The organism is Ferrimonas pelagia (assembly GCF_039543565.1).
Classification (GTDB): domain Bacteria; phylum Pseudomonadota; class Gammaproteobacteria; order Enterobacterales; family Shewanellaceae; genus Ferrimonas; species Ferrimonas pelagia.
Map to the genome: position 1 here is coordinate 1 of NZ_BAABJZ010000101.1, position 56,964 is coordinate 56,964.

Below are 56,964 nucleotides of genomic sequence, written 5' to 3' on the forward strand. Positions count from 1 at the left end.
TATGGCCTTCGGCCAACAGTCTTATGGCGGTCAATCGTCTTGCTTCATCCTTGTCCTTGGTTTTATGTAGCTTTTTGATGATCCGGCGTCGCTCAGAACGGTCTGGCAGTGTTAGCATCATTGGGCTTGGCTTCCTTGTCGGCCTGGTTGGTTTGGCGATTGATCAGATCGCACTTTGGAAGCCGAGTTCCCTCCAAATCTGAGAACTCAGTGATCTACATTTCGGAACAGTTATTTAGGTCCGCTCTTTTTTTGCTTAATCGAAGTTGATGAACACCGGATTGGACACCATCACCAGACGACCATCGCTGTCACGCAGGTTAGCTCGCACCCAGCTGCGCTCACCATCACTGGTGTAGGACATTTGGTGCTGCGACTCGGATTGGTTGACCTGAAGTTCACCATGCTCGATGGTCAGCCCGCTTGAGGTGATCAGCTCCAGCGACAACCCCTCAGCCTGCTCGGTGATGAAGGTTAACTCAATACGATCGCCTTGGTTTGCGGTAAGGGTATCGCCCATAAAGCCCGACTGATTGCCGTTTCGGGCCTCAATATCGATAAGGCGGCCGGGCTCCAGTGCCAGATCCAGATAGATTCGACCGACTCGTACCGCGTCGAGGATGTCCGCCTGTGACAGACTGTCAGCCTTCACTACTGTGACAGGCGCGAAGCGATATTTGGGATCGCCGTAGTCGACATCGGGCTCGTGATTGTCGCTGCCGCCAATGCCAATAATGCGGTAGCCCTGTTCCAGCTTCTGTTCCCAAAACGGAATACCGCTGAGGGGGTGGTCAAACGTCTCGTGCAGCAGGTATTGCGGGGTGTTGACGATCTCAATTGCATCCACCCGGCTGTAGTCGTTACCCGGGGGATTCCAACCGCAGCCCATGCATTCCGCCCCGGTTGGTCGGCCAGGGTGGTTAATGGAGATCAGGGCGTTTTGATCTTCAACCTGCTGATACAGGTGGGATAGGGTGGGTAAGCGGTTGGATCCCAGCTGGAAGTCGGTTGGCTGGTTGGCTGAGAACACGTTAGCGTGGCCGTTAAAGGTGGTCACCTCACGACCGGCGATGACGGCAATGGTGTCATAGTAGGGGGCTAACTCGCGCAGGGTTGCTTGGTGCGTCAAGGTGTTGTGGTCGGTTACCGAGACAAAGTCGAGGCCGGCTTCCAGTGCTGCATCCAGAGTTTTGTGGACTGGGCAAGGCACTTTGTTCCCAGCAAGGCTGGTGCAGCTGCCGTCGCTGTGACCGGTGTGGGCGTGAAAATCACCTCGGTACCAGCCGCGTTCTGTGCTGATGGGAGTATGAAACTCGGTACTGTTGCCGCGGTTTTCTGAGTTGATCAGCGTAATTTCTGCACGAAAGTCGGTTTCTACGCCGATGCTGACGTTAGGCAAACCGAGGATTAGGTGCCAGGTGCCATGCAGGATAGGACCCGGGCGGTAGGAGGGGGTGGCATCAAACTGGGAGATATAGAACTCGGTTTTATTGCCGCCACTCCAACCCCGAAAACCGAACGGATCGTACATGCCCAGATCAATCACCGTGTTGTCGTCTTGGCCATCGTGGCTCACTTTGACGTAGATCGCCTCGGTGCCGGCCGGCACCTCAAAGGGCACTTCGCGATAGGTATTGTGGTCGGCATGGGTCAGGGTGCCGGTCAGTATCATAGGTTCTGCCTGAGCCAGTCCAGTGGCCAGCATCAGGCCTAAAAGCCAGTTTTTCATGTCAGTATCTCTCGTAGCAAAAAGCCCGGTGACTCACCGGGCTTGGAAATAGTGGTTCGATTTAGAACTGGTACATCAGGCTGAAGCGGACATTGCGGCCAAACAGCGGACGTCCCAAGAAGTACTCAAGGTCAGGGTTACCGACCGCGGTACCGCCACGCGGGTTACCTTCACTCAGTGCCAGTGTGTTGGTCAGGTTGTACAGGCTGGCGGATAAAGTCAGGTTTTCGCTAAAGTGGTAGAAAGCATTGGCGTTCAGCAGGAAGTAGTCGTCCAGTTCCACCAGGTTGGCTGCATCCTCGTAGCGGGTACCGAAGTACTGGCCGTCGAGGTTGATGCGCATGTCGCCGTTCATCAGTGTGATCGCCGGAACCAGGCGAGCCATGGTGTTGGGTGCGCGGCGCATCTGGTTGCCGTCGAAGTCGTGCTCAATGCCGTTTTCGTCGGTGTAGGTCCAACCTTTGTACTGTTGATCCTGCAGGGTGGTGATCAGCTTGATGTCGAACCAGTCGGTCGGGATCCAGGTGGCTTCCAGTTCAAGACCTAGGGTCTCAGCGTTGTAGCTGTCCTCGATGGGGTCCGGGTCAAAGCTGCCGTCTGGCAATTGCGCCCAGCTGGAGAAAGGTACGTCTTTGAAGTTGGTATGGAAGATAGTGGCGTACAGACTGAAGTCATTGCTATTGAGCTTGTAACCCACTTCGGCCTGGTCGGTGTACTGGATTGGTGTATCGTCATTGCCATCCGCAGTGGACGGTAATTGGAACGCACTGGTGTAGCGGGCAAAGAGGCCCTGGTTACGGTTGAACTGGTAGTTCAGGCCCGCTGTCCAGCCCAGACCGTCGGAGTCTTGCTGGAAGGTGTTCCAGTTGCTGCCGCCCCAAAGTACGTTGCTGGCGGCCATGTGCTCGTCACTGAGATCGAGGCTGATGCGCTCTTGCTGACGGACATTACGGGTCTGGGTTTCATAGCGCATACCCAGGTCCAGGCGCACCTGCTCGGTGATCTGCCATTCGTCAGAGCCGTACAGCGCGATGTGGGTATTGTCGTAGTCTTCGTTAACGTACTGGCCACCGTAGTTGTAGACGCCGTTCTCAGTCATTGAGAGCAGCTCATTACCGGCACCATCCACGGCAACCACGTTTAGGAAGTCAGCATTGCCTTTGACGTCCAGGATCACGTCGTTCCAGACGCGGAAGAAGTCGCCGCGCAGATCTGCCATGTACAGGCCAAATGCGACGTCGTGGGTACCAAATGCGGTGTCAAACGAGTTGGAAAACTGGAAGTCGGATACGAACTCTTCAACATTGGATGCCACGTGTTGGGCACGGCCCATTGCAGCCAGGCCGTTGCCGTTGCTCTGATCGGTGAAAGAGCTGCCGTCGTTGTAGCGCAGCTCCAGATCAATCCCCGGTGGCACGGCAGCTCCGAACATGTTGAGGACGTCGGAGCCGTCGAATATGGCGTCTAGCCAGATGTTATCGCGGGTCATGCCACTGTCACGGTAGCGACCTTTAGCCGTGAACTGCCAACCGTTGGCCAGTTCCTGTTCGAAGTTCAGGGTCAAGGCCACCATGTCGGTACTGATCCCGCGTTTACCGTCGTACAGGTCGTCTTGAACCCCGTTTGGCGTGCGGAAGATCTGACGGGAGTTGGCTAGGCCGCGGTGAGTGTCCTTGAGCGGATCAAAGCCGTTAATCTCATGCAGGTTGCCATCGGCATCTTTAGTAAATGGGACACCCAGGTAGAAGCTGTTGCGGTCATTCAGATATTTCACACCGACATCGAAGCGACCGTCATGCCAGTTTTTGCTTAGGGTTGCACGGAACTGACCGCCTTGGTTGGCTTTGAACTCAGTGTCGCGCAAACCGTCTTCAGACAGGTAGAAGCCACCGACGGCCAATGCCCAGTCGTTGCCCAGCTCAGAGCCCTGGAAGAAATCCACCCGGCGGGTACCGTAATCGGAACCACTGAGCTTGATGATGGTGCCTTCGTCGTCGCCTTTGCGGGTCATATAGTTGACGATGCCGCCTGGTGCATTGGCCCCGAAGATAGAGGCTGGACCACCGCGCACGACTTCAACGTGGCTGATGGTTTCGTCTAGGCGGAAGTATTGGTCGCCGGCTTGGTAGCCCAGGCGTGGATCGTGTACCACGGGTAGGCCGTCTTCATACCAACCGATGGAGTTGTCAGACGGAATGCCGCGGGCCTTAACCGCGGAGGAGGCGTTACCCCCAGCGGATTCGATAAAGAAACCTGGAACCGACTGCAGCAGGTCGGCAGCACTCAGTGGAGCAAAGTCACGGATCTCATTGGCACTGATGTCGGTCATCGAGTAGCTGATCTCGGACTTAGTGCGAGCGTTGCCGCTGGCACGGCCGGTAACAACCACACGCTCGATATCGGAAAGGGTATTTGGGGTCTGGCTGCTAATCTCTGCATTATTGGCAAAAACAGGCATGGAAAGCAGTGCCGAAATTGTCAAAGCGAGCGGCTTACGGATAGGGTTAGACATAGGGTTAGACATAGGTTTGTCCTGCGGTTTATTAGGCATTTTATATTTTTGTAGTTATTGCTTTGGCCCCAAAAGGCGAGCCAAAGGTTAGGTCTATAAGATGACAATTGCTTTTCTGCTTTAGCGATATTTGATGACGTTTTTTGTTTTTAAGTGGTGGAGGTGTGACCTGACAATTAAATGGCGTTCGCGCGGCTTTGGTTAGAAATGAGTCGGTCGTGCTTACTTAAATGTGAAAAGAAAAATAAGGGTGGCTGACACTTTTATCGGGCAGACTGGGCAGAGCGCTATCTGAGATCACTAGAATGGAAGTGAATAATTTTATTTTTTATACGGTTTTTGCGTTACCGTTACCCCAAATTAACTAAGGCACCCGTGTTATAAGGAGCAGCCGTTCATTGAGGTAAATCTGAGTCAGTGTTGGATAATCACAATCGTGAGTGCCGATGCTATGTTCTATTTTGGCGGTATTTAAAGACGTTCTTTATTTCAAGTGATGGAGTGTGAATGGACTGTAGCAAAGTGATTGTGTGGGATTTCGTTGAAACTTAAGCAGGCGCACTTACTTAAATGTGAAGTGGGAAAGAAGGATGACTCACACTTTTGGCGGGTAGACTGCGCAGCGCATTTATTTGAGGTCACGATAACGAAAGGAATTATCATATTTACCTGTGCCATATTGGCGATGACGTTACCCAGAATCAAGATACTAATGTTATACGGAGTAACCTTTATTGAGGTGAGTATGAGTCAATGCAGGCCAATCACAGTCATGGATGGCAATGTAATTCTCTGAATTAAAAACCATATCTGGCAGTATTTTATTTTGGTGGGGAGCACCAACTCTTAAAAAAAGGGAATGCTTTAAATAAGTGAAGCAATTAATTTGAATGCTATGGGATCATAGAAACTAAGTTTAAACCTCAGCAACGTGGATTTTGATGGGGTCGGTATTGGGGCTGCGAGCAGGTATAGATCTTTATGGAATATCCCAGCTCTCATCAAACACTCAAGCCTCTGTTGTTTCAACATAGTGCTTGAGGAAACATGATTTCTGGGCTTTGCCGTTGGCGTCGCAGCCAGATAGAGGTGCGCGCCCTGTGCCAAGTACTGATTGAGAATCTATGCGTTAGTCGATCCGCTCTTTCTGGTCGCGAAAGCAGGCCAGGTAGAGCCAACTTATGGTGCTTTGTTGCAAATAGGTATTAAAGTCTGGGCGGAAGAGCCAGTGCTGCTCCGGATCGCGGCAGCCAAGCAGCAACCAGGCGTCACTGGGTTGGTGGTCTTTGGCATGACGGTGGCGGGCCTGAAAAAAGCACATGTAGGAGTAATGTCGCTGCCAGCGCTAATCAACACCACGGGATTGGTGAGCTCATCCGGCGACTCGGCCCTAGGAGCTAAAATTACTCGGGATTTTGATATCCTTGATTTTCCGTCAATAAATGGCCTTGAGGGTAATTCATTGCGTTATCGGTGTCTGATTGCGATCCATTGAAGAGTGCTGATAATTGTTGGATTGCTCGCGTTTACTGTAAGGATAAGATCTTCGGGTTTTGCCATCGTGTAACGACTAACGCGGCCGTTCGCCCGAAGCGAACGGCCGCGTTCATCTTGCTAGATTTGAAATGCCATGCTTGGCTTAAAAGTCGTATCGCACGCCGACCTGCCAAGCGGACATGTCGTCTCCCGTAACAGGGCGACGACTGCGCTCGCTGTCCAGCAGTTCGTACGCGGTCCACATTTGCATGTTTTTGTTTAGGTTTCGCACGTATTCGACCTTGTACGATTGCACGTCGCCTGAAAGCTCACAATCGTTGATGCCGTAGCGCGCATGTACCTTGTTTGCGCCAGAACTCCAGCGGCCGTAGAGACCAGCGGTATAGCGCTTTTCGCCATTGCATTTGGTGACGCCGCCGATCTTGCTGCCTTCCTCGTTCTGAACAACGAGATTGCCCGAGGCATTGCCTGAGTACAGATCGAAGTCTGCTTCGGCCAAGTGGTAAAACGCTGACAGCGTGATCTGCTCGGTCACATCGACCCAACCGCGCAGACCGTACAGGTTTCCTTGCTGCTCACCTTGTGTGTCTGCCACCCAGGCTCCTTGCAGTTTTAGGGCGGCCAATGCGTATTGTCCGGCGATTTGATATTGGTCGACGCTGTCGCCATCTTGGCCTTCAAACTGTGCGGAAGCGGCGATCTGAAAGTTGTCTTTAGACAACACCCATTGCAGTAGATCGTCGTCACGGATGGCCCCCTGTCTCAAGGTATCGTTCGCGTCAGAGAAGTAGCCGCTGCGAACGTATTTATGGAACAGCAGGGTTTGCGAGCCGAAGGTAAAGAGGCCCATGCTGGTATCTAAACCGACATAGAGTTGGCGAAATCCGGGTCTGTCGTTTTGCTCGAAGTTGATCCCGTCGGAGCCAACCATGCCATATTCGATGACGGCAATGCCCTTTACCGTATCCGTGATCTCTGTTTCCGCTTTTGCACCGACACGACTTAAGAAATCACGGCCATTGACCGCATCAAGGTCGCGCCCCGCATCGACGTAGTCGACACCTAAACGTAATGAGCCATAAAAGGTGGTATCAACGTCTGCATGCGCATTAATGGCGACGCATGCCAGTATTGAGGTAAGGGCCACTTGCCGCACCAAGGTTGTTTTCATCTGCACTTCACTTCCTTATTGATGACGCTCCATAACCTCAGCGATCTATCCGTCTCTCTGTGGCGAACACGCCAAACGGATCGGTGTGGTCACTGAGTCCTGAGCAAGACAATATCGAGTTTGGCGGAGGCGGCAATTGACCTCGGTCATCAAAATATATCGGCGCAGCACCATTTGAAGTCACGACTTATCGTTCCATTGCCGCTTTTGTTAAGAGTGCTCCTTGGCTAGAGGGGGCCAGTGAGATAGGCGTCAAGCTGTATGAGATCTGTTGGTGCTTTGGGAGGCGAGAGTGTCGGGTTTGGCGATCACAATCATGGATATCTATGTAATTGGCTTTTCGTAGGGTAGGTTAGCCGCGCAGCGGCGTAACCTACCGGTTTTATGGTTTTGATACAGCACGATCCCACACAAGCAAAAACGGTGGCTTATGCTGCGGTAAGCCCCCTACGAAAGGGGCTGCTGTTGCGCTGACCGATTGAACTCACAGCACGGAGCAGCCGTTCATTGAGGTAAATCGAAGTCAATGCTGGACAATCACAATCATGGGTGTCTATGTAATTCTTTCCTTGGTAATTATATTGGTCGAATAGCGCACTCCACTATGTTGCGGAATTGCCCGCTGGCCAGCGCGAGAACATAATTGCAACGCACGACCATAATTCATGACGCTTACCTCACCATTTGAATAGAAAAAAGATCACTGTAAGCGAAGGAAGTAGTATTGGCGCGTATATCAACAGGCAAGGAAGTCAACAATGAAAACAAAAATCGCATTAGCAGTCGCTATTTTCTCCGCCAGCGTAGCTGCAGAGAGTGATGCTCACTACTTCTCTCAGGATCGCTTAAACACTGATTCCAATGTCTCCCTCTCCTATGTCGATTACTTTTCCATCTCAGGGGGTTATGAAGTGATGGAGGGCCTAAAAATTAATGCGTTCTATGATGATACTGTTGATGGGCGCTTCGGGGTAGGAGCAACCTGGGTAGGTGGTTCGTTTGGCAATCCCATCGAATCCATGGAAGGTGACTTAATATGGGGGATTGATGCGTACTACGCCAACTCTGGCGATAGCCAAAGCTTCATGGGAAGCCGTTTTAAATATGATGTGAATGAGGTTGTTGCTACTTTCGCCATGTCCGGCCAAGTGAACAGCGATCTTCGTGTTGGAGCCCATACAGGGATCGCTTATGCGAGCATCGATGTCAGCGCCTCCACGCCCGGCTTCCCATCAGTGTCTGAATCTGACAGCACTACCGGGTTCCTCCTTGGCGCGGATGCACAATATTTCTTCCAGGACAGAGCATACGCCTTGGTGTCTGCTGAGTTTGTGTTCGGCGACGCAGATAGCTACATCATAACACCTGGTGCAGGATACCAACTGGATCGTTTTGACCTTGCTGCTGGTTTCTATTTTTTAAAGACCACCTTTGCCGGCGACAGTTTTACTGATAATGGATTAACCCTAAGCGCTAAGTTCTTCTTCTAACGACAGAGCCTGCAACTTCCGGTTGCAGGCTTTTTGTAGTGCTCCCTCGGCGAAGTACACCATCTGCGCGAACGCCCGCTCCTGGCGCCGAACCAGTCAGACGCCTCAACCAATATGCTTCTTTTGTACAGAGGTTGAGTTTCGCGTGTGTCACGCAAAAAGCCCCTCTCGGGGCTTTTGATGCATCGATGAAGTCGGATCCTCAATACAGATCTTTGTGGTAGCGGCCCGCTTGCATCAACTGGGCAACCCCATCACTGCCCAGCAACTGCTGTAAGACTGCATCGACCTCGGCACCCATGCCTTTGGCGTCGCCACATAGGTAGAGGTGCGCGCCCTGTGCTAGGTACTGTTTGAGGGACTCTGCATTGGCGGCGAGGCGGTGCTGGACGTAGATCCGCTCTTTCTGGGCGCGGGAGCAGGCCAGATCGAGTCGGCTTAAGGTGCCGTCTTGCAAGTAGCCTTCGATCTCCGGTCGGTAGAGCCAGTCCAGATCGGGATCGCGGCAGCCAAAGAGCAACCAGGCCTCACCGAGTTGGTGATCTTTGGCCTGGCTATGGCGGGCCTGCAAAAAGCCCATGTAGGGGGCGATCCCACTGCCGGCGCCGATCAGTACCACGGGCTTTGAGAGATCCTCCGGCAGGTGGAAGGCGTCGTGGGATTTGTGGCGGATCTTCAGCGGTGCGCCGATGGCCAGGCGTTCACCCAGATAACCGGAGGCGATCCCCACTTGTGGATCGGGCTCGGCTGAAGAGACGGTGAGGGCGATCCTGTCTGGCAGGGCTAGGGGACTGGAGGCCACCGAGTAGGTGCGCGGTTGGATCGGCGCCAGCAGGCTCAATACGTGTTCCGGGCAGGGCAGGGCCTGTGTGCGCCAGCGGGCCAGCCAGCCTTTGGCCGGTTGGCGGGCGGCTGCCAGTAGACTCAGGGGATCGGTCTTGGTCTGGGTCCCTGCGTGTTGCTTGGCCCAGGCCAGCAGTATGGGGTTGGCTCGGCGCAGTTCGGCGGTTTTGAGGGCTTCGCTTAAGCGGATCCGGCGCTGTTGCCAGTTGACCCACTGCTGTCCGTCCCAGCCGGTTTGCTGCAGGGCTTGTTGCACTAAGGCATGGGCATTTTCCGGCCAGATCTCGACCCAGTCGCCGGGCAAGCAGGGGCTCTGCTCGTGATCCCAACCTATCTCACAGTGCCAGCTGGGCTTAAGCGCACCGGCCTGAGTCAGCGTTTTGCGGCTGAGCAGGGGGGCGAGCTGCGCCTGTGCGCGCACCGCAGTATTGAGCGTCTGGCCCAACTGCTCGGCCAACTGTTCCAGCGTGCGGTCCGTCAGCTTGGCCAGACAGTGCAGCATCCACTCGCTGCTCACCTCTTCGTAGTCGACATCGGCATCGACTCTTGCTTGCAGGGACGTCGCGCCTTGCTCGCTGAGCCACCGGTCCCAGCGTTTCCCCGCGCCGCAGAAATCGGCGTAGTTGCTGTCGCCCAGCGCTAGTACGCTGTAGTTAAGATGGGACAGATCCGGCTGGGCGTGTTCCAGCGCTTGGGTATTGGCGACACAGGCCAACGGATATTCGCCTTCGCCTGTGGTGCTGACGATGGCCAGCAGCTGTTGCAGACGGCCGAGGCGCTCTGGGGTGATCTCACTGAGTGCCAGCAGTTGGTGCGGCAGCTCCAGCTTTTCGCACAGGGCGGCCATTTTTTTGGTCAGCGCGAGACCGTTGCCGGTTTCACTGGCGACGACGATGGCCAGTGGCGCTTGGGTGTCGCCCTCATTCATCGCGTGGTCGGCCGATGCGATATGCACCATATCAAAGTCAAATTTACCGGCGCCGCACTCGGGGCAGCGCCAGGTATCGGGAATGTCTTCCCAAGCGGTGCCCGGGGCGATCCCTTCCGCCTCGCAGCCTAAGGCTTCATCGTAGATCCAGCCACACAGCTGGCACTGCCAACGTTTCATACCGCCTCCTCCAGCGTTGAGGATTGTGTTTGCGTTTGCACCGCCGGCGGCGCGAACGCGATGGGCAGACTCAGTAAGGAGCGTGAGAATATGCTGGCCTCGTAAGGAGCATCACCGACGAGCTCAAACCGGCTGGTGCGTGCCAGCAGTTGCTCCAAAACGACTTTGATCTCCAAACGCGCGACTTCGCGGCCAATGCAGGCGTGGGGGCCATGGCCAAACGTTAGGTGGGCCTGAGCATTGGGGCGATTAAGGCGGAACTCATTGGGCTCGTCCCAGAAGCGTTCGTCGCGGTTGCCGGAGGCCCACATCAGCAACACCTTCGAGTCTTTCGGTATGGTGACATCGTGCACGGTGACGTCCCGCGTGGTGATGCGGAAGTGGCCCTGAAACGCCGATTCGGTGCGAAACACCTCTTCGATAAAGGCGGGGATTTGGCTGGGGTCGGCGCGCAATTGTTGCTGCAATTCCGATTTTTCGGCGAGCAGTTTCACCGCGTTGCCCATGGTGCTGGCGGATGAGTCCGAACCGGCAAACAGTAGTTGCACCAGAATGGAGATGGCGCGCTGTTCGGTCATGTCGGAGCTGGGATCCGCCGCGGCCTTGATCAGCATGCCGGTGAAATCGTTGCGGGGCTGCTTTTGGGCCAGACGCCAGTGCTTCCACAGGTAACGCATAAAGGCGGCACTGGCGAAGCCGCCACGGACTAGATCGATGGGTTTGGCGGTGCCGCTGAGGTTCCGGATCCCGTGCAGGGCCCAGACGCGGATCTTGGGAAAGTCGGCTTCCGGGAAGCCGATAAGCCGAATGATCAGGGTCATCGGCAGTTTCCAGGCAAATTCGCCGATGAATTCCATGTTGCCGCGTGCTAATGCCGGGGACAGCATGCGATCGCACAGTTCATTGACTTCGGCGTCCAGTGAACGAACAAAATCGACATTGAGGCCCTTGAGGCCAACACGACGTTCAGAGGTGTGATGAGGTTCATCCTGGATCCCCAACACATCCACCGGGATCACGCCCAGTGCGCCCAGTTTCTCGACTTTTTCCAGCCCGCCACTGCGAGATCCGGCGAGCCACGCCATCAGTTTCGATGAATAGGTCGCTTGGTCGCGCGTGGCGGCAATGATGTCTTCGTAGCGGGACATGCAGTAATAGCCTGTGTCCGGCATGTGATAGAGCGGATAGTGATCGCGCAGCATCTGGTAGTAGGGATAGGGATTGGTGAAATTGCCCTGGGAGGTGGGTTGAAACTCTTCGGGCGTTTTGGGATCCAGCACCGGCAGGGGCGGGACCTTCTCCGCTCGAGGCGCACGACACAGCGCTTTTACGCATTGCCAAGTGAGCAGCAGTTCAACCAGGACTAAGCCCCCGTGGATACTGAGCAACGGGGTGCCCAATGTCATGCCGACTAACCGGCCTAGGGTAGAGCCCAGTGCCACCACGATCATGATGAGGTAGGCGGGCTTGGCACCCCCCGGGGTTCCTGCCAGATAGGCAAGTACCGCGCCCAGCAGCATCAACATGGTGCCGTAGTAAGCGCGGATATCGGTCAGGGCGATGTCGCCTAAAGGTCCAAACTCAAACAGATTGGCCATGGCTTGTGGCCAGATGAGAAACGCGCTGCCACAGACAAAGGCCGCGGCGGCGAAGATGAGGATCAGCTTGTCCCGTCGATCCAGCCCCATTTTCCAGGCTATCAAGCCGAGCATCGCTTGATAGCCGTAGGATGCAGCCAGTCGTTTGCTGTGAAATTTCAAATCCATTCTGAACTCCCTGCTGGAATGCGGTGATTTTAGGAAGGCACAAACTGTTGAGGTATACGCCATATACCGATACGTTAGGATAAAAACACGAGTGAAGGCAATAGCAATGTAGTTAAAATGTTGCTTTTGGTTTTTGTCGGTTTTAATACAATGCTTTACTAGGTTGTTTTGAATTAAGTTTGCGATAGGGAGCGCGGATAATGGGTGAGCAAGCGAGCCGTGTTGCCTTGACGCGAGAGCGGATCATCGACACGGGATTGGAGATGGCGGCACAAGGGCCGATCGCTCAGATCAGCATGCATAAGTTGGCGGCGCGCCTGTCGGTCACGCCGATGGCGATCTACAAGCACTTTGCCAATAAGGCGGAGCTGCAGGCCTATCTGCTGGATGGGTTTATTGCGCATGCGGTGGTCATCCCCGACGCCGGTCTGGATTGGCCGGTCTATCTGGAGCAGCTAGCGCGCAATATGTATCAGGCGCTCAGCGCACAGCCTGACTGGGCGGAGTTGTTTGGCCATGTCCGTATGCTACCCGGATTGCAGGCGGTGATGGAGTCTTGCGTTGCCAAGCTGCTGTCTGCCGGTTTTGACGCCGATCGAGCGCTGCCGGTGTATTACGGCCTGACTCAGTGCGTGCTCGGGGCCGTGACGCAGAACCGGCACCTGCAGGCGCAGTCCGGTAAGACTTCGTCGCAGGCGGTGTCAGAGCAGACATACCCGTTATTGGCTCAACTCCTACCGGGCGTGGGCAAGAGTGTGTATCGCGATCCGCTTTCGTGCTGCCTTATCCCCTTTATTGACGGACTTCGCCGCTAAGCGGTCTTGCCCCCTTTGTGCCGCTACCCCCGGCGGCACTTTAGCGGTCTTATCCATCCATTTATTCCCTGCAATTTGGGCCTTAACCCGGCCTTAACCCTTACCTGAGTAGCCTGTCGGTATTATTTGTAGTGAGACCGACGGAATGAAACCAACTCTCTCCCTGCTCGCCGCCGCAATATGGCTGTCTGGCTGTGCCAGTACGGCCAGCAGCGGCGTTGATATCGGCTTGTCACAGGCGCTCGAACAACACAGTCAGCAGACGTCACTTGAGACGGCGCAGTGGCAGGGCGAACAGCCCGACTCAGCGCTGGTGCAGACCCAATTGCTGGCGTTGATCGATCTACCCCGGCTCGAAGCGCTGCAGGCGCGGGCGCTCAGCGCCAATCCGGATCTGCAGCAGACGCTGTTGGCCCTCTCTATCAGCGAGCAACGCTTGGGCGTCAGCCGGGCGGCACAGCTGCCTAACGCCAGTTTGGGTGTGGATGCCCAGCGCAGTGAGGACGATGAGGGGATCTCAACCCAATACCGTGCGGATCTGACCGTGAGCTGGGAGCTGGATCTATGGCAGCGTCTGGCCGACAGCAGCCAAGCGTCCTTGGCGGATCTGATGGCACAGGAGGCCGATCTGGCGGCGGCGCAAGCCAGTCTGGTGGCTCAAGTTTTACGCACCTGGTTGAACTGGCACACCGATGGCCAGTTATTGGCCATCGAGCGCCAGCGTGCCGAATTGCAGCAGAGCAACCTGACCTTGATCCAGAGTCGGTATCAGCGTGGTACCGGCAGCCTGGACGATCTGGATACCGCGCGCAGCGTCTTGGCGCTGACTCAGGCCAATATCGCCGCCAGCGAGGCGGCGAGTAATGCACGCTTGCGTAGCCTGGCGGCCCTGCTGGGCTATGCCGATGTCAGCGCCATGGAGCAGGCGATCCCTTCGCTGTTTTCCGCGTTTGACGCACCCCTCGATGTCGCTGTCCCCATGACCGGCCTGCCCGTGCAAGATTTGGCGCAGCGGCCGGATCTGCAACAGGCCTACCATCAACTCATTGCCGGAGAGTACCGGGAACGTGTTGCTTACAAGGCGCTGCTGCCGAGCATCAATTTGTCGGCCAGTCTCAGTGATATGGGGACCTCGCCCTCACAAGCCCTGTTTGCCAGTCCGGCCTGGAGTCTGCTTGGCGGGCTGACTGCGCCGCTGTTTCAGGGCGGTGCGCTCAAAGCCCAAGCGGAGATCGCCGAATTGGAGCGCGAGCAAGCCTACTGGTCGTTTCGTGCCAGTTTGCTCAGTGCCGTGGTCGAGGTGGAGGATGCCTTAGAGCAGGAGCGATCCCTAGCCCAGCAACAACAGCATTTGAGTGATGCCTTGGCCAGCGCCGAGCGCAGTCAGGCCAGTTACCGCAGCCGCTATGTCAGTGGTCTGGTTGAGATCAGCCAGCTGCTGGACGCTCAGCAAAACACCTTCGATAGCCGTAGCCAACTGCTGCAGGCCAGCCGCGACCGGCTGCTTAACCGAATTGATCTTGGTCTGGCCCTGGGCCTGGGAGTGTAATGATGAAACGTACCCCTCTTTCTCTGGCGATCACCGCCATCGCCTTCGGTGGCCTGTTTGCCGCCATCGCCGCCACCGGGCCGGATAAGCCGAAAGAGCCAAAAGGCGCGCCAGCTCAGCAGACTCAGCCCGCTAACCATTCGCCATCTCAGCCGTCTCAAGGAGAGTCGGCGACGAGTCCACTCACGACGGTTCGAGTACAGACCATCAGCCCGGCCAGTCACCAGCCGCAGATCGTCAGTCATGGCGAGGTGACGGCGCGCTATGAGCTGGATCTGAGCGCCGAAGTGAGCGGCCAGATCCTCGCCTTGGCGGAGTCGTTTCGCACCGGTGCCGTCTTGCCTGCGGGCACAGAGCTTATACAGATCAATGATTTGAAATACCAACAGGCATTGGCGTCGGCGCAGAGCACCGAGGCGAACGCCTACGTCAGCTTGCTGCAGGCGCGGCAGGATGTGGTCCAGGCCAAACAGGAGTGGTCGCTGGCCGGGATTGAAGGGGAGCCGGATCCGCTGCTGCTGCGTCAGCCGCAATTGGCGGCGGCCGAAGCGACTTATCGTGAAGCCCAGGCCAGTGTTGAACAGGCGGCTTACGAGCTGGCCCAAACCCGAATTTCCGTCCCGTTCGATGCGTTAGTGGTGAGCCGCTACGTCAGCCCAGGTGCCCAGCTGCAAAGCGGCAGTGCGGTGGCCAGCCTGATGAGCATGGATCAACTGGAAGTCAGTTTGCCGTTGAGCGAGGCCCAATGGCAGTGGCTGGCGCAGGATCCCGCCGAGATAGCGGTTGTGCTGGAAGACACAGAAACCGGCCAGCGCTGGCACACCCAGGCGGATCGCTTTGAGTGGCACCGTGATGGCCAGAGCCGTCAGCGCAACCTGGTGGTGGCGCTAAGCCCTGAGCCGAATAACCCGCTGCTGCCGGGCACCTTTGTGCAGGCGTCTTTGACCGGTGAGGCTCAGTCGGCGCTGTTGGCGGTGCCAGCCAGCTCGCTGGCGGTGGATAATTACGGTCAGCAGGTGATCTGGTCGGTGGACGGCGAGCAACGGCTGCAGAAGGCCGAAGCGACCGTGCAGTTTTTTAATGATGATCTGGCCTACATCGCCAGTGACGAGCCGGTGGATCTGGTGATCGCACCGGGCAGTCGCCTGCGTGAAGCGCAGCGCGTCAACCGTCAATCCGTGCAAGGGGGCGAGTGATGAGTCAGCAACCACAGCAAGAGATCCACAGCGGGATCATCAGCTGGTTCGCCCGCAATCCGGTGGCAGCCAATCTGCTGATGGTGATCGTGATCGCCTTAGGTTTGCTCTCTCTGGGCCAACTGCGTAAAGAGACCTTCCCTTCGATTGCGCCGGATCGGGTCACCGTCTCTGTGGTCTACCAAAGTGGCTCGGCGGCGCAGGCGGAGGAGGGGATCGCCCTTAAGATCGAGGAAGCCTTGGAGAGTGTTTTGGGGATCCAGCGGATCACCAGTACCTCCAACAGCATGGGCAGCACCGTGGTGGTGGAGCGCACCAGTGGTTACGATCTCAATACCCTGCTGCGGGACGTCAAAACCGAAGTGGATGCCATCAGCAGCTTTCCCGCCGATGCGGAAAATCCGGTGATCAGCTCGATGCGCAAGCAGGATCACGCTGTGTATCTGCAGCTGTCAGGCGACGTCGATCAGAGTGTACTGCAGTCATTGGGCATGCAACTCAAGCAGGATGCCCTGGCTCTGAGTTCGGTCAATGAGGTGAAACTGGTCGGCAAGGCCGAACCGATGATCGCCATTGAGATCAGCGATCATCAACTGCGTGCCCTGGGCCTGACGTTCAGCGAATTGAGCCAGAAGGTCAACGCCGAGTCTTTGGAGATGATCACCAGTACCCTGCGTGACGGCAACAAGACGCTGCGGCTGAAAGGGGCCAGTCAGCAATATTCGGCCGAGGAATTTCGTGCCCTGCCGTTGGTGGAGGATGCCAACGGAGTCCGCTTGCGTCTGGGCGATGTCGCCACCGTCACCGACACCTATGAGGATGAGCCGACGGTGATGAGCCGGTTTGATGGCGTTAATGGCTTTGCGGTGCAACTGGTGATGGGGGAGCAGGCGGATGTCACCCGGATGGTGGCACAAGCGCAAACATTGGTAGAGCAGTGGCAAGGGGCTGAGATCCTGCCTGAAGGCGTCAGTCTACAAAGCTGGTATGAGCGTGACAGCTTTATCACCGAACGCATTGCCTTGATGATGGACAACGCGGTCAAAGGGATGGCGCTGGTGTTCATTATCCTGGCCTTGTTTATGAACCTGCGGGTGGCGTTTTGGGTCGCCATGGGCCTGCCTTTTGTCTTTCTGGGTACCTTCTTCTTTATGGGGGAGGGCCTGTTGGGGCTGACCATCAATGATCTGACCTCCTTTGGCTTTATCATCGCGCTGGGGATCGTCGTGGACGATGCGGTGGTGATAGGCGAGAGCGTGTACGCGACCCGCAAAGCCGAGGGCGACACGCTGGCCAACACCATTCGTGGCACCTTGAGGGTGGCGGTGCCGACCCTGTTTGGCGTGCTGACCACGGTGGCCGCATTCGTCCCGCTGGCGCTGATTGAAGGCCGGATGGGTCAGATCTTCGCCCAGTTCGCCGTGGTGGTGAGCGTGTGTCTGTTGCTGTCCATGGTGCAATCCAAGCTGGTATTGCCGTCGCATCTGGCCCACCTCAATACCCAGGTGAAGCCGAGCCGTTTCTTCTTTGTGCGGGCATTCCAATCGCTGCAGCGCGCCTGTCAGCGTGGACTGAGCTGGGCGGGACAGCGTGTCTACCTGCCCTTGCTGCGCCAGGCCATGGCGCTGCGCTACGCCACCATGGCGGTGCTGCTGACCCTGTTTGTGCTGGTCACCGGCATGGTGGGCAATGGCACGGTGCGTTTTGTGTTCTTCCCCGATATTCCGGCGGATGTGGTCAACGTCAGTGTGGAGATGGAGCACGATACCGGCTTTGGCCAGACACAGCATTTGGTCGGTGAGTTGGAGCAGTGGCTGTGGCAGGCGGACGATGCGCTGCGCGGCGAGCAGGACACTGGCATCGATCATGTGCTGGTCAATATGAGCAGTGACAATGCGGCGTCCCTCACAGTGGCGTTGCAGGATGCCGACACTCGGCCCTACAGCGCGGCTCAGCTCGTGCGTCAATGGCGTGCACTGGCGGGCAGCCCGGAAGGGGTGCGTCAGCTGCAGATCACCGATGCGATGCGGATGATCGATAACTTTAAACTGGAGCTGAAACACAGCGACAGTGCGGTGCTGGAGCAGGTGGGCGATCACGTGCTGCAGGCACTGCAGGCCACCCCAGGGGTGCTGGATATGAACCACAGCCTGGATCGCACCCGCGAGCAGTGGCAGGTGGAGCTTAATGACGCCGGCCGGGCGCTGGGCCTGTCGAGCGAGAGCATCGCCCGTCAGCTGCTGCAGATGTACGACGGCGAAACCGTACAGCGTTTTCAGCGCGGTCAGGATGAGGTGAAGGTGAAGATCCGCTATCCCCAGGCCGAGCGCAGCCACATCGGCCAGCTGATGCAGGCGCAGGTGCGCACCGATGACGGGACGACCGTGCCACTGAGTGCCGTTGCCACGCTGGTGTCCGGGCGCAGTATGGATGAGATCACCCGGATCAACGGCCAGCGCTCGGTCTGGATCTCCGCTTCGGTGGACAAAGGCTCGTTGTCGCCGATGGCGCTGCAAAATCAGCTTAAGGCGCAGACGCTGGCGGACTTGCAGGCAAAGTATCCTGGCTTGGATGTGTACTTCGCCGGGGAAGCGGAGGAGCAGGATGAGACTTTGAGCTCGATGTTGCTGCTGACGGTGGGGGCGATGTTGGCGATCTATGCGTTGCTAGCCATTCCGCTGGGCAGTTACGGTCAGCCCTTGATCATCATGCTGGCCATCCCCTTCGGTGCAGTGGGGGCGATCTTGGGGCACTGGATCAACGGCTTGCCGCTGGCCATTATGTCTTTGTTTGGTATGTTGGCACTGGCCGGTGTGGTGGTGAACAACAGTCTGCTGATGGTGGCGGCGTTTAATGATCTGCGTCAGCAGGGCGTGGCCTTTAAGGCCGCGGTGGAACAGGCGTGTATCAGTCGATTCCGGCCGATCTTGCTGACCTCCGCCACGACCTTTGCCGGTCTCAGTCCGCTGCTGACGGAAACCTCAATTCAGGCGCAGTTGTTGATCCCCGGCGCGGCTTCGCTGGGCTATGGGATCTTGTTTGGCACGGTGATCACCTTGGTGATGATCCCGGCGGCGCTGCAGATCGGTGAAGATCTCCGTATTCTAAAGACCAAGGTGTTACGCATTGGAGCGGCGAGGCTGCCGACTTCACAAGTAGAGGGGTAACGGATGATCCGGGTTTTGGTGATCGAGGATGAACAGGATCTGGCGGAAAATCTGCTGGACTACCTGGAACTGGAAGGCATGCTGCCGGATCACGCCAGCAATGGCCTGGCCGGTCTGCAGCTGGCCAGGAGCAACCGGTACGACGTGATGGTGCTGGATCTGGGTTTGCCTAAACTCGATGGCATAAGTTTGTGTCAGGCCCTGCGCCAGGACGGCAGCGACATGCCAGTGTTGATGCTCACCGCCCGCGATAGCCTGGATGACAAACTGGCCGGCTTTGCGGCGGGCAGCGATGACTATCTGGTCAAACCGTTCGAGATGGCTGAGCTAGTGGCACGGATCCGGGTGCTGGCCGCGCGTCGCAGCGGTCAATCCCGACGCTTGACTCAGGCGGATCTGGTGCTGGATCTCGACAGTCAGCAGGCCAGTCGCGGGGGGGCTTTGGTCAAGCTCAGTCCGGCGCAATTTACCCTGCTGGAAACCCTGCTGCGGGCGGCGCCGAGCCCGGTGAGCCGCAGTGAGCTGGAGCATGCACTTTGGGGCGAAGACACGCCGCCGAGTAATGCACTTAAGGTGCATCTGCATCATCTGCGTAAGGCGCTGGCCGACGCCGCAGCGTCCGGCGCGCCGGAATTGATCGAAACTGTCAGCGGTGTTGGCTGGCGACTGGTGTCGGTAACTCAGCCCGAGGAGGCGCAATGAGACCCAGCCCAAGCCTGATCCGCCGTGGGGCGCTGTGGGGCGGCGGCATACTGGTCATCGTTTTGATCGGCTACAGCGTGCTTACCGGCTTCCTGATGTCCCGTGGTATGGACATGGTGATGTACGGCAATGCCAGGCTCAGTCATGACTACATCCAAGAGGAAGGGCTTGAAAAGTACCAAGCCCTGGAAAACTTAAAGGTGTTTGACGCGGTTGCCTACGACGCTTTGCCCAGCGAGGTTATCAAGCAATACGCGCCCTCGGATCTGTCACCTGGGGGCCAGTACAAGATCATGCTGGGTTGGACGATGGCACCGAAAGAGGTGATCGTCGTTCATCCCGGAAAAGTCGGCGGAGAGAAGTACTATCTGTTGCTTCGCGCAGGTGAACATAGAGTCGAGGGCGCTGAAGCGATAGCGCCCGGGACGCCGGCTCGGATCCCCCCGCATTGGCGGGTGTTGGGCTCGGTTTCTTTGGTGGTGATCCTATTGGGACTGTCTCTGATCCTCCTAGCCCGCACCCTGCTTAAACCGGTCGAGCGGCTGTTTGCCTGGGCACGGGAATTGACGCCAAAGGGGCTGGAAAAGCCGGTCCCCGAGTTTGGTTATCGTGAATTGGACCAAATGGCCGCGCAGATCCATGGCAACTTAAAGGAGGTGGAATCGGCGGTGGCGCGGGAAAAACGTTTCTTGCAGCATGCCAGTCATGAGCTTCGTACCCCCATTGCGGTGATCCGCGGGGCCACCGAGTTGATGGAGCGGTCGATGCGCGGGGCACCGGAGTCGCAGCGGCGGCCGCTGGCCCGGATCGGTCGCGCCTCCGTCACCATGACCCACCTGATCGAAACCCTGCTTTGGCTCAATCGGGCCCAGGACCGACCCATGCCCATGCCGGTCGAGGTCGATCTGGCCGCGTTGATTGAAAGCTTGATCGAAGAGCATCGTTATTTACTACAAGGCAAGCCGGTTGAGATCTGCCTGGCGCTGGACGATGTCCGGGTGCGGGTGGCGCAGACGCCGTGCCGCATCATCCTGGCCAACCTGATCCGCAACGCGATGCAGCACACCGAAGCTGGGCAGATCCGCATCGAGTTGTCCGAGCAGGGCCTGAAGATAGGCAATCAGGGCAGCCTGGTGGCGGAGACGGAAGGCTTTGGTATGGGCTTGGATCTGGTCGAGCAGATCTGTCTTCGCCTGACGTGGCGCCTCACCCAACACGCAGGGCAGGATCGCTTTACCCAGTTCTTGCGTTGGCCGGAGACAGAGGCCGAGGAGGAAGAGGGTTCTTAGGCCGGGATCACTCGCGCTGCCTGTTTGGGATGGCAGCGCAGTGGCCTTGTGCCATAATGCGCGGGCATTTTGACTGGGAACCCCATGAGCCAATTAGAAAAACAGGTGGCGACAGCCTTGTCCGACGGAGGTCTGTTGGCCAAAGGGATCCTCGGGTTTCGACCTCGCGCCATCCAGCAACAGCTTGCCGCCGCCACCGCCGCCAACATTGAGGCGAATGGCACGCTGGTGGCCGAGGCGGGCACCGGCATTGGTAAAACCTTCGCGTATCTTATTCCTGCGCTGCTCAGCGGCCGTAAAGCGCTGATCAGCACCGGCAGTAAAAACCTGCAAGATCAGCTGTTTTTCAAAGATCTTCCGGCACTTTTGCCGTTGCTAAACCGTGCCCCCAAAGTGGCGCTGCTCAAGGGCCGCGCCAACTACCTGTGCCACTATCATCTGCGCCGTCGTTTGGTCGACTTGCCCAAAGATCCGGAGATCGTCGATCACCTGATGCGGATCCGCGCCTGGAGCAGTGGCTCCCCCTCCGGGGATTTTGCCGAGCTCACTTCGGTGCCCGAAGGCGCCATCGCCATCTCGATGGCGGGCTCGACCAACGACAACTGTCTGGGGAAAAAGTGTCCGGAGTACGATCGCTGCTGCCTGCACCTGGCACGCAAGCGGGCCGCCGATGCGGATCTGGTGGTGATCAATCATCACCTCTTTTTCGCCGATATGGCGCTTAAAGAGATGGGGTTTGCCGAGATCTTGCCAAAAGCGGAGCTGTTTGTGTTTGATGAGGCGCATCAGCTGCCGGACATTGCCCTCAGTCATTTTGCCGAGAGCGTGTCCAGTCGTCAGATCCGCGATATGGCGCGGGAGATGGAGCGCGCCTACCTGACTCGGCTACGGGATTGCCGCCAATTGCACAGTGCCGGACAGCGGATGGAAGCGGCGAACACGTTGCTGCACGATGAGATGGAAGCGTACGGCGGACGGGATTGGCGACAGCTCAAAGAGCAACCTGCGGTGCATGACGCGCTGCTGGCACTGGATGAGAGTCTGCGCTTTGCCAAGCGGGTGCTGGAGGGCCAACTGGGCCGGGATGAGATGATCGATCTGGTGTTTGAACGGCTCGATCCCATCATGGTCCGTCTGGGCAATTTTCTGGTGCCGAGCAACAACTCGTTGACGGTGGAGTGTCATCGGGGGCATTACACCCTGCGGGCCTGTCCGCTATCGGTGGCGGACAAATGCGTCGAGTTTTATCGGCAGTATCGCGGTAGCTGGCTGTTTACCTCGGCGACGCTGACGGTGGCGGGCGACTTCAAGCACTTTTGTCATCAACTGGGGCTGGGCAGTCCGACCCAATTGGTGCTGGACAGTCCGTTTGATTACCCCAAGCAGGCGCTTTTGTGTGTTCCTCGCTATCTGCCGGAGCCGGGTCGGGTCGATGTGGCCGGGCCGCTGGCTGAGATCGCGCAGCAGTTGGTTGATGCTGCCGATGGCCGCACGTTCTTGCTGTTTACCAGTTACCGGGTGATGCACGAAGTGGGGGCGCTACTGGCGAAAATGCTGGACCGGCCCATACTGGTGCAGGGGATGGGCTCGAAGCGACTGTTGCTGGATCGCTTCACTCAGCTGGGCAATGCGGTGCTGCTCGGCACCAGCAGCTTTTGGGAAGGGGTCGACGTTAGAGGCAAGGCACTTTGCTGTGTTATGATCGACAAGCTTCCCTTTGTTTCTCCGGATGATCCCCTGATCAAGGCCCGCTCTGATGCGGTGCTATTGCGCGGCGGCGATCCCTTCAATGAGGTTCAGATCCCACAGGCGGTGATCGCCTTGAAGCAGGGAGTGGGCCGGTTGATCCGGGGCGAATCGGATCAGGGCGTTTTGGTGATCTGCGATCCTCGCCTGGTGCATCGTCCGTATGGCAAACTATTTCTGGCCAGCCTGCCGCCGATGGCGCGGACCCGGGATGTGAGTCGGGCAGTCGCGAAGTTACAACAGATTTAATGCCGGTGTGGGTGTGGCGTTTAGGCCCGCTGACACCGGCAATTGGTTAGATTGAGAGAATATTAATGTCAGAGAAGATCCTGCTGGTCGACACCGCCACCGAAAACTGTTCGGCGGCCCTTTTTGTGGACGGCAAGGTAACCGCCGAGGCCACTGAGGCCCCGCGTGAGCACAGCCAGCGCATTTTGCCTATGATCGATGGCTTGTTAGCCGATGCCGGGCTGAAACTGAACGATCTGGACGCCATTGCCTTTGGGCAGGGCCCGGGCAGTTTTACTGGGATCCGTATCGGGATCTCCATGGTTCAGGGCCTGGCTTTGGGGGCCGATCTGCCGGTACTGCCGATCTCTAATCTGGCGACCATGGCGCAGGGTGCCATCGACCAAGGCGCCACGGAAGTGATCGCTGCCATCGATGCGCGCATGGGCGAGGTCTATTTTGGTCACTATGTGGCAGAGCAGGGCGTGGCCGTGCTGAAAGGTGAGGAGCAGGTGATCGCACCGGATGCGCTGCTGGCGCAGTGGCAATTGGGCGACGAGGTGGTGGCAGTAGGGACCGGCTTTGAAACCTACCCTCAGCTGGCGGACGATGCCCGTATCCTTATTAATACCGATTGTCGTCTGCCGACCGCCGAGATGATGGTGCCCTTGGCGCTGCCGTTGTGGCGTGACGGACAGGCGCAGGCGATCGAAGCCGTAGAGCCGGTATACTTACGTAACACCGTGGCCTGGAAGAAGTTGCCGGGCCGGGAATGATCCTTAACTAACCACGAGTTTCAGCGCGGATGCAGCCCACTCAACTGAATCCGCTACTGCCAACGATCAGCGGTGGTGGTAGCCAGCACAAACCCAAGTCGGTTGCCGCCGAGGCGTCCGCCGCGGTTATTGCGCCCACGTCCCAGTTGGTGACGCCGGGCGACGCGCTCCAGTGGCAAACCTGGCAGACGGCACGCGATGCCGTTGTGCGTGACCGGCCTGAGCATGCTGGACTCGATCTCTACCAGGCCGTCGCCGATGAGGGTCTGAGGCAAAAATTGCAGCAGATGGTTGGCGTCGATCTGTACGTTTGAAGCTTTGCTCATCGCCTTGGAACTGATAGCTTTGTCGCATTGTTCTAAGGAGAGAACCCAATGAAAAGTCTTACCTGTACCCTGACTGCGGCAGCCATGACCGTCGCCGTTTTTACCGCCTGTGCGGCTTCCAATCCCCCGTTACCGTCTGCTGCTGAGCCGGTTTCGCTCGCCAGTTTGGCGCAAGGCGACCATCGCAGCGAAAAAAACATTGCGCGTAACGCCTATCGCCATCCGGTGGAAACCCTCGAGTTTTTCGGTCTTCATCCCCATATGCGGGTGATTGAGCTGTGGCCGGGGAGCGGTTGGTATACCGAGGTGATCGCGCCTTTCGTCAAAGAGGGTGGGCGTTTTACCGCGGCCGGTTTTGAGTTGGAACCCAATCCTGAGGACGATGCACCGGCCTTTCGCGTGCGGATCGGCAATCGATATTTGGACAAGTTGGCCAAGGCCAGCGGGCTGTACGGTCATGTTGAGGTGATCGCATTTGATCCGCCGCGCAAGACCCGCTTGGGGATCGAGGCGACCGCTGACATGGTGCTGACCTTCCGTAATCTGCATAACTGGGCGAAAGAGGATCAGCTGGAGACGGTATTCCAGTCGGTGTGGGAAGTGCTCACTCCTGGCGGCGTGTTCGGAGTGGTTGAGCATCGCGGCGCTCCGGGTGAGAACTTTGCTTCTGGGTATATGGAACAAGATGAAGTCATTGAACTGGCTAAGAAAGTTGGCTTTCATGTGGCTGCGATCAGCGAGATTAATGCCAACCCGAAAGACAGCAAAGATCATCCCAGAGGAGTGTGGACTCTGCCGCCGTCACTGCGATTGGGCGATCATGACCGAGAAAAGTACCTGGCTATCGGCGAGTCGGATCGTATGACCATCAAGTTCTTTAAGCCTGATATATAAGGAATAACCAAGACGATGACAACTGGCCCAACCAGACACGTGTACGCCATAAAGTGTGAGCAGGATCCAGAAAGATGACGCCAGCTGTGGCAACCTTGGCGCCGCCGGTTGAGCTGCGATTCGAGTGTGATGGCATCACGTTGGCTGCACAGTGTTGGGGAAACTCAACAGACCCGATGATCTTGGCATTGCACGGCTGGTTGGATAACAGCGAAAGCTTCGCGCCCTTGGCACAGATCTTGGTTCCGATGGGTTACCAGCTGTTGGCGTTGGATTGGCCGGGCCACGGTCACTCCGGCCATCGTGGTCAGGGCACGGATTATCACTTTCTCGATAATCTGTACGAGCTGGATCAGGTGATGGCCCAACTGCCGCAATCGCCCTATTGTCTGCTAGGCCATTCAATGGGCGGGATCCTCGCGTCGCTTTATGCCGGGGTGTACCCGGAAAGGGTACAGCGCTTGATCAGTATCGAGGCCGTCGGTCCGCTGACGAGCGTGGCGGAGGAGACCGTCGAGCGCATGCGAGCCGGTTTTGCCAGTCGCCGCCCGCGCCCTCGGAGTCGACCGCTGCTGCTTTCCAGCCTGATCCAGGCACGCCTGCAGGGCAGTGGTTTGACACCACCCTTGGTCGAGCAGTTGTTGCGGCGCAATCTGCACATCGAAGCGCCGACCGAGCCGGTGCGTTGGCGTTCGGATCCCAGGTTGCGCCGGCGCAGCGCCTGGATGATGACCGAGCCTCAGGCCCACGCCATTTGGAGCCAAGTTGCCGCCCCCGCGCTTTTTCTGCTCGGCGAGCAAGGCTTTCCTAAACTAAGGGACGCTTGGCAGCAGCGGCAAGGCTGGATCCCCCACGCGCTGAAACAGCTGGTGCCGGGCGCCCACCATTGCCATATGACGGATCCTGAGCCTGTGGCCCAGGCCGTCCATCGATTTTTAGGTCATGAGCGATAATCGGTCGTGATCCGTTGAACGGGGGATGTTTTGTCCCCTATGAGATTTTGCAGTACCCCATTAGCAGTACTGTTCCAGATAAGGAAAACAGCGTGGATAAACCATGGCTAAACAGCTACCCAGATAACGTAGCAGCGGAAATTAACCCAGATCAGTACCAGAGCTTGCTGGAGTTGTTTGAGATCAGCTGCCGTGATTACGCGGATCAGATCGCCTTTATCAATATGGGCGCAGTATTGACGTATCGCAGTGTGGAAGAGCAAAGCCGGGCATTTGCCGCGTATCTGCAGAACGAACTGAAATTGCAGCCGGGCGAGCGCGTCGCGCTGATGATGCCGAACTTGCTGCAATACCCGATCGCGCTGTTTGGTATTCTGCGTGCGGGATTGATCGCGGTGAACGTGAATCCGCTGTATACCCCACGTGAGTTGAAGCACCAGTTAAACGATTCCGGCGCCAGCGCCATCATCGCAGTGACCAACTTTGGCTCCAGCTTGCAGCAGGTGGTGTCTGAGACCTCGGTGAAACACGTGATCCTGACTAAGATCGGCGATCAACTGTCGGCGCCAAAGCGTACCGTGGTGAACTTTGTCGTTAAGTACGTGAAGAAGATGGTGCCGAAGTACCACTTGCCGGGTGCGGTTTCGATGCGCCGGGTGCTGGCCAAAGGGGAGCATTTGCAGTACGTCAAACCTCAGGTTAAGTCGGACGACATTGCGTTTTTGCAATACACAGGTGGCACCACAGGTGTGGCCAAAGGCGCCATGTTGACCCACCGCTCTGTGATGGCCAACATGCTGCAGGCCGATGCCTTCTATGGTCCGGTACTGGAAGATGGTAAAGAGATGGTGGTGACCCCGCTGCCGCTCTATCACGTCTTTGCCAACACGGTAAACCTGCTGTTGTTCATCAAAAAGGGCGGTCAGAACCTGTTGGTGACTAACCCGCGTGATCTCCCGACCTTTATGGGCGACTTGAAGAAGTACCCGTTTACTGCGATTACCGGTGTGAACACTCTGTTTAATGCCATGCTGAACCACCCGGAGATCCACAACATCGATTTCAGTCATTTGAAAATGACTGTGGGTGGCGGTATGGCGGTGCAGCGCTCCGTGGCAGAGAAGTGGAAGGAGATGACCGGAGTGCCTCTGGTGGAAGGTTATGGCCTGACCGAAGCCTCACCGGTTGTGGCGTCAGGACGTTACGATCAAAACGAATATACCGGCGCCATTGGTTTTCCTATGCCAAGCACGGATATCCGCGTGGTTAATGACGATGGCGAAGTCCTGGCTCAGGGTGAGGTGGGCGAGTTGCAGGTGCGCGGACCTCAGGTGATGAAAGGTTACTGGCAGCGTCCGGAAGAAACCGCCACTGTGATGGACGGTGAGTGGCTGCTGACCGGCGATATCGGTCGGATGGACGAGCAAGGCCAGTTCTTTATTGTTGATCGCAAAAAAGACATGATCTTGGTGTCCGGTTTCAACGTTTTCCCGAACGAAGTGGAAGACGTGGTCGCAATGAATGAAAAAGTACTGGAAGTGGCTGCTGTCGGCGTGCCACACGATGCCAGCGGTGAGTTGGTGAAGATCTTCGTAGTGAAGAAAGACGCCAGCCTGACCGACAAGGAGATCATCGCCCACTGTCGTCAGCACCTGACTGGCTACAAGGTGCCTAAGCTGGTCGAGTTCCGTGAAGAGCTGCCGAAAACCCCGGTGGGCAAAATTTTGCGTCGCGAATTGCGTGACGAAGTGAAGGGGAACGCCTGATGACCCTGCCTCAGTGGCAATGGATCGATACCGATGAGGCATTGGCGGCACTGTGTCAGCAGTACCGTCAAGCTGAGTTTGTGGTATTGGATACGGAGTTCGTCCGTACCCGCACCTATTACGCACAACTGGGCCTGGTTCAGCTGTACGACGGTAAGACGTTGGCTTTGGTTGATCCGTTGCCGATCAATGATCTGGCGCCGCTTTGGCAATTGATCGCGGATGAGTCTGTGGTCAAGGTGTTGCACTCTGGCAGTGAGGATCTGGAGATCTTCGCGAATCGCGGTGGTGTGGTGCCCAAGCCGTTGTTTGACAGCCAGGTGGCGGGGGTGTTGCTCAACCTCGGTGGTGCCATGGGCTACGGTAAGCTGATCCAGCACTATCTGGACATCGAGCTGGACAAGGGCGAATCACGCACCGACTGGCTGCGCCGCCCGCTCAGTGACAAGCAGCTGGAGTATGCCGCTGCTGATGTCTACTACCTGCATAAGATCTACCCGACCATGCGCGAGGCCATCGAACAGGCGGATCGTTTGGACTGGTTATGGCAAGAGGGGGAGCGTGCATGCCGCGGCCGTTTGAAACCGGACGATCCTGCGAAGGCGTACTTGCGGGTGAAAAACGCTTGGCAATTGAAGCCGAGTCAGTTGGCGGTGCTGCGTGAGTTGGCCGCTTGGCGACTGGAAGTGGCCAAGCGTAAGGATCTGGCGCTCAACTTTGTGGTGAAGGATGGCGTGATGCTGAATTTGGCCCGCCGCGCTCCCCGCTCTATGGCCTATCTGACCCAACTGGAGGGGATGGATGATCGTACCGTGGCGCGTCATGGCCGCGCGATCTTGAAGTGCATCGCCAAGGCTGATCTGGATAACCCGCCGGAGGCGATCGATCCGCTGGGCTTGGATCCGGACTTTCGTGATGCCCTGGCTGTTGCGCGCGGTGCTCTGCTGAAGGTGGCCGAGCAAAGTGAGGTTGCGCCAGAGTTTTTAGCGTCTAAAAAGCTGGTGACCCAATACCTGACTTGGCTGTGGAACGGTAAGTTTGGCGAAATGCCGGACATCTTGCAGGGGTGGCGAGGCACCTTGTGTGAGCAGCCACTGGCGCAGTTGGATCTGTTGCCCAAGCAATAACCGTTTGGCTTAGAGATTGAAGAACGGCTCAGGATCATCCTGGGCCGTTTTTTTTTGAGCAAAAGAACATTCAACGCTCATGCATTGGAATCACTTTTTTATGGGTGGCTCTTTTCTGCGCATTTTAATCATGACATAGTAGAAAAACGGTGCTAATCAAACGTTTGTTTGATTTCAAGGATGAGATGAAGGTAGGGCAGCCCGTGCTTTACCGAGAAAGGAGCTAGAATGGCGCAGTTGTGGCTAGAGAGTTATCCCGGGGACGTTCCCACCGAGATCGATGCCGATCATTACGATTCGTTGGTCGATCTGCTGGAGCAGAGCGTTGAGCAGTTTGGCGACCAAGTTGCATTTACTAACATGGGCCAGACATTAACCTACCGAGATCTGGATCAACACAGTCGGGATTTTGCCGCCTATGTGCATGGCGAACTGGGTTTGAGACCCGGCGACCGCATCGCCCTGATGATGCCGAATCTGCTGCAGTATCCGATCGCGCTGTTTGGCGCATTGCGGGCCGGTTTGGTGGTGGTAAATGTCAATCCGCTGTACACCCCACGTGAATTAGAGCACCAGCTTAAGGATTCCGGTGCGCTGGCCATTGTAGTTGTGTCCAATTTTGCCCACACCTTGGAGCAGGTGGTGGACCATACGCCGGTTGAGCATGTGATCTTGACCACCATGGGTGATCAGCTCTCCTTACCGAAACGGACGCTGGTGAACTTCGTGGTGAAGTATGTCAAGAAGATGGTACCCAAATACCGCTTGCCGCACGCCCGCTCCTTCCGCTCGGCGCTGGCAAAGGGCAAACACCTTTCCTATCAGCGGCCAGCGGTCAGTGGTGAAGATATTGCCTTCTTGCAGTATACCGGCGGCACCACAGGGGTTGCCAAAGGCGCGATCCTCACCCATCGAAATTTGGTGGCGAATCTGGAACAGATCGGTGCCTATATTGGTCAGGAGCTGGAGACGGGTCAAGAGACGGTCATTACCGCATTACCGCTTTATCATATCTTCGCATTGACGGCGAACTGCCTGTTGTTTATGAAGTTAGGGGCACGCAATGTGCTGATCACCAACCCGCGAGATCTACCGACATTCGTCAATATTTTGAAGGCAAATCCGTTTACCGTAATGACCGGGGTGAATACGCTGTTTAATGCGTTGATCAACAGCCCGGGCTTTGATGATTTGGATTTCTCCGGATTGAAGATCAGCCTCGGTGGCGGCATGGCCGTACAACGCAGTGTGGCCGAGCGTTGGGAAGCGATCACTGGCTCTCGCTTGCTGGAAGGCTATGGTTTGACGGAGTGTTCGCCGGTGGCGTCTGTTGCACCACATAACAGTAAGGGCTACGACGGGACCATAGGTTTACCGCTGCCCTCAACTGAGATGCGCGCGGTGGATCCGTTTGGTAAAGAGGTGGCGTTAGGTGAGCGCGGCGAGTTGCAAGTGAAAGGTCCGCAGGTGATGCGGGGCTATTGGCAGCGGGACGATGCCACGGCTGAGGTGTTGCAGGAGGGGTGGTTGAGCACCGGAGATGTAGCCACACAAAATGAGAAGGGCTATTTCACGATTGTGGATCGCCTGAAGGATATGATCCTCGTTTCGGGATTTAATGTGTTTCCCAATGAGATCGAAGAAGTGGTGGTCAGTCACCCAGAGGTGGTGGAGGTGGCGGCCATCGGCGTGCCGGATGACCGTTCCGGCGAGGCGGTGAAGATCTTTGTGGTACGTCAGTCGAGTGCGTTAAGTAAAGAGACGCTGTTGGCGCATTGCCGTGAGAGCCTAACCAACTACAAGGTGCCGCGCTTTATTGAGTTTCGGGATGAGTTACCCAAGTCCAATGTGGGTAAGATCCTGCGGCGCGAGTTGCGTGACGAAGCGGGCCGCGCGGCGTAATGGCTCGTCGATAGGACAACACCTCGTTGGCTTGCGCCGCGGGGTGTTTTGCTATTAGCCGTGGGGGAAGCGCTGTTTTTTGAGCCGGTTGACGAGCGCGTCACCGGTGGAATGTGATCGCGACCTAGGGGGGGACGTCCGCACCGCCCTGGGCCACGATAGCCGAGCCAAATCCGATGATGGTTGCGAATAGGGCGCCCTTAGGCACCCGTGAACGCGTTAGTTGGGCAGGGTGACATTCACTTCCAGCACGGCCAGTTGTTCGTCGTTATGATCGAGCTGGATCTGGATCTGATCCGGCTCGATATCGACGTATTTGCCAATGACGGCGAGCAGATCTTGCTCGAGCTGTGGCAAATAGCTCGGACCCGAGCGGTGTGCGCGCTCATGGGCAACGATGATCTGCAAACGTTCTTTCGCCGTTTGGGCCGAGGCGGACGGTGTGTCCTTTTTAAAGTAATCCAACAATGACATGGTTATCCCCCAAACAGTTTCTGTAGCCAGCCCTTCTTGTCTTCGGTGACAAAGCGCATAGGACGTTGCTCTCCCAGCAGCCGTGCGACGGTGTCGTCGTAAGCTTGCCCGGCACTGCTTTGTTGGTCGAGGATCACTGGGTTGCCGCTGTTGGACGCTTTGAGCACCGAGCCGCATTCGGGGATCAGTCCGATCATCGGAATGGCGAGGATCTCGGCAACATCGTCAAGGCTCAGCATGTCGCCGGAGTCGACACGGCTTGGCGCGTAACGACACAGCAGCAGGTGTTCTTTGACCGGCTCTAACTCGCGCTCTGCGCGTAAAGAGCGGCTTTGCAACATGCCGAGGATCCGGTCGGAGTCGCGCACCGAAGAGACCTCTGGATTGGTGGTAACAATGGCTTCATCGGCATAATACAGGGCCATCATGGCGCCGTGTTCTATCCCCGCCGGGCTGTCGCAGATAATGAAGTCAAAGCGCTGTTTGAGCTGCTCCAGGATCTGGCCGACCCCTTCGCGGGTCAAGGCGTCTTTATCCCGAGTTTGGGAGGCGGGTAGGATGTAGAGCGCGTCGCAGCGTTTGTCTTTGATCAGCGCCTGATTGAGGTTGGCTTCGCCATTGATCACATTAACAAAGTCGTAGACGACGCGGCGCTCGCAACCCATGACGAGATCCAGGTTACGTAGGCCGATATCAAAATCGATCACAACGGTTTTGTGGCCTTTTTGGGCGAGGCCCATGGCGATGGACGCGGACGTCGTGGTTTTGCCAACGCCGCCCTTGCCAGACGTGACAACAATGATTTTTGACATGATGGGGAAGTTCCTTATTGGGGACAGGGCAGTGCGCTGTGTAGGATCCGGCCATGCTCCAGTTGGATCATGGTGGGCTTTTGCCAATGGGTGGGATCCTGGTGCTCAGATAGGTGGTAATGGCCAGCGATGGCGACCAGCTCGGCCTGCAGATCATGACAAAAGATCCGCGCGTCGGTGTTGCCGGTCGCACCGGCAAAGGCACGGCCTCGCATGGCGCCGTAGACATGGATGCTGCCATCGGCCACCAACTCAGCGCCGTTGCTGACCGGTGCTAACACCACCAGATCGCCGCCTTGCGCGTAGATCTGTTGGCCGGAGCGTACTGGACGGTCGATCACTTTCAGTGGGCTGTGCTGGATATTGGCGCGCCGGTTGGGGCGAAGACAGGGTAAGGCATTTTCTTGCGCCTGTTGCTGATAGCCTTCGCAGGCGTCGATCAACGCCATTGGCTTGAGATCATTGCCTCTTACGGTCGTCAAGATCTGCTCGAGTGGCATAAGTGGGGGCTGTAAGCCACTGAGATCCAGTATGACCGGCATTTGACTGAACAGCTTGGGCGCTTTTTGGACGTGCTGTTTTAGTTGTTGCTCGAGTTGGTCGACTGTCTGCCCGACCAACTTGAGGATCGACAGGGTAAAGCTGCCGCCTTTAAATTCGATTGCCGGAGTGTGCATCTGGCCTCATACTGCTGGGCATTGCTTGGCAATTCTCGTGCCACGCTGGATTTTTTCGCTGATCCGCATGTTATAGTCGAGGCAGGATAGCCGCAACCGATAAATAGTGATAAGTACCTAAATAACCATGATTTGTGCAGTATATAAAAGCAGCAAGAAGGCGGACACTTACCTGTTTGTCACTCGCCGAGACGATTTCTCCAAGGTGCCAGAGACGCTGATGGCGATCTTTGGCGTTCCCCAGTTTGTGATGATCGTGCCATTGTCTAAACTCAGTAAACTTGGTCAGTCCGATCTGCCGAAAGTCGAAGCGGCGCTGACTGAGCAAGGCTTCTTTCTTCAGTTGCCACCGCCGCCTGAGAATTTGTTGAAGCAACACCGTGCTCATCTGGGCCTCGACGTACACACAGAAAAATAATATCGGAAACATCATGTTTAAACGGATACTTCTCTCTTGCACACTGCTACTAAGCCCCACCTCCTTCGCCACAGAGCAAGCGGAGTTTTTGCAGTATGTGGAAGGATTAAAGCTGGAAGCGCAGCAAGCCGGGATCTCATCACAAACCGTCGATGAAGCGTTTGAGGGCATCAAACTGTTCAAACGGGCGATCGCCGCCGATCGAAACCAGCCGGAACAAAAGAAAACACTCGATACCTATCTGCCGCAAGCGGTTCCCCAGTGGAAGATCGATCAAGCTCGCAGGTTGTACAAGGAGCACCGCGAACTGCTGACGGAAGTTGGCAAGGCATACGGGGTCCAACCTCGTTTTATCGTGGCTCTGTGGGGCATTGAGACGAACTTTGGTGGGTACACGGGTAACTACTCGGTCGTTGGTGCTACCGCATCTTTGGCGTATGAAGGACGCCGTGAAGCGTTTTTCAAAGAGCAATTGTTGGCGGCGCTGAAGATCATCGATGATGGCCATATCACGGCGGATAAAATGCGCGGTTCGTGGGCGGGCGCCATGGGGCAGACCCAGTTTATGCCGACCTCATTTTTGGCCTATGCGGTGGATCATGACGGCGATGGTCGTAAGGATATCTGGCATACCTTGCCGGATGTGTTCGCCTCGGCCGCAAACTACCTGAAGCAGGTCGGTTGGGAAGAGGACAAAACCTGGGCGCGTCAGGTCTCCTTGGTGAATGAGATCAACGATGATCTTAAAGGCCTGAAGGTGAAAAAAACCTTGGCGGAGTGGCAAGCGCTGGGCGTTCGTCGCTGGGATGGCTCAGATCTGCCGGTGCGGGACATTCAGGCGTCACTGGTGTTTCCTGACGATGAATCGGGTCGGATCTATCTGGCGTATGCCAACTACGATGCCTTGATGCGTTGGAATCGCAGTCACTATTTTGTGGTCGCGGTCGGATATTTGGCGGATAAAATCAAGTTCGATAACTGAATCTGCAGCCACTCAGGTATAATACGCGCCCTCAATTTTGAGGGCGCCGCTGTTTGCGGTTGACGATATTGGCGAGGAGCAGCAATGACAGAGACAGCACCATTTTGGCATAAAGCGTTAGCGGATATGACGGAAGCAGAGTGGGAATCGCTGTGTGACGGTTGCGGCAAGTGCTGTCTGAACAAGTTGATCGATGATGACACCGAAGAGGTGCATTTTACCAACGTGGCGTGTCAGTTACTCAACCATAAGAGTTGTCAGTGCACCAAGTACGACAAGCGTTTTAAGTTTGTACCGGATTGCTACAAGGTTTCGTTGGAAAACCTGGATGAGTTGTATTGGTTCCCGCCCAGTTGTGCCTACCGCCGCCTGCATGAAGGGCGGGGCTTACCCAGCTGGCATCCGCTGCTGACTGGCAGCGGCTCAGCGATGCACGCTGCTGGGATGTCGGTACGCAACAAGGTGTTGGATGAACGTGATGTGGGCACGGAAAGTCATGTTCTGGTTGGCTGCATTGTCCGCTGGCCAGCGGAAGACATCGATTAAGAAAAGGGGCTTTGGGCCCCTTTTTTGATCTGCGTTGTGATCAACGGAGGCTGATCGTCAGCGTTTAATCCCAAACGTTTCCAGTGCCATTCGACTCACCCTCGTGTTGAGGGCAGCCAGCGTTGTTTGTGGAACTCATTGGGGTAAGCTCGGCCGGATCCACACGTACTGCCGTGCTGCTTCGTGGCGATCCGCGCTGCGCGTTGCTGCAGAGATATGGACAATCGCGCCAGCTCTGGGGCACTCAGGTAAAGCACAGGCGCAAGGCCGTTTTCGCCCAAGGCTCTCTAACGTGGTAGCGCGTTGGATGTGCCCGCGTTCCAAGTTGCTTCGTGTGGCAAAACCGTTTGGAAAAACAGTTTGGCAAAACAGCTTGGCACAACAGGGCATCAACCTCGCACTTGCCACAGGAGTGGGATCATCAGAGCACCGGACTGTCGGAGCAACTCATTGTGACAGCGCACGCTCGCTGGGAACGTCTTAGTGTTTATTTTGCCACTCTCACTAAGCGCGCTCCGGCAAACAGGCACCAAAGCGCTAGGTAGATAACAAAAACGACCACCATCCATTGTGCCATTGTGATCCCCAGCCATTGCCAAGCTTCGTCCGCGCACTGGCCCCGCGGTTGAAACAGGTTTGGCCACCATTGGTGTAATGGCATCCAGGTTGGGAAATTGGGAATATAGTCGCAGGATGGGCCGAATAGACCGACGTTTTCGGTTCCCGATTGCTTGTTGACCAGCTCCAGCGACAGCCAAAGCCCCCAGGCTGCGCTGGCCAGCCAGGCGGCAAACCCGAATAGACTGACGAATGGATGACGCGGCAGCAAAAGGCCGAGCAGAGCCGCCAGCGCCAAGGCCAGTACGGCGACGCGAATGTAGATACAGTAGAGGCAGGGCTCAAGTTGCATTTGGTGCTGGAAGACCAGCGCGGCGGCAAAGAGGCCAAGGCAAGACAAAAGTAGAAGCAGCCAGCTAAGTCGCTGCTGGCTAAAGCGTGATAGAGCAGTCAGCATAGTATTTCCATCGACAAAGAGTGGTGGTGGCGTTCATCGTACATTATCGTCATTAATGACCACCGACCGGCATTACGACAGCGTGATTGGGCTGTGACAGCCAGCCTTGATCGGTCATAAAGGTCGTTGACTCGCTGAGCACCCCAAACTGGATCATCAATAATCCGACTAAGGTCAGTACGATGGTATATGGCAAAGCCAGCACCACCATCTTGCCATAAGATAGGCGAATGAGTGGAGAAAGCGCTGAGGTTAACAAAAATAGGAACGCAGCTTGGCCATTCGGGGTTGCCACAGAGGGTAAGTTCGTCCCGGTATTGATCGCCACAGCGAGTTGCTCGAATTGACTCTGCGTGATCTCGCCAGCGAGCAGTGCCGATTTGACTTCGTTGATGTACACGGTACCGACAAAGACGTTATCGGACACCATGGAAAGCATGCCGTTCGCTAAATAGAACATGACGGACTGGGTATTGCCTTCGAAATACAGTACCCAGGTGATCACCGGATAGAACAGCTTCTGATCGATGATCACCCCAACGATCGCGAAGAATACGGCGAGCAGGGCAGTGAAGGGGAGGGCTTCTTCAAACGCCTTACCCAGAGAGTGTTCGTCGATAACGCCGTTAAATGAGGTGCATAAGATGATGACCGATAGGCCGATCAATCCCACTGCGGCTAGGTGCAGCGCCAGTCCGGCGATCAGCCAGATGCCAACCGCTCCCTGCACGATTAACTGCATGTTTTCTTTGTTGGTTCGGTTGGCGTCCTCATGCTCTGCGTATTCAACTAAGATCTGACGTACGGCAGGGGGTAATTCGGCACCATAGCCAAACCATTTCAGACTTTCTACGCAGTAGCAGGTGATCAAACCGGCGATCAATACGGGAATGCTAACCGGTGCCATGCGGATAAAAAATTCGCCAAAGTCCCAGCCAGCTTGGGCGGCAATGATCAGGTTCTGTGGCTCCCCGACCATGGTACAGACTCCCCCCAGCGCCGTTCCCACACCAGCGTGCATCATTAGGTTGCGAAGAAAGGCGCGAAACTGCTCAAGATCGTCTTTGCGGAGTTCCAGCTCCTCATCGCTGTTGTGATCGTGATGCTGACTGAACCCCTTACCTGATGCCACTTTGTGATAGATCGAATAGAAGCCGACGGCCACGCTGATCACCACCGCGATCACGGTCAGCGCATCGAGGAAAGCGGAGAGAAACGCGGACGCCAGACAAAAAGCCAGAGAGAGGAGTCGTTTGGATTTGAGTTTGGTGACCAACTTGGTGAAGACGAACAGCAGCAATTGCTTCATAAAGTAGATGCCGGCGACCATAAATATGAGCAACAACAAGACTTCTAGGTTGGCTTCGAGCTCATGTAGGACCTGGGTTGGTGTGGTCATACCAATGGCGACGGCCTCAATCGCCAGCAATCCGCCGGGTTGCAGGGGGTAACATTTCAGCGCCATTGCTAAGGTAAAGATGAATTCGACCACTAAGACCCAGCCTGCAACAAACGGGTCGGCGTAAAAAAGGACGGGATTAATCAACAAAAAGATAAGAATGGCCGCTTTATACCACTTCGGTGCATTGCCCAAAAAGTTGTGAATGAAAGCCTGCCGTAGCGTTAGCGCCATAGCGTCCTCGAATTGTTGTGCTTACGCGGCACCTATTGCGGGTAAGCTGGTTTTGGTGGTGGGATTTTAACGATTCATGGTCATTTGGCAACGACCTATTCACAATTGAGACCTGTGTGATGCAATTATCAGCAGGAAGTGACCGGGATATTGACAGAGATCGCACTGAACTGGTCGTGAACGGTTGAAACTTGCCTTTTACTTTCCATTTCGGGTCGCTCTGGTATGATCAGCAGACAACTAAAAATGCGATAACAAGATTAACAGGCTGCCGTACAATGATTATTAAAGCCCAAAGTCCCGCCGGATTTGCCGAGGAATATATCGTCAAGTCCATCTGGAATAACAAGTTCCCACCAGGTTCTATCCTCCCGGCAGAACGTGAGCTGTCGGAATTGATTGGAGTGACCCGCACAACGCTGCGAGAAGTGTTACAGCGATTGGCTCGCGATGGCTGGTTGACTATCCAACACGGCAAACCCACCCAAGTGAACAACTTTTGGGAAACCTCGGGTTTGAATATCCTCGAGACCATTGCCCGTCTCGATCAGGACGGAGTGCCGGAGTTGATGGATCAACTGCTGGCGGCGCGAACCAATATCAGCGGGATCTATACGCGATCCGCCGTTCGCAATAGCCCAGCCAAGGTTCGTGAGTTGCTGGCCCAGGTCGAGTCGCTCGAGGAGGATGGGGCGGCCTATGCTGAGTTCGACTATCGTCTGAATCACTCGCTGGCATTCGCATCGGGTAACCCGATCTACTCTTTGATCCTTAATGGATTTAAGGGCTTGTACAGCCGTGTCGGTAAGTATTACTTCAGCTATCCGGAAGGCCGTGAAGTCGCTCGTAACTATTACCTGGCATTGGATGCGTTAACCGTTAAGGGTGATGTGGAAGGTGTACTGCCATTAGTACGCCAGCATGGCATGGAGTCCGGTCGTGTTTGGCAGCAGATCCGCGGCGATATGCCAAAGGATATCGCCGAGACCAATGTGTAACGATTAATCGCTGGTAGGGCAACGCGCGAGCAACTCCGCGTTGCCGTTGTCTTTCTCCTCTTCAAGTCGCACATCGAACCCCCACAGTCGGTGCAGGTGTTTAACCACCTCATGGTGACTGTCCGCCAGTGGCGTACGATCTTGTGGGGTATAGCGCAAGGTGAGACTGCGATCGCCGCGCACTTTCACATTCCAGACCTGAATATTCGGTTCCAAGTTGCTTAGGTTGTACTGTTTCGCCATGGCGGAGCGGACTTCTTGATACCCGGTTTCATCATGGATAGCGCCGATCTCTAGGTAGTTCTTACGATCGTCATCGTGGATCTGGAACAATCGGAACTGGCGGATCAATTTGGGCGAAAGGTACTGGGCTATAAAGCTTTCGTCTTTGAAGTTTTGCATCGCAAAGTGTACGGCATCTAACCAGTTACTCCCAGCGAGCTCGGGGAACCACTCTTTGTCTTCCTCGTCAGGCTGCTCACAGATCCGTCGTATATCCTGAAACATGGCGAAGCCGAGTGCATAAGGGTTGATCCCGCTGTAGTAGGGGCTGTTGTAGGGGGGTTGAGCCACAACATTGGTATGGCTTTGTAAAAACTCCAGCATAAACCGGTCGGTGACAAGCCCTTCGTCATACATATGATTGAGGATGGTGTAATGCCAGAAGGTCGCCCAGCCTTCGTTCATGACTTGGGTCTGTTTCTGCGGATAGAAGTACTGTGAGATCTTACGAACGATCCGCACCAGTTCGCGCTGCCATGATTCTAACAGTGGGGCGTTCTTCTCGATGAAGTAGAGAATATTCTCTTGAGGTTCGGCGGGAAACCGCACCTCTTCTTCGGCTTTTTCCTCGGCCATATTGCGAGGCAGCGTGCGCCACAGATCATTGACCTGACTTTGCAGATACTCCTCTCGTTCTTTTTGCCGTTGTTTTTCCTCTCGTAGTGAGATCTCAGCGGGGCGCTTATATCGATCGACGCCCAGATTCATCAGCGCATGGCAGGAGTCGATGATCTCCTCGACGGCGTCGATCCCATGCTGGCGTTCGCACTCGGCGATGTAGTTTTTTGCAAAGACTAAATAGTCGATGATGGAATCCGCATCGGTCCAGGTACGAAACAGGTAGTTGCCCTTAAAAAAGCTGTTATGGCCATAACAGGCATGCGCCATCACTAAGGCTTGCATCGTGATGGTGTTCTCTTCCATGAGATAGGCAATACAGGGATTGGAGTTGATCACGATCTCGTAAGCCAGCCCCATCTCACCCCGTTTGTAGTGACGCTCGGTTTCGATGAACTTCTTACCAAAGGACCAATGGGCATACCCTATCGGCATACCAACACTGGCATAGGCGTCCATCATCTGTTCGGCCGTGATCACCTCGATCTGATTGGGGTAGCTGTCGAGCCGGTAATGCTCGGCGATGCGAGCGATCTCGACTTGATACTGCTCCAGTAGCGGAAAGGTCCAGTCAGGTCCGTCTGAAAGTGTGGTACGTTCAGTCATCGTCGCGCCTCCCCTCAATGATTATGCCGCTTGTTGTTTTTTAAACAGCTCTCGGAATACCGGATAGATATCCTCCACTGAGCGAATATGCTGTAACGCGAAGTGAGGGTTGCTGCCCGCCAACGCTTCGTATTCACGCCAGAGGGTCTGATGTGCTCGGTTGGTGATCTCGATGTAGGTGAAATAGCGGCACACCGGAAGCAACTTTTTGTCCAATAATTCACGGCATTGGGGCGAATCATCGGCCCAGTTATCGCCATCGGATGCCTGAGCGGCGTAGATATTCCACTCGTCCGCCGGGTAGCGCTCCTGCTGGATCTCATGCATCAGCTTCAGTGCACTGGACACGATGGTCCCACCGGTTTCCTGACTGTAGAAAAACTCATGCTCATCGACCTCTTTGGCCTGAGTATGATGGCGAATAAACACGACATCCAAAGACTTATAGGTGCGGGTTAAAAACAGATAGAGCAAGATGTAGAACCGTTTGGCCATGTCCTTGGTGGCTTGATCCATCGAGCCCGACACATCCATCAGGCAGAACATCACCGCCTTGGAGGTGGGTACTGGACGTTTCACAAAGGCGTTATAGCGAAGGTCAAAGGTATCGATGAATGGCACGGCGTCGATCTTACGCTGCAGCGCTGCGATCTCTTCTTCTAGCTGTTTGATGGTGTCGGCGCACGAGCCCGGAGTATCGAGCAGTTTCGCCAGCTCCTGCTCCAGCTCGGCTTTTCGGCGTCGCTTACTGCCGGACATGGCTGTGCGCCGCGCCAGTGACTGGCGTAATGACCGGACGATATGAATATTGGCCGGTACGCCATCGGTAGTGACCCCGGCCCTGAAGGTCTTAAACTCGACGAGTTTATCCAAGCTGTTTTGCTGCAGGTTGGGCAGGGCCAGATCGTCAAACAGCATATCCAGGTATTCGTCTTTGGAGATATCAAAGACGAAGTCGTCCTGACCTTCGCCGGTGTCAGACGCTTGGCCTTCACCCGCGCCGCCACCGCCACCACCGGGGGGGCGCTCGATCCGGTCACCGCGGGTGAACTGATCATTCCCGGGGTGCACGCGCTGACGATCACCGCCTGAGCCATGATGGAACACAGGTTCGGTGATGTTCTTGGCTGGGATGCTGATCTTTTCACCGCTGGTGACATCAGTGACACTGCGTTTGGTCACTGAGTCCGAGACGGCTTTCTTAATTTGCTGTTTATAACGTCGCAGAAAGCGCTGTCGATTTACCGTGCTCTTTCCTTTGGCGTTTAACCGACGATCAATAAAATGCGCCATACCCGGAACTCCTCATAGTCGTTAACTGGACTTGCGGACACGTAGGTACCACTCGGACAGTAATCGAACCTGCTTTCGGGTATATCCCTTCTCCATCATGCGATCGACAAAGTCGTCGTGTTTCTTTTGCTCATCCAATGAGGTCTTGGTGTTGAAGGAGATCACCGGCAACAGATCTTCGGTGTTGGAGAACATTTTCTTCTCAATGACCGAGCGCAGTTTCTCGTAACTGGTCCAGTTCGGATTCTTGCCGCCGTGGTTGGCGCGGGCCCGCAGTACGAAGTTGACGATCTCGTTACGAAAGTCCTTCGGGTTGCTTATGCCTGCGGGTTTCTCGATCTTTTCCAGTTCGGCGTTGAGCGCGGCGCGGTCGAACAGTTGCCCGGTTTCAGGATCACGATATTCCTGATCCTGGATCCAGAAGTCGGCATAGGTCACGTAGCGATCAAAGATGTTTTGGCCGTATTCGGAGTAGGATTCCAGATACGCAGTTTGGATCTCCTTGCCGATGAATTCGACGTATTTGGGGATCAGATAACCTTTCAGGTGCTCGAGATATTTCTCGGCGATCTCGCCTTGGAACTGCTCGCGCTCGATCTGCTTTTCCAGGACATAAAACAGGTGGACTGGGTTGGCAGCTACCTCGGTATGATCGAAGTTAAAGACGCGGGACAAGATCTTAAAGGCGAAGCGGGTTGAGAGACCGTTCATGCCCTCATCGACGCCGGCAAAGTCGCGGTACTCTTGATGCGATTTGGCCTTGGGATCGGTGTCCTTCAGGGTTTCGCCATCATAAACCCGCATCTTCGAGTAAATGGACGAGTTCTCAGGGTCTTTTAGTCGTGACAGAACACTGAATTGGCTGAGGATCTTCAAAGTGCCCGGGGCACACTGAGCTTGCGATAGCTCTGAGCTTTCGAGCAGCTTTTCGTAGATCTTTTGTTCTTCTGACAGGCGCAGGCAGTAAGGCACTTTGACGATGTAGACACGGTCAAGGAAGGCTTCGTTGTTTTTGTTATTGCGGAAGGTCTGCCATTCTGATTCATTCGAGTGCGCTAGGATGATGCCACTGTAGGGCAGGGCAGATAACCCTTCGGTGCCGTTGTAGTTGCCTTCCTGTGTCGCGGTAAGCAGTGGGTGCAATACCTTGATCGGCGCCTTAAACATCTCAACGAATTCCATGATCCCTTGGTTGGCTTTACACAAGGCACCAGAGTAGGAGTACGCGTCGGCATCGTCCTGAGCGAAATGTTCTAGCTGGCGAATGTCGACTTTACCGACCAAGGAGGAGATATCCTGGTTGTTTTCATCACCGGGTTCGGTTTTGGCGACGGCGATCTGATCCAGCACCGACGGGTAAACTTTGGCGACGCGGAATTGGCTAATATCACCGCCAAAGTCATGCAGGCGCTTGGCAGCCCAGGGTGACATGACATTGCGTAGATACCGGTTTGGTACGCCGTATTCGGACTTGAGGATCCCGCCATCTTCTTCTAAATCGAACAAACACAGAGGGTGATCGTTGACTGGGCTGCGTTGACCATTCGCGGTTAGGACGTAGATGGGGATCTTGCAGATCAGCTTTTTCAGCTTTTCAGCCAGCGAAGACTTACCGCCACCGACGGGACCCAGCAGATAGAGGATCTGCTTTGATTCTTCGAGCCCTTGAGCCGAGTGCTTTAGATAGGAAACAATCTGCTCAATCGCTTCCTCCATACCATAAAATTCGGAAAATGCCGGATATCGAGGCACGACCCGGTTGCTGAATATCCGTGACAGACGGGGATCCAGTGCGGTATCCACCATTTCGGGTTCACCGATGGCCATTAAAAGCCTTTCCGATCCCGTTGCATAGGCGCTGCGATCCGTTTTACACAGTTCTAGAAAATCCTGCAGGCTGTAGTCTTCGTCGCGGGTTTGTTCGTAACGATGCTGATAATGCTCAAAGATGCTCATGTGCCACCCCCCAAATCGGAAAATGTAAGTGAAGGTGACCTTCACGATCGTCCCTCTCACAAAGCGTAGACTGAAAAGACTTAATAGATTCAATAAAAAAAAGAAAAGAATCGGATCGTGTCGATGCCCTGCATCGTGTTGGTTCATCTCACTGTTCAGGCGTTTGATCAGTAGACCCGTTGAGGCGAGTTGAAGTTGCATTTAGTTTGTTATAAGCAGCAAAAAGGGCCCTTTCGGGCCCTTCGATTTGATTGCAATGCTTGGCTTATTGCGTGAAGTTTTGGTTCACAAAATCCCAGTTCACCAGATTCCAGAAGGCTTCCATGTAGTTTGGACGCGCATTGCGGTAATCGATGTAGTAAGCATGCTCCCACAGATCGACGGTTAGCAATGGCACGTCGTCACCTGTCAGTGGGGTAGCGGCATTGCTGGTGTTGACGATAGCCAACGATCCATCGGCTTTTTTCACCAGCCAAGTCCAGCTGCTGCCAAAATTATTGATGGCCGCGTTGGTGAACTCAGTTTTGAATGCCTCAAAGGAACCGAAGGCTGTGGCGATGGCGTCGGCGATGGCACCATTGGCTTCGCCCCCCGCATTTGGCGCCAGGCAATGCCAATAAAAGGTGTGGTTCCAGATCTGGGCGGCGTTGTTGAAGACACCGCCGTCAGAGGTCTTGATGATCTCTTCCAGAGATTGGCTCGCCAGCTCAGTGCCTTCGACCAGTCCGTTCAGTTTGATGACGTAGGTGTTGTGATGCTTACCATAGTGAAACTCAAGGGTTTCGGCAGAAATGTGGGGCTCCAGCGCGTCCTTGGCGTACGGTAAGGCGGGTAATTCGAAAGCCATTGCTCATCTCCTAATTATGTAGATTGTTCTCGTGTCCTTGTGCTGTTGGTCAGTTTACCTGACCAAATTGTGATGCGCATCAACTACTGTGCTTTCAGAGAGTTGATCGGTGATTTTTTTACCCACAAAGATCTTATGGTTTTGTGACCGGGGTCTAATGGCGTAAAATGGGGGCAATAACCCAAGTGAGAGCTGTGTTTACATGGAAACGATCGATAAAATCAAAAGCCAAATTGAGCAAAATGCCATCATTCTGTACATGAAGGGATCGCCTAAATTACCGAGCTGTGGCTTTTCTGCGCAAACGGCGCAAGCAATGATGCAGTGCGGTGAGCAGTTCGCTTATGTCGACATTCTGCAGAACCCAGATATTCGCGCGGAACTGCCCGCGTTTGCCAACTGGCCGACTTTTCCCCAGCTGTGGGTTGAGGGTGAGCTGATCGGTGGCTGTGATATCGTCATGGAGATGTTCCAGAAAGGCGAGTTGCAGACCTTGATCAAAGAAGCAGCGGCCCGTAATAAATCCGACGACGCGTGATAAGCGGGATTTAAGCGGACAAAAAAACGGAGTCATGGACTCCGTTTTTTTATGATGCGTACGGTGGGATCAGCCTTTCAAGCGAATGGCCTGAAGATGCAACATCTCAGTGGCCAGCGTTGCGCCCGCCAGCGCGGTAATGTCGGCATGATCGTAAGCGGGGGCCACTTCGACCAGATCCATGCCAACGATATTCAATCCGACCAGTCCCCGTAGGATCTTCATCGCTTTGTCGGTCGTCAAGCCACCGCACACTGGCGTGCCGGTACCGGGGGCGTAGGCGGGATCGAGACAATCGATGTCAAACGTCAGGTAGATGGGCAGATCGCCGACGCGCTGCTTGATCGTGGCAATGATGCTGTCCGCGGACATGTCATTGGCTCGATCCGCTTCGATCACCTGAAAACCATGATCTTGTTCGATGTATTCGGTACGGATCCCGATCTGGATCGAGTGGTCGCGGTCGATCAGCCCTTCGTTGGGGGCGTGATAGAACATGGTGCCATGGTCAAATCGGCTGCCCGCGCTGTAGGTGTCGGTGTGGGCGTCGAAGTGGATCAGTGCCATCTTACCAAAGTGGCGAGCATGCGCGCGTAACAAGGGTAGGGTGACGAAATGGTCGCCGCCAAAGGTCAGTAGGGTTTTACCTTGAGCCAACAGGCTGTCAGCATGTGCCGTTAATCCTGTCATCATCTGCTCTGCATCGCCGCAGTCAAACACCAGATCACCGCAATCGGCGATGCTCAGTTTGTCGCGAAGATCAAACTTCCAAGGCCAGCGTGCACCTTCCCATGCCAGGTTGACGGAAGCTTTGCGCAGTGCTTCCGGGCCCTGACGGGCGCCAGGACGACCTGTGGTGGCCAGATCGAATGGTACGCCGGTGATCACCAGATCGGCGTCGCTCTCATGCGGTCGAAAATTCAATGGCTGTCGGAGAAAGCCAAACGCATTGGCGTAGAGGGAATAATCAGGCTTATCGGCTAAGGTGGCCATAAGGCTCCTTCATCTATGTGTACGTTCGCCCGATAGCTAGGGGCGCATTTGCGGAGTATTTTCTCTCGCGCTTGGGGTTTTGTCATCACTTCGTCGCCAGATTCTGCTGGTGGGACTTGGCGACTGCATTGAATCTAGTCAATTGGACAGATCCTGGATCCCAGCATAAGGTCTGTGGAGCTCAGATGTTTCATGGTGGGGCCTTATGCGTTGGTTAAGTGCGTTGATGTTATTGTGTGGCTGTGCTGGCGGCTCGAGCGCCCCTGCCCCGCCAGAGCTGCCCGTTCATCCGAGTGCGCTGAGGTTCACCCAAGCCCTGAATCAGGCCGATCTCACCTATTTGCAATCCATCTTTCAACCGGCCCATCCGCTGGCGGAGGTCGATCCTGCTTTTGCCGTTGATCCCGGCTGGCAAGTGTTGGCAGACGAATGGTTGGCGGATCTGCTGATGCATGCACAGGACGGCGACTGGCAGCTACGTAAGCCACTGGCAGTGAGTGAGGACGGTAGCTTCCGTCTGCAATACCGCTTGGTCCACGCTGATTTTAGCGTCGAGTACTTCTACTTCGATGCCCGTTTTACCGCTTCATCTGTGCGTCTTGAGGATATGGGGAACCGGCTGTTCCAATTGAGTCAGGTTGGATTAATGGAAGAGCTGTATCACCGTATGATGTTGGGCCACACGCGGTCTTCGGCGGATTTTTCGTCGTTTTTTTCCCAGATAGGGCCCCTTAACCGTGGGGAGATCGGGCCCGAGCCTTTGCTGGAAAGCTATACGGATATGCCCGACTGGCTGCAGCAAAATGTGTTACCCCGTGATCTGATGCTCCGATCCTTGATGGCATACGGCCAAAGCTGGTATGCAGAGCTTTCCCCAGGGACAAAGCAACGACTCTTGGGCAGCGACTACCCCTTATTGGAAACCACCTTGTGCCTGCAATTGCCGGACCGCAACTGCGGGGCGCATTTCTCCCGTTTACCGCTGGCGCTGCGTCAGGATGTGGCGTTGCAGGCCGAGATGGGGATCCGCGCATTGCAGCGTGGTGACACGACGGAAGCGAGGGGGTTTGCGCAAATGGCGTTGATCAGCGGCATCGACTATTTCCCGGCGTATTGGCTGCAGATGCAGCTAGGGATCCTACTGGGCGACTACACCGGTGCGCTTGCCGGGTTGGATAGCATGGTGCAGCATTTCGATGTTCCGATCAGCAAAAGCATGTTGACCCAGATGTATCCGGATCAAGGCCAGCAGTTTTTGCGCTCGGCGGATTTCCGCCGTTGGGCTGAGCAGTTCCCGCAAGAGTGAGGCTGTTGCACTGAAGCTGGCGGCCTCACTCGGGATCGGGTTAGCGCAGCTGGGTGACCATCTGGTTTTGACTAAAGCGGACCTTGGATGCCTTTTCTAAGGCATTGAAGTCGTTTGCGCTACGTTGGCCGACCACGGCCGCCACCACCGAGGTGTAGCCCTGTTTTGGTAGATCCATCAGGGTATCCATCTCCTGGGTCAGAAAGCCTTCTACCGGGCACGAGTCCAGCTCCAGCAGCGCACAGGACAGTAGAAACTGGCCGAACACCAGGTAGACCTGACGCTTTATCCACTCCTGCCGCTCCGCTTGGCTCATGGTATTGACGTAGTTGGTCATCATGGCGATGCGTTCTTCGTTGATCTCACTGCCTCTGACCTTGGCGACGACCTGCTCGATGGCGCGTACATCGGCTTCGCCAAAATCGGTTTTGGCGCAGAACAGGAAAAGGTGGGAGCCGTCGGTGAATTTGGGCTTATTGTTGTCCCAGGCGGCCTGCGCCAGCTTTGCCTTGCGCTCGGGATCGGTGATCACATACAGATGCCACGGCTGGCTGTTGATCGACGTGGGTGCCAAGCACAGCGTATTGAGTAAGGCCTCGATCTTCTCTTCTTCTGCGATCCCATGGGGATCAAACACTTTGGTGGCGTAACGCTGCTCGAGTGCTTGTTGCAAAGTGTGGATCATGTCTGCCTCTTGCTGGAGTGTTTTGGTTAATATGGGTACAAACTATCGGTCGCTCCGATACACCTTGCAAGCAACGGAACTGCGCCAGGTGAGAGGTATATCACACTAACAATAAAAGGATGCATCATGTGGTGGAGAACGATTCATTGGTTGGCTTTGGTTTGTGTCGTGTTGCTTGGCGCTTGCACCAAAACCGCTGAGCGAGATCCTTGGCGTCATTCAGCAACGACGCTGGTTATGGAGTGTGAGGCAGCCCGTTTTATTGCACGAATCGAAGGGCAAGAGGCGTGGTTGTTCCTGCCGTCTGCCACCTATAAGTTGACTGGCACAGAAGCCGCATCCGGTAGCAAATTTCAGAATGATGAGTTGGTCTTTTGGCTCAAAGGCGACGAGGGGCAACTGACGGGGGCGCTGGGCGATCCCACCGGTTGCCACAATAACCGAGCACTGGCGCAGTGGGAACACGCCAAACTGAGCGGGGTCGACTTTCGTGGGATAGGGCAGGAGCCGCCTTGGACGCTGGAGATCGCCGGCGAGCAGATGCGATTGTGGTGGGGTTATGAGCGAAGCAGCATCGAGGTCACGGTGAATAAGGTGGTTCAGTTCAGCCAACGGACGCTCTATCACATAACGGCGTCCGGCGAGCCTTGGAGCGTTGAGCTTTATCCTGGTCCTTGTGCTGACAGCATGAGCGGGGAACAGTTTGACACCAAGATCATGCTGGATACCGGCAAAAGAAAGTATTTGGGATGTGGCAGTGCCTTACACTGAGCAGAGTCGCGTTTGAACGGCTTGTCCGGCTGGCGCACGTTTCTGTTGCGACGAGTTAGGCGCGGTGTTGCCGTCGGCGTCAGCATGCTGTTGCTGGCTTGCTCGCCCGCCCAGCTGCCCCCTTTAAGCCAGGATGCGGTGGTGTTGGCATTCGGTGACAGCTTGACGGCGGGCGTTGGTGCAACGCCGGGTGGCGACTATCCCAATCAGTTGGCAGAGCTGACTGGACTGAGTGTGGTCAACGCTGGCTTGTCTGGCGAGTTAGCCGTACAGGGCAAGGCGCGTCTTCCTGGCCTATTGGCTCAGGTTCAGCCTGATCTGGTGTTGTTGATGAGCGGCGGCAACGACTTTTTGCGCGATCGCCCTCGGGCGCAGGTAAGAGCTGATCTAGCTGAGATGATCGAGCAGGCGCAGGCTAGTGGGGCACTGGTGGTGTTGATCGGTGTGACGGAAAAACGGCTGCTGCTGCGCACCTCCGCTATCTATCATGAGTTGGCGCAGGCGTATCCATTGGTGCTGGCGGAGGATCAGCTCACCCAATTGCTCAAGCGCGCGCGTTATCGCTCCGATCCCATCCATCTTAATGATGACGGCTATCGTCAATTGGCACTCAGCTTGGTGCAGCTGCTGGAGCAGCAAGGTGCGCTCTGATGCGATTGATCGCCATGACGGAGCAAGACCCAGAATTTCGCGAGGTCTGTGCGGCGGGGATCGCCTGGTTACGTCAATTTTATTGGCTGACAGCCGATGTGAAATTGAGTGCGAATGAGACAGACTCACCGTGGCAGGCGGTCGGTTATTATCGGGGCGACAGCTTGTTGATGGTTGCTTTGGTGCGTGTGGTGGGCAGACAGCTGCAGTTGCGAAGCTGGGCGGCTGCTAAGCCGGGACAGGGCGTCGCGAGACCGTTTCTTTGGGCGCTGGAGTTGGCTTACCCGTATTGCACGATGATCAGTCTTTGGTGTGTCGCCGAGACCGGTAACGTGGCGCGGTTTGAGCGGCTCGGGTTTGTTAGCCGAGAGGTTGAACCGTCGCGTCTGTTTGTTGGGCCGAAAGGAGTGGTGTCCGAAGTCAGGATGGAACGGCTCGTCTCAGCGGTGAAGGGCGAGAGACAAAAAGACCGGCCCTAGGGCCGGTCGTTACTTTCGTTAGGCTATGCGCCTTAGAAGTTGGCAGTACGTGGTGCGCGCGGGAATGGGATCACGTCACGGATGTTCTGCACGCCAGTCACGTAGTTGACCAGACGCTCGAAGCCCAGACCAAAACCGGCGTGCGGCACGGTGCCGTAACGACGCAGATCACGGTACCAGTACATCTCATCTTTAGGCAAACCCATCTCGTCCATGCGGGCGTCGAGCATGTCCAAACGCTCTTCACGCTGGGAGCCACCGATCAGCTCACCAATGCCTGGAGCCAGTACGTCCATGGCGGCAACGGTCTTGCCGTCGTCGTTCATGCGCATGTAGAAGGCTTTGATGTCTTTCGGGTAGTTCTTCACGACCACAGGGGCATTGAAGTGCTCTTCCGCCAGGTAGCGCTCGTGCTCGGAGGACATGTCGATGCCCCAGGAAACCGGGAACTCGAACTCGCGACCACAGTTTTGCAGGATCTCAATCGCGTCGGTGTAGTCCACCTGAGCGAAGTCGGCGTCAACGAAGGCTTTCAGGCGAGTTACCACGTCTTTGTTGACGCGCTGCTCGAAGAAGGCCAGATCGTCGGCGCACTCTTCCAGTACGGCACGGAAGCAGTACTTGAGCATGCCTTCGGCCAGCTTAGCGGCATCGTCCAGATCGGCAAACGCCACTTCCGGCTCCACCATCCAGAATTCGGCCAGGTGGCGAGAGGTGTTGGAGTTCTCTGCGCGGAAGGTCGGGCCGAAGGTGTACACCTTGCTCAAACTACAGGCGTAGGTTTCGGCGTTCAATTGGCCGGAGACGGTCAGGAAGGTCTCTTTGCCGAAGAAATCTTTGTCGTAATCGACTTCGCCATTTTCCAGACGTGGCAGGTTGTTCATGTCCAGCGTGGACACGCGGAACATCTCACCGGCACCTTCTGCGTCGGAGGCGGTCAGGATCGGGGTGGACACCCAGATGAAGCCCTGCTCGTGGTAGAAGCGATGGATAGCCTGGGACAGGCTGTTACGTACGCGCATTACCGCACCGGTGATGTTGGTGCGTGGACGCAGGTGCGCGACTTCGCGCAGGTACTCGATGGAGTGGCGCTTGGCCGCCATCGGGTAGGTGTCAGGATCTTCCACCCAGCCAACCACTTTTACCGCTGTGGTTTTCATTTCGAACTTCTGGCCTTTGCCAGGAGACTCGACCACTTCACCGGTCATCTCAACGGAGCAGCCTGCGGTCAGGCGCAGTACTTCATCGTTGTAATTGGGCAGCTCATTGGGGACCACGCCCTGGATCGGGTCAAAACAGGAGCCGTCATAAACAGCAAGGAAGGAAATGCCAGCTTTTGAGTCACGGCGTGTGCGGATCCAACCGCGCACGGTTACTTCGCTGCCGACAGCGTGAGCGCCTTTCAGGACGTCAGCAATGGTTGCCAGGGTCATACTTGGAAAACTCTCCAATGAGTCGAAATCTATGTGGTGTACCGGTTTCTACCGGAACCCGACATCTTACCTTGAAATGCCAGTTTCTCAAGGCCCGACAGGGGCTTTTCCGTAGCCTAATTGTCGAACCAGCTGCTCGAGCATCGCTGCGGTGGCGCCCCATACCTGATGCGGCATGAAGTAAACGCTGTGTTCGCCCTGTCTGCGCTTGATGGGGACGCGCCAACGTTGCTGTGGATCAAGAAAGTCCTGCAGCGGTGCACGAAACAGTCGGGCGACCTCTCGTTCAGACAGGATAGGCTCAAAAGGCGCATTTATGAAGGCGATCTGAGGCCAGACGCGAAAGCGGCTGATGGTATGAAAAGGCGCTAACTCGCCGACGTGTTCGATGACGTTACGGGGCAAGCCGATCTCCTCCCAAGATTCGCGCACTGCGGTTTCGAACGGCGAGGCATCGCCTCGGTCCACTTTACCGCCGGGGAAGGCGATCTGGCCGGCATGGGTCGGCATATCGGCGGTTCGTTCGGTCAGCAAGATGTGAAGCTGTTTATCGTGCTCTTCCAAGGCGATCAGTACGGCGGCATCGCGTAATTTAGGGTGGCTGCCGAGCTCCGCGGCCAATGGGTCTTCTAGCGGGGGCAACGGGCTCATTTGAAACCGGGTGATAAATTGCGCTCGGTTCATGGGATCCTTGTCACTGTTACCTGTGAGTTAACAGCTTGCCAGAGCTCAGCGCGAATAGCACCCGGTAGACGCTTAAAGCGGATGTTCCAGGCTCGCCAACTGGGCTTTGTGCATCACCTCGGCCACATCCCGCTCGGCGTTAACCGGTTGCGAGCAAGCCAAGGCAAGCCGTGCGATGGATTCTTTGAGCTGTGCCTGAGTGGCGACCTCATAAAACGAGGTGTTAAAGCGTTGCCACTGCATCGGCTCGATATCGGTTTCGTACAGCGTGCCCAGTCGAGCGCGCATCACGGCGCTGGGCTCGTTATCGAGATCGGTCATCATCTCAGCACACAAGTAGGGCTGAGCCGCCGAGACACCGGAAAAACTCAGTAGCAACACCGCGATCAACCAACAAGGTTTCATCATACCGCCTCCGAAATGGCCACAGGATCAGAGCAAGCGTCTGTCATGCTACGCCCGCCGATGTGGGATAGATGAGATCATACCGCTTAATGTTTGAGCGAAGCTGAACTAATGATGGAAAAATGCGCCAGTGACTGTGGGTAACTAAGGGGTCAGCCAGTAGGGCACCGCTTGCGCTTGAATAAACGCCTCGGCATCGGCCCCATGCAGGAGCGCTAAGCTGCTGAGTAGGCCGGCTTGCAGGCAGGAGCGGCCGGCAACCGTCAGTTGGGCCGGGCCGCCGTGGGTGGCCCAGCCGGTATTGGCGTTAAGCAGATGGCTGTAACGGATGTTGTTGTGCAGCAAAAAACGTTGGGTGCTGCCGCTGGTGGCGAGCGCTCCGTGGCGGATCGACAGTCGTTGCAGTAAAGCTGGCTCTGATCCGGCCGGGCTGATCCCGATCTGCCAGGGTTTCGCTCTGGGCCGGGACAGCGCAATATCCCCGCCAAAGTTGACCAGCACGGATAACTCGGGGGCGATCTGCGCCATTTGGGCGGCGGTCTTATCCACCGCGTACTCCTTGCCTATCCCACCAAAGTCCAGCTCCATCCCCCACGGTAGCAGGAATTGGTCGCCGTGCAGCTGAACCCGTTGCCACCCGATCCGCGGTAGCAGCGCGTCTATCTGTTGCTGGGTTGGCGGCGCGCCGTCAGCGTTAAACGGCCAGATCTGCCTTAGGAGCCCTGAGGTGATGTCAAACATCCCGTCGCTGAGTTCAAAGCAGGTTTGAGCGAAGTGCAACAAGCGCGTGGTCTCGGGATCTAGCGTGATCTTTGTGCCCCGTGAACGGTGCAGCTGTGCCCACACATTGTCGCGGCGGTAGCGGCTGTATTTATGCTCGATCCCGGTCGCGATCCGACAGGCTTGTTCGAGCAGTTGCTGCGCCAGTGGTTGTGGGCAGGGATCGATCAACAACTCGCAGTCACTGGCCATGGCGACAAAGTGGCCTTGCCAGTGATCTTTGTGGCGGATCAGCGTCGGTATCATGGCGGCGACTCAAAAGCGGTAGCTGATCTGCGCCATCAGCGCCTTGATCTGCGGATAGAGATCCAGCGACTGCAGCTGGCCCGGGCCAGTGTCTCCCTCCGGCGTTTGCACATAATACTCCAGTCGCAGCGATGCTTGCTGCGATCGGCCAACCGGGAAGCCGTATTTCAACCCGACGGTGTAGGTGGTCATTTCGGCCAGTCGATAATCCGCCGTGGCGTACTGCGGACGAGACGCGCCCTCTAATAAGAATGGGCGATAGAAGTCGGCGGCGCTTTGTCGGTAGTAGCGCAGGTGCGGCTCAAGATAATGGCCCTTGTCGAAGCGGTAGTCGAAGCGCAGATCCAGCGTGTGGGAATCAATGCCCCAGTCGTCGGTCATCAAGCGGTAACTGGTATCGAGTACGGGCCCGCCGAGGTGGATCTTGGTCTGCCAGAATAGCGCATGTTTGCTGCGTTGATCGGGGCGGGACTCATAGAGCTGACGCAACGCCGTGCCGGTCTGATCGATAACACTCACCAGCTTGAACGGATCGGTCTGATAACCGTCCACCTGGGCATAGCTGTAGTTAAACTGCATCACGGTGGCGCGGTTGATCACCTGAGTCAGACCGAGGGAGATCTCTGCCGTTCTCTTGTTGTCGCTGCTGTTACCACGGGTGGCATTGAACGCCTCGACAAACGCTTGTTCAGACGGATAGTCCGCGCGTATTGGCATCTGTGCCAAGGGCAATGGGATAGCGCCCTCGGGCTCGATGGTGTCGTAAAACAAGGACGCGCCGACTCGCAGTGCGCTGTTTTTCTTGTTCCAGTAATAGGTTGCACCTCCGCTGAGGCCCAACGACAGATAGTCGTACTCCTTGCTGAGGTGGCTGGCTATGTCGTACTCCCAGCGCGCATTAATCGGTTGGCGCCAGCCCAGATTGAGCTGCAGCCGGGTGTCCTGAAACGAGTCATCCAGCGGCGTATCACCGGCGGCCGTGGTGTATTCACCACGGCCAGAGGGGCGAGTAAAGGTTTGCGCCTGTTGTTGCGCCACTGCGCCGGTGGCCGATGCGCCGGTTAAGGCGTCTAGCGTCAGCGCCATACTGAGCGCACCGTCGTCGGCATTGGTGCGAACGGCCTGGATCTTACCTTCCACGGCGGTGATCCGAGCGCCATCTTCGCCGTAATAGAGCAGCGCGGTATCGAGCTGCCAGCCGGCGTCGTCCTCAAACCAATCGGCTTGCGCGGGCGTGGCGATCAGCGCGGCGCTGGCCACCGCCAAGGCAGCACTGATATTGTAAAAAGCGCCGGAGGCGGTTGGGTTGTGGCTTAGTTGCATCCGCAGCCGCCTCCCGCGGTCCCGCGTCCACCACTGCTGGCCTCTTTCGAGAAGTAGATGTGATCGTCAAAGCCCTTGTCGATGGCGTTGGCCTCCATCGTCATGCGCGGATCGGCCAGTCGTTCCCGTTGCCAGGGCTCGACGCCGAGATGACTGCAACCACTGATCAGCAGCACGCTGCCGAGTAGGGTTAAAAACCGTTTCATCGCGGTCTCCTTACTGCGTGTTTCCTTCCGTGTGAGTTAGCAGCTTTTAGCGGCTCAGCACACCACCGATGCGACATATCACTCAGGCGTTGCATGTTTGCTCGCTCATCGGCTGCTCAGCGCGATGGCGGCTCCGACGCTGCGGCGTCCAGATATTGGCCGATCTCCGCTTTGAGTGCTGCACTCTGGCTTTTACGAAAGCCAATATGGCGCACCAGGATCTCACCGTCTTTGATCAGGTAGCTGGTGGGCATGCCAGGCACCGCAAATGCCGCTGCGATCACACCATCGGGATCGTACTGGACGGGAAAGGTTGCGGGGTACTTGTCTAAAAACGGGAGGGCGTCAGCGGGATCGACATCGACATTGATGGCGACGATCGCCAAGCCCTGATCGGCAAACTCGGCCTGCAGCTCGTTCATAAATGGGAAGCTGTGACGGCAGGGACCACACCAGCTGGCCCAGAAATCGACATACACCACCTTGTCCTGTGACAGTCGATGCAGGCTTTGCTCGGCGTGCGTTACCTGAAAGTCGGGCGCGGGCTGTGCGCTGAGGGAGAGGCTGAACAACAGCGCAACAAATGGGGTGGCGCGAAACAATGCAAACAACGGATCCTCCTTGTGCTCTATGACACCGGCTCGGGAGTCAGATTGTCACTGATGACACCCCATTGGAACACGTTGTTAACAAAAAGTTTGGTAAATTTTCGCGATTGAAAATCAGTCGCGCTGCAGCAGTGGCAGGATCCGGCTGAGCTTGTCGAAGATCTCCTGATATTCTGCGTCGCATTCGCTGTCGGCGACCACACCGCCGCCCGCCCAACAGTACAGTTGTTGTTGCTTGGCTACGAGTGAGCGAATGGTGATCGAGGTGTCCATATGGCCATTTTGGCTCAGGTAACCGATGCTGCCGCAGTAGAGGCTACGCCGAGACGGCTCCAGCTCTTCGATGATCTCCATGGCTCGGATCTTCGGCGCGCCGGTGATCGAGCCGCCAGGAAAGGCACCGCGCAGCAGATCCAGCGCGGTGCGGCTCTCGGCCAGGGTGCTGGTGACGGTGCTGACCAGATGGTGCACCGCTGGAAAGCTCTCAATGGCAAACAGGCTTGGCACCTTGACCGAGCCCGGGGCGGCCATCTTGCCCAGATCATTGCGCAGCAGATCGACGATCATCAGATTCTCGGCCCGATCCTTATCGGCGTGGCGCAATGCGTCCGCTGCCGCCGCATCCTGCAGCGGATCGGCGTGGCGCGGCCGGGTGCCCTTGATCGGCTTGGTCTCCACCTGACGGCCGTTGACCTGGAGAAAACGCTCTGGTGATAGACTCAGCAGCGCAGCGTCGGGCAGACGGATAAAGGCGGAGAAGGGCGCCATATTGCCCTGGCGCAGCTTCAGGTAGGCCAGCCATTCATCGCCTTGATAGTCGGCACAGAAGCGCATGGTCAGGTTGATCTGATAGCAGTCGCCGCTGCGCAGATAGGCCTGAACCCGGTCAAAGCTACGCTGGTACTGCAGACGTGAGGTTTGATCCCGCCATGGGCCCAGCAGACGAAAATCCTCCATCGGTGCGTTCTGGCCAACCTGGCGCTGTAGCCAGACGAGTCGCCGATGCCAGTCGGCGTCACTGCCGCGCACCAGTAACTCGACACGCTCGAGCTGATGATCGATCAGCACGGCCCAGTCGTAGATCCCCACCGCCATCTCAGGCACACCAATGTCATCGGACGCGCTGGCGGGCAAGCGCTCAAACCGGCGACCCAGATCGTAACTGAAGTGACCCAGTGCGCCGCCGGTAAAGGGCAACTCTCGCTCTTTGTCGCACAGTGGCCCCAGCAACCGGCGTTGGATCTGCTGTACCAGCAGGAGCGGATCGGCCTTACTGTCAAAGCGGCTGTCCGGCAGTTGCACCGACGTGTGCTGGCCATAGGTGGTGAGGGTTGCGATGGGATCGGCCACGATAATGTCAAAGCGCGCATCTGGATGGTTGCGTCCGCCATGTTCAAACGCGGAGTCCAGCAGCATGGCCCAAGGCTGCGCGCACAGCGGTGCAAACAGGGTGAGCGGGCACATCGCATCTTGCGCGCTGGCAAACAGAGATGAGACAGGTAGGGGGCGGCGGATCAAAGACATAGGATAGATCTGGCGGTCAACTTACGTGGCGGCGAGGATAGCACACCCCGCTGCCTCAGGGGACAGGCCTGGGCGCATTCGCCAGCGAACCGTTGGCAATAACAGTGAGATCGTCGCGTCGACCGATCTCAATCGTTGATCGCTTCTATCCGTGCCGCCTGTTGCTGCAACTCATACATGGCGCGATAGGTGCCGCCCTCCAGCGCCATCAATTGACGGTGATCGCCCTGCTCGCTGATCCTGCCGTGTGACAGCAGCACGATGTGATCCGCCTGTTTGATGGTCGATAAGCGGTGTGCCACAGCAATGATGGTGATCTCACCGCGCAGTCGCGCCAGAGCTTGTTGCACCACCTGCTCTGTCTCGCTGTCGATGTTGGCGGTGGCTTCATCCAGCAGCAAGATCCGCGGCTCACCGGCCAGGGCTCGGGCGATGATCAACTGCTGGCGCTGGCCGGTAGAGAGGCGCAAACCGCCTTCGCCCAGTGTGGTGGCGTAGCCTTGCGGTAACTGCAAGATGGCCTGATGCAGATGTGCCTTGCGTGCCGCACTCTGCACCTGTTGCTCGCTTAGACCGCGGCCCATGTCGATATTGGCGCGGACGCTGTCCGCCAATACAAACGG

General features: G+C 56.3%; 50 protein-coding genes and 1 pseudogene (1 of these 51 only partly in view). 25 read left to right on the top strand and 26 right to left on the bottom strand.

Translation table 11 applies throughout. The features are described 5' to 3' along the window. The 3 genes and pseudogenes from ABEA08_RS18230 to ABEA08_RS18240 all read right to left on the bottom strand — a co-directional run. Positions 1-121 (bottom strand): annotated as a pseudogene (locus ABEA08_RS18230) (IS630 family transposase); the annotation flags it as partial. 135 nt (positions 122-256) lie between these two features. Next, positions 257-1,729: a CehA/McbA family metallohydrolase gene (locus ABEA08_RS18235; RefSeq protein ID WP_345336822.1), complete on the bottom strand. Its 1,473-nt coding sequence runs from the start codon at positions 1,727-1,729 to the stop codon at positions 257-259. Positions 1,730-1,790: 61 nt separating this feature from the next. Continuing rightward, positions 1,791-4,253, bottom strand: a complete 2,463-nt coding sequence (locus tag ABEA08_RS18240; protein WP_345336823.1) for a TonB-dependent receptor — start codon at positions 4,251-4,253, stop codon at positions 1,791-1,793. A 1,102-nt stretch (positions 4,254-5,355) separates the two neighbouring features. Here ABEA08_RS18240 and ABEA08_RS18245 point away from each other — a divergent pair. After that, the gene (locus ABEA08_RS18245; RefSeq protein ID WP_345336824.1) at positions 5,356-5,736 is read left to right on the top strand and encodes a hypothetical protein; all 381 of its coding nucleotides are present in this window, start codon (positions 5,356-5,358) and stop codon (positions 5,734-5,736) included. A gap of 144 nt (positions 5,737-5,880) precedes the next feature. Here the strand turns inward: ABEA08_RS18245 and ABEA08_RS18250 are convergent, their stop codons facing one another. Further along, on the bottom strand, positions 5,881-6,909 hold the full coding sequence (locus ABEA08_RS18250; protein WP_345336825.1) for a porin: 1,029 nt from the start codon (positions 6,907-6,909) through the stop codon (positions 5,881-5,883). 758 nt (positions 6,910-7,667) lie between these two features. Here ABEA08_RS18250 and ABEA08_RS18255 point away from each other — a divergent pair. Beyond that, positions 7,668-8,399: a hypothetical protein gene (locus ABEA08_RS18255; RefSeq protein ID WP_345336826.1), complete on the top strand. Its 732-nt coding sequence runs from the start codon at positions 7,668-7,670 to the stop codon at positions 8,397-8,399. A gap of 202 nt (positions 8,400-8,601) precedes the next feature. Here ABEA08_RS18255 and ABEA08_RS18260 read toward each other — a convergent pair whose 3' ends face one another. Further along, positions 8,602-10,350, bottom strand: a complete 1,749-nt coding sequence (locus ABEA08_RS18260; protein ID WP_345336827.1) for a rubredoxin — start codon at positions 10,348-10,350, stop codon at positions 8,602-8,604. Continuing rightward, positions 10,347-12,116, bottom strand: a complete 1,770-nt coding sequence (locus ABEA08_RS18265; RefSeq protein WP_345336828.1) for a cytochrome P450 — start codon at positions 12,114-12,116, stop codon at positions 10,347-10,349. The genes ABEA08_RS18260 and ABEA08_RS18265 overlap by 4 nt, the downstream gene beginning before the upstream one ends. Positions 12,117-12,316: 200 nt before the next feature. On the opposite strand from ABEA08_RS18265, the gene ABEA08_RS18270 reads away from it, so the two are divergent. The 14 genes from ABEA08_RS18270 to fadD (ABEA08_RS18335) all read left to right on the top strand — a co-directional run bounded on the left by ABEA08_RS18270 (position 12,317) and on the right by fadD (ABEA08_RS18335) (position 30,552). Further along, positions 12,317-12,931 carry a TetR/AcrR family transcriptional regulator gene (locus ABEA08_RS18270; protein ID WP_345336829.1) on the top strand — a complete coding sequence of 205 codons (615 nt, stop codon included), beginning with the start codon at positions 12,317-12,319 and terminating at the stop codon, positions 12,929-12,931. A gap of 145 nt (positions 12,932-13,076) precedes the next feature. Then, on the top strand, positions 13,077-14,480 hold the full coding sequence (locus tag ABEA08_RS18275; RefSeq protein WP_345336831.1) for a TolC family protein: 1,404 nt from the start codon (positions 13,077-13,079) through the stop codon (positions 14,478-14,480). Positions 14,481-14,482: 2 nt separating this feature from the next. Beyond that, positions 14,483-15,676: an efflux RND transporter periplasmic adaptor subunit gene (locus ABEA08_RS18280; protein WP_345336832.1), complete on the top strand. Its 1,194-nt coding sequence runs from the start codon at positions 14,483-14,485 to the stop codon at positions 15,674-15,676. Then, positions 15,676-18,843 (top strand): efflux RND transporter permease subunit, encoded by a 3,168-nt coding sequence (locus tag ABEA08_RS18285; RefSeq protein ID WP_345336833.1) that lies wholly within the window; start codon positions 15,676-15,678, stop codon positions 18,841-18,843. The genes ABEA08_RS18280 and ABEA08_RS18285 overlap by 1 nt, the downstream gene beginning before the upstream one ends. Positions 18,844-18,846: 3 nt before the next feature. Then, a complete protein-coding gene (locus ABEA08_RS18290; protein WP_345336834.1) occupies positions 18,847-19,545 on the top strand; it encodes a response regulator transcription factor in 699 nt (232 codons plus the stop codon). Then, on the top strand, positions 19,542-20,834 hold the full coding sequence (locus tag ABEA08_RS18295) for a sensor histidine kinase (RefSeq protein ID WP_345336835.1): 1,293 nt from the start codon (positions 19,542-19,544) through the stop codon (positions 20,832-20,834). Before ABEA08_RS18290 ends, ABEA08_RS18295 begins: the two co-directional genes overlap by 4 nt. An 84-nt stretch (positions 20,835-20,918) precedes the next feature. Continuing rightward, positions 20,919-22,829, top strand: coding sequence for a DNA repair helicase YoaA (yoaA, locus tag ABEA08_RS18300; protein WP_345336836.1), 1,911 nt, complete (start codon positions 20,919-20,921; stop codon positions 22,827-22,829). 65 nt (positions 22,830-22,894) lie between these two features. Further along, a complete protein-coding gene (gene tsaB, locus ABEA08_RS18305; protein WP_345336837.1) occupies positions 22,895-23,584 on the top strand; it encodes a tRNA (adenosine(37)-N6)-threonylcarbamoyltransferase complex dimerization subunit type 1 TsaB in 690 nt (229 codons plus the stop codon). A gap of 29 nt (positions 23,585-23,613) precedes the next feature. Further along, positions 23,614-23,898 carry a hypothetical protein gene (locus ABEA08_RS18310; protein ID WP_345336839.1) on the top strand — a complete coding sequence of 95 codons (285 nt, stop codon included), beginning with the start codon at positions 23,614-23,616 and terminating at the stop codon, positions 23,896-23,898. 60 nt (positions 23,899-23,958) lie between these two features. Further along, complete coding sequence (locus ABEA08_RS18315; protein ID WP_345336840.1) at positions 23,959-24,804, top strand: class I SAM-dependent methyltransferase; 846 nt, start codon at positions 23,959-23,961, stop codon at positions 24,802-24,804. A 74-nt stretch (positions 24,805-24,878) separates the two neighbouring features. Beyond that, entirely contained in the window at positions 24,879-25,757 is an 879-nt protein-coding gene (locus ABEA08_RS18320) for an alpha/beta fold hydrolase (protein ID WP_345336841.1), read from the top strand. A 92-nt stretch (positions 25,758-25,849) separates the two neighbouring features. Continuing rightward, positions 25,850-27,523 (top strand): long-chain-fatty-acid--CoA ligase FadD, encoded by a 1,674-nt coding sequence (gene fadD / locus ABEA08_RS18325; protein ID WP_345336842.1) that lies wholly within the window; start codon positions 25,850-25,852, stop codon positions 27,521-27,523. Further along, the gene (gene rnd, locus ABEA08_RS18330) at positions 27,523-28,650 is read left to right on the top strand and encodes a ribonuclease D (protein ID WP_345336843.1); all 1,128 of its coding nucleotides are present in this window, start codon (positions 27,523-27,525) and stop codon (positions 28,648-28,650) included. Before fadD (ABEA08_RS18325) ends, rnd begins: the two co-directional genes overlap by 1 nt. Before the next feature lie 228 nt (positions 28,651-28,878). Further along, positions 28,879-30,552 (top strand): long-chain-fatty-acid--CoA ligase FadD, encoded by a 1,674-nt coding sequence (fadD, locus tag ABEA08_RS18335; protein WP_345336844.1) that lies wholly within the window; start codon positions 28,879-28,881, stop codon positions 30,550-30,552. 219 nt (positions 30,553-30,771) lie between these two features. On the opposite strand, the gene minE is transcribed toward fadD (ABEA08_RS18335), so the two are convergent. Genes minE through minC form a run of 3 tightly spaced genes read right to left on the bottom strand, consistent with a single transcriptional unit; the run spans position 30,772 to position 32,515 of the window. Next, entirely contained in the window at positions 30,772-31,026 is a 255-nt protein-coding gene (gene minE, locus ABEA08_RS18340) for a cell division topological specificity factor MinE (protein ID WP_345336845.1), read from the bottom strand. Positions 31,027-31,028: 2 nt separating this feature from the next. Continuing rightward, a complete protein-coding gene (gene minD, locus ABEA08_RS18345) occupies positions 31,029-31,838 on the bottom strand; it encodes a septum site-determining protein MinD (RefSeq protein WP_345336846.1) in 810 nt (269 codons plus the stop codon). A gap of 14 nt (positions 31,839-31,852) precedes the next feature. After that, positions 31,853-32,515 carry a septum site-determining protein MinC gene (gene minC, locus ABEA08_RS18350; RefSeq protein WP_345336847.1) on the bottom strand — a complete coding sequence of 221 codons (663 nt, stop codon included), beginning with the start codon at positions 32,513-32,515 and terminating at the stop codon, positions 31,853-31,855. Positions 32,516-32,642: 127 nt separating this feature from the next. Here minC and ABEA08_RS18355 point away from each other — a divergent pair, with 127 nt between their 5' ends. From ABEA08_RS18355 to ABEA08_RS18365, 3 genes are all read left to right on the top strand, one after another. Then, positions 32,643-32,933 carry a YcgL domain-containing protein gene (locus ABEA08_RS18355; RefSeq protein ID WP_345336848.1) on the top strand — a complete coding sequence of 97 codons (291 nt, stop codon included), beginning with the start codon at positions 32,643-32,645 and terminating at the stop codon, positions 32,931-32,933. A 13-nt stretch (positions 32,934-32,946) separates the two neighbouring features. After that, on the top strand, positions 32,947-33,915 hold the full coding sequence (locus ABEA08_RS18360; protein WP_345336849.1) for a lytic murein transglycosylase: 969 nt from the start codon (positions 32,947-32,949) through the stop codon (positions 33,913-33,915). Positions 33,916-33,999: 84 nt separating this feature from the next. After that, positions 34,000-34,461, top strand: a complete 462-nt coding sequence (locus tag ABEA08_RS18365) for a YcgN family cysteine cluster protein (RefSeq protein WP_345336850.1) — start codon at positions 34,000-34,002, stop codon at positions 34,459-34,461. A 487-nt stretch (positions 34,462-34,948) separates the two neighbouring features. Here the strand turns inward: ABEA08_RS18365 and dsbB are convergent, their stop codons facing one another. Together dsbB and nhaB are read right to left on the bottom strand one after the other, a co-directional pair. Then, positions 34,949-35,476: a disulfide bond formation protein DsbB gene (gene dsbB, locus ABEA08_RS18370; RefSeq protein WP_345336851.1), complete on the bottom strand. Its 528-nt coding sequence runs from the start codon at positions 35,474-35,476 to the stop codon at positions 34,949-34,951. A gap of 52 nt (positions 35,477-35,528) precedes the next feature. After that, positions 35,529-37,109 carry a sodium/proton antiporter NhaB gene (nhaB, locus tag ABEA08_RS18375; protein WP_345336852.1) on the bottom strand — a complete coding sequence of 527 codons (1,581 nt, stop codon included), beginning with the start codon at positions 37,107-37,109 and terminating at the stop codon, positions 35,529-35,531. Positions 37,110-37,387: 278 nt separating this feature from the next. Between nhaB and fadR the strand changes: the two genes are divergently transcribed. Beyond that, positions 37,388-38,107: a fatty acid metabolism transcriptional regulator FadR gene (gene fadR, locus ABEA08_RS18380; RefSeq protein ID WP_345336853.1), complete on the top strand. Its 720-nt coding sequence runs from the start codon at positions 37,388-37,390 to the stop codon at positions 38,105-38,107. A gap of 3 nt (positions 38,108-38,110) precedes the next feature. Here the strand turns inward: fadR and ABEA08_RS18385 are convergent, their stop codons facing one another. The 4 genes from ABEA08_RS18385 to sodB form a co-directional block, all read right to left on the bottom strand. Continuing rightward, on the bottom strand, positions 38,111-39,613 hold the full coding sequence (locus ABEA08_RS18385) for a SpoVR family protein (protein WP_345336854.1): 1,503 nt from the start codon (positions 39,611-39,613) through the stop codon (positions 38,111-38,113). 21 nt (positions 39,614-39,634) lie between these two features. Next, complete coding sequence (locus tag ABEA08_RS18390; RefSeq protein WP_345336855.1) at positions 39,635-40,906, bottom strand: YeaH/YhbH family protein; 1,272 nt, start codon at positions 40,904-40,906, stop codon at positions 39,635-39,637. A 21-nt stretch (positions 40,907-40,927) separates the two neighbouring features. After that, complete coding sequence (locus ABEA08_RS18395) at positions 40,928-42,862, bottom strand: PrkA family serine protein kinase (protein ID WP_345336856.1); 1,935 nt, start codon at positions 42,860-42,862, stop codon at positions 40,928-40,930. A gap of 265 nt (positions 42,863-43,127) precedes the next feature. Continuing rightward, positions 43,128-43,709, bottom strand: a complete 582-nt coding sequence (sodB, locus tag ABEA08_RS18400) for a superoxide dismutase [Fe] (protein WP_345336857.1) — start codon at positions 43,707-43,709, stop codon at positions 43,128-43,130. 202 nt (positions 43,710-43,911) lie between these two features. Between sodB and ABEA08_RS18405 the strand changes: the two genes are divergently transcribed. Beyond that, a complete protein-coding gene (locus tag ABEA08_RS18405; protein ID WP_345336858.1) occupies positions 43,912-44,247 on the top strand; it encodes a Grx4 family monothiol glutaredoxin in 336 nt (111 codons plus the stop codon). Between the two features lie 69 nt (positions 44,248-44,316). Here the strand turns inward: ABEA08_RS18405 and speB are convergent, their stop codons facing one another. Next, complete coding sequence (gene speB / locus ABEA08_RS18410) at positions 44,317-45,240, bottom strand: agmatinase (protein ID WP_345336859.1); 924 nt, start codon at positions 45,238-45,240, stop codon at positions 44,317-44,319. Positions 45,241-45,445: 205 nt separating this feature from the next. Between speB and ABEA08_RS18415 the strand changes: the two genes are divergently transcribed. Next, positions 45,446-46,546, top strand: a complete 1,101-nt coding sequence (locus ABEA08_RS18415; protein WP_345336860.1) for a hypothetical protein — start codon at positions 45,446-45,448, stop codon at positions 46,544-46,546. A gap of 40 nt (positions 46,547-46,586) precedes the next feature. On the opposite strand, the gene ABEA08_RS18420 is transcribed toward ABEA08_RS18415, so the two are convergent. Next, positions 46,587-47,231 carry a nitroreductase family protein gene (locus ABEA08_RS18420; RefSeq protein WP_345336861.1) on the bottom strand — a complete coding sequence of 215 codons (645 nt, stop codon included), beginning with the start codon at positions 47,229-47,231 and terminating at the stop codon, positions 46,587-46,589. A gap of 126 nt (positions 47,232-47,357) precedes the next feature. On the opposite strand from ABEA08_RS18420, the gene ABEA08_RS18425 reads away from it, so the two are divergent. The 3 genes from ABEA08_RS18425 to ABEA08_RS18435 are packed head-to-tail and all read left to right on the top strand — an operon-like array spanning position 47,358 to position 49,132. Continuing rightward, positions 47,358-48,002 (top strand): MliC family protein, encoded by a 645-nt coding sequence (locus ABEA08_RS18425; protein ID WP_345336862.1) that lies wholly within the window; start codon positions 47,358-47,360, stop codon positions 48,000-48,002. Between the two features lie 12 nt (positions 48,003-48,014). Beyond that, entirely contained in the window at positions 48,015-48,653 is a 639-nt protein-coding gene (locus tag ABEA08_RS18430) for a GDSL-type esterase/lipase family protein (RefSeq protein ID WP_345336863.1), read from the top strand. Continuing rightward, positions 48,653-49,132: a hypothetical protein gene (locus tag ABEA08_RS18435; protein WP_345336864.1), complete on the top strand. Its 480-nt coding sequence runs from the start codon at positions 48,653-48,655 to the stop codon at positions 49,130-49,132. The genes ABEA08_RS18430 and ABEA08_RS18435 overlap by 1 nt, the downstream gene beginning before the upstream one ends. 32 nt (positions 49,133-49,164) lie before the next feature. On the opposite strand, the gene asnS is transcribed toward ABEA08_RS18435, so the two are convergent. The 9 genes from asnS to ABEA08_RS18480 form a co-directional block, all read right to left on the bottom strand. Further along, the gene (asnS, locus tag ABEA08_RS18440; protein ID WP_345336865.1) at positions 49,165-50,565 is read right to left on the bottom strand and encodes an asparagine--tRNA ligase; all 1,401 of its coding nucleotides are present in this window, start codon (positions 50,563-50,565) and stop codon (positions 49,165-49,167) included. Between the two features lie 87 nt (positions 50,566-50,652). Beyond that, a complete protein-coding gene (locus tag ABEA08_RS18445; RefSeq protein ID WP_345336866.1) occupies positions 50,653-51,249 on the bottom strand; it encodes an NUDIX hydrolase in 597 nt (198 codons plus the stop codon). 72 nt (positions 51,250-51,321) lie between these two features. Next, the gene (locus tag ABEA08_RS18450) at positions 51,322-51,657 is read right to left on the bottom strand and encodes a hypothetical protein (RefSeq protein ID WP_345336867.1); all 336 of its coding nucleotides are present in this window, start codon (positions 51,655-51,657) and stop codon (positions 51,322-51,324) included. 141 nt (positions 51,658-51,798) lie between these two features. After that, positions 51,799-52,680, bottom strand: a complete 882-nt coding sequence (locus tag ABEA08_RS18455) for an FAD:protein FMN transferase (protein ID WP_345336868.1) — start codon at positions 52,678-52,680, stop codon at positions 51,799-51,801. Between the two features lie 9 nt (positions 52,681-52,689). Next, complete coding sequence (locus tag ABEA08_RS18460) at positions 52,690-54,003, bottom strand: DUF3570 domain-containing protein (RefSeq protein WP_345336869.1); 1,314 nt, start codon at positions 54,001-54,003, stop codon at positions 52,690-52,692. After that, positions 53,994-54,209 (bottom strand): DUF4266 domain-containing protein, encoded by a 216-nt coding sequence (locus ABEA08_RS18465; RefSeq protein ID WP_345336870.1) that lies wholly within the window; start codon positions 54,207-54,209, stop codon positions 53,994-53,996. Before ABEA08_RS18465 ends, ABEA08_RS18460 begins: the two co-directional genes overlap by 10 nt. A gap of 116 nt (positions 54,210-54,325) precedes the next feature. Next, positions 54,326-54,820 carry a TlpA family protein disulfide reductase gene (locus ABEA08_RS18470; protein ID WP_345336871.1) on the bottom strand — a complete coding sequence of 165 codons (495 nt, stop codon included), beginning with the start codon at positions 54,818-54,820 and terminating at the stop codon, positions 54,326-54,328. Positions 54,821-54,931: 111 nt separating this feature from the next. After that, entirely contained in the window at positions 54,932-56,281 is a 1,350-nt protein-coding gene (gene pabB, locus ABEA08_RS18475; protein ID WP_345336919.1) for an aminodeoxychorismate synthase component I, read from the bottom strand. Positions 56,282-56,469: 188 nt separating this feature from the next. Then, positions 56,470-56,964 carry the 3' end of an ABC transporter ATP-binding protein gene (locus ABEA08_RS18480; RefSeq protein ID WP_345336873.1) on the bottom strand. 1,269 nt of this gene lie beyond the right edge of the window, so only the last 495 of its 1,764 coding nucleotides appear in the window; its start codon lies beyond the right edge, outside the window; it ends in the stop codon at positions 56,470-56,472.

What these genes read in the sequence shown, in the direction of transcription:
- ABEA08_RS18235 (WP_345336822.1), bottom strand. Translation starts at nt 1,729, where the DNA reads ATGAAAAACTGGCTTTTAGGCCTGATGCTGGCCACTGGACTGGCTCAG.
- ABEA08_RS18240 (WP_345336823.1), bottom strand. Translation starts at nt 4,253, where the DNA reads ATGTCTAACCCTATGTCTAACCCTATCCGTAAGCCGCTCGCTTTGACA.
- ABEA08_RS18250 (WP_345336825.1), bottom strand. Translation starts at nt 6,909, where the DNA reads ATGAAAACAACCTTGGTGCGGCAAGTGGCCCTTACCTCAATACTGGCA.
- ABEA08_RS18255 (WP_345336826.1), top strand. Translation starts at nt 7,668, where the DNA reads ATGAAAACAAAAATCGCATTAGCAGTCGCTATTTTCTCCGCCAGCGTA.
- ABEA08_RS18260 (WP_345336827.1), bottom strand. Translation starts at nt 10,350, where the DNA reads ATGAAACGTTGGCAGTGCCAGCTGTGTGGCTGGATCTACGATGAAGCC.
- ABEA08_RS18265 (WP_345336828.1), bottom strand. Translation starts at nt 12,116, where the DNA reads ATGGATTTGAAATTTCACAGCAAACGACTGGCTGCATCCTACGGCTAT.
- ABEA08_RS18270 (WP_345336829.1), top strand. Translation starts at nt 12,317, where the DNA reads ATGGGTGAGCAAGCGAGCCGTGTTGCCTTGACGCGAGAGCGGATCATC.
- ABEA08_RS18275 (WP_345336831.1), top strand. Translation starts at nt 13,077, where the DNA reads ATGAAACCAACTCTCTCCCTGCTCGCCGCCGCAATATGGCTGTCTGGC.
- ABEA08_RS18280 (WP_345336832.1), top strand. Translation starts at nt 14,483, where the DNA reads ATGAAACGTACCCCTCTTTCTCTGGCGATCACCGCCATCGCCTTCGGT.
- ABEA08_RS18285 (WP_345336833.1), top strand. Translation starts at nt 15,676, where the DNA reads ATGAGTCAGCAACCACAGCAAGAGATCCACAGCGGGATCATCAGCTGG.
- ABEA08_RS18290 (WP_345336834.1), top strand. Translation starts at nt 18,847, where the DNA reads ATGATCCGGGTTTTGGTGATCGAGGATGAACAGGATCTGGCGGAAAAT.
- ABEA08_RS18295 (WP_345336835.1), top strand. Translation starts at nt 19,542, where the DNA reads ATGAGACCCAGCCCAAGCCTGATCCGCCGTGGGGCGCTGTGGGGCGGC.
- yoaA (WP_345336836.1), top strand. Translation starts at nt 20,919, where the DNA reads ATGAGCCAATTAGAAAAACAGGTGGCGACAGCCTTGTCCGACGGAGGT.
- tsaB (WP_345336837.1), top strand. Translation starts at nt 22,895, where the DNA reads ATGTCAGAGAAGATCCTGCTGGTCGACACCGCCACCGAAAACTGTTCG.
- ABEA08_RS18310 (WP_345336839.1), top strand. Translation starts at nt 23,614, where the DNA reads ATGCAGCCCACTCAACTGAATCCGCTACTGCCAACGATCAGCGGTGGT.
- ABEA08_RS18315 (WP_345336840.1), top strand. Translation starts at nt 23,959, where the DNA reads ATGAAAAGTCTTACCTGTACCCTGACTGCGGCAGCCATGACCGTCGCC.
- ABEA08_RS18320 (WP_345336841.1), top strand. Translation starts at nt 24,879, where the DNA reads ATGACGCCAGCTGTGGCAACCTTGGCGCCGCCGGTTGAGCTGCGATTC.
- rnd (WP_345336843.1), top strand. Translation starts at nt 27,523, where the DNA reads ATGACCCTGCCTCAGTGGCAATGGATCGATACCGATGAGGCATTGGCG.
- fadD (WP_345336844.1), top strand. Translation starts at nt 28,879, where the DNA reads ATGGCGCAGTTGTGGCTAGAGAGTTATCCCGGGGACGTTCCCACCGAG.
- minE (WP_345336845.1), bottom strand. Translation starts at nt 31,026, where the DNA reads ATGTCATTGTTGGATTACTTTAAAAAGGACACACCGTCCGCCTCGGCC.
- minD (WP_345336846.1), bottom strand. Translation starts at nt 31,838, where the DNA reads ATGTCAAAAATCATTGTTGTCACGTCTGGCAAGGGCGGCGTTGGCAAA.
- minC (WP_345336847.1), bottom strand. Translation starts at nt 32,515, where the DNA reads ATGCACACTCCGGCAATCGAATTTAAAGGCGGCAGCTTTACCCTGTCG.
- ABEA08_RS18355 (WP_345336848.1), top strand. Translation starts at nt 32,643, where the DNA reads ATGATTTGTGCAGTATATAAAAGCAGCAAGAAGGCGGACACTTACCTG.
- ABEA08_RS18360 (WP_345336849.1), top strand. Translation starts at nt 32,947, where the DNA reads ATGTTTAAACGGATACTTCTCTCTTGCACACTGCTACTAAGCCCCACC.
- ABEA08_RS18365 (WP_345336850.1), top strand. Translation starts at nt 34,000, where the DNA reads ATGACAGAGACAGCACCATTTTGGCATAAAGCGTTAGCGGATATGACG.
- dsbB (WP_345336851.1), bottom strand. Translation starts at nt 35,476, where the DNA reads ATGCTGACTGCTCTATCACGCTTTAGCCAGCAGCGACTTAGCTGGCTG.
- nhaB (WP_345336852.1), bottom strand. Translation starts at nt 37,109, where the DNA reads ATGGCGCTAACGCTACGGCAGGCTTTCATTCACAACTTTTTGGGCAAT.
- fadR (WP_345336853.1), top strand. Translation starts at nt 37,388, where the DNA reads ATGATTATTAAAGCCCAAAGTCCCGCCGGATTTGCCGAGGAATATATC.
- ABEA08_RS18385 (WP_345336854.1), bottom strand. Translation starts at nt 39,613, where the DNA reads ATGACTGAACGTACCACACTTTCAGACGGACCTGACTGGACCTTTCCG.
- ABEA08_RS18390 (WP_345336855.1), bottom strand. Translation starts at nt 40,906, where the DNA reads ATGGCGCATTTTATTGATCGTCGGTTAAACGCCAAAGGAAAGAGCACG.
- ABEA08_RS18395 (WP_345336856.1), bottom strand. Translation starts at nt 42,862, where the DNA reads ATGAGCATCTTTGAGCATTATCAGCATCGTTACGAACAAACCCGCGAC.
- sodB (WP_345336857.1), bottom strand. Translation starts at nt 43,709, where the DNA reads ATGGCTTTCGAATTACCCGCCTTACCGTACGCCAAGGACGCGCTGGAG.
- ABEA08_RS18405 (WP_345336858.1), top strand. Translation starts at nt 43,912, where the DNA reads ATGGAAACGATCGATAAAATCAAAAGCCAAATTGAGCAAAATGCCATC.
- speB (WP_345336859.1), bottom strand. Translation starts at nt 45,240, where the DNA reads ATGGCCACCTTAGCCGATAAGCCTGATTATTCCCTCTACGCCAATGCG.
- ABEA08_RS18415 (WP_345336860.1), top strand. Translation starts at nt 45,446, where the DNA reads ATGCGTTGGTTAAGTGCGTTGATGTTATTGTGTGGCTGTGCTGGCGGC.
- ABEA08_RS18420 (WP_345336861.1), bottom strand. Translation starts at nt 47,231, where the DNA reads ATGATCCACACTTTGCAACAAGCACTCGAGCAGCGTTACGCCACCAAA.
- ABEA08_RS18425 (WP_345336862.1), top strand. Translation starts at nt 47,358, where the DNA reads ATGTGGTGGAGAACGATTCATTGGTTGGCTTTGGTTTGTGTCGTGTTG.
- ABEA08_RS18435 (WP_345336864.1), top strand. Translation starts at nt 48,653, where the DNA reads ATGCGATTGATCGCCATGACGGAGCAAGACCCAGAATTTCGCGAGGTC.
- asnS (WP_345336865.1), bottom strand. Translation starts at nt 50,565, where the DNA reads ATGACCCTGGCAACCATTGCTGACGTCCTGAAAGGCGCTCACGCTGTC.
- ABEA08_RS18445 (WP_345336866.1), bottom strand. Translation starts at nt 51,249, where the DNA reads ATGAACCGAGCGCAATTTATCACCCGGTTTCAAATGAGCCCGTTGCCC.
- ABEA08_RS18450 (WP_345336867.1), bottom strand. Translation starts at nt 51,657, where the DNA reads ATGATGAAACCTTGTTGGTTGATCGCGGTGTTGCTACTGAGTTTTTCC.
- ABEA08_RS18455 (WP_345336868.1), bottom strand. Translation starts at nt 52,680, where the DNA reads ATGATACCGACGCTGATCCGCCACAAAGATCACTGGCAAGGCCACTTT.
- ABEA08_RS18460 (WP_345336869.1), bottom strand. Translation starts at nt 54,003, where the DNA reads ATGCAACTAAGCCACAACCCAACCGCCTCCGGCGCTTTTTACAATATC.
- ABEA08_RS18465 (WP_345336870.1), bottom strand. Translation starts at nt 54,209, where the DNA reads ATGAAACGGTTTTTAACCCTACTCGGCAGCGTGCTGCTGATCAGTGGT.
- pabB (WP_345336919.1), bottom strand. Translation starts at nt 56,281, where the DNA reads ATGTGCCCGCTCACCCTGTTTGCACCGCTGTGCGCGCAGCCTTGGGCC.